The sequence below is a fragment of the Flavobacterium notoginsengisoli genome, from assembly GCF_014207905.1.
GTDB classification, from domain to species: domain Bacteria; phylum Bacteroidota; class Bacteroidia; order Flavobacteriales; family Flavobacteriaceae; genus Flavobacterium; species Flavobacterium notoginsengisoli_A.
This window is the reverse complement of sequence record NZ_JACHLB010000003.1, coordinates 57,672-115,342: the sequence shown is the minus strand read 5'-3', so window position 1 is coordinate 115,342 and position 57,671 is coordinate 57,672. Positions and strand designations below refer to the sequence as shown.

The window sequence follows — 57,671 nt, the reverse complement described above, 5'->3', positions numbered from 1 at the left end:
AAACGAACCTTGTGTTTTAGGTTTGGCGACAGGATCTTCTCCTATCAAAGTTTATGAAGAACTAGTTAGAATGCACAAAGAGGAAGGACTTAGTTTTGCTAATGTCGTTACCTTCAATTTGGATGAATATTATCCTATGGATAAAAATGATATTCAGAGTTATTATCATTTCATGCATGAGCATTTGTTTCATCATGTCAACATTCATCCCGAAAATATTAATATTCCTGATGGGCAGGTAAGCGCCGAGGAATTACAGCAGTACTGTATTGATTATGAAATGAAAATAATCTCTTACGGAGGATTGGATTTTCAACTTCTAGGAATTGGAAGAACGGGACATATCGGATTTAATGAACCTGGTTCGCACGTAAATTCAGGAACAAGAAGTATTACTTTAGATCATATCACTAGAGTTGATGCGGCTTCTTCTTTTCTAGGAATTGATAATGTTCCGAGAAAAGCCATTACGATGGGAATCGGCACTATTAGAAATGCAAAAAGAATCGTTTTACTAGGTTGGGGAATCAGTAAAGCAGGAATTATAAAAAAGACAATCGAGGGAAAAGTTTCTTCGCAAGCGCCAGCGACGTATTTACAAGAGCATCACAACACAACATTTGTTCTGGATACCGAAGCTTCGTCTGAATTAACAAGAGTAAAAACGCCTTGGCTGGTAAAGTCTTGCGTTTGGACAGACGAATTAAAACTAAAAGCGGTGGCTTGGTTAAGTGAGTTGACGAAGAAACCTTTCCTAAAACTGACGGATAAAGATTATAATGACCACGGAATGTCTAGTCTTTTGACGGAAGAAGGAACGGCATACGATTTGAACATTAAAATGTTTAATAAAATGCAACAAACCATCACAGGATGGCCGGGCGGAAAACCCAATGCAGATGATACTTACAGACCGGAACGTTCCACACCGGAAAAGAAGAGAATCATTATTTTCAGTCCGCATCCAGATGATGATGTGATTTCGATGGGAGGAACTTTTGATCGTTTGGTAGAGCAGGGGCATGAAGTTCATGTGGCATATCAGACTTCTGGAAATATTGCAGTTTCAAATGAAGAAGCTTTAAAGTTTGCAGAAATTTCAAAAGCATTAAATCCTGAGTCTAAAATGTCTGATAAAATAATAGAATTTCTTCAGAATAGAACAGGAAATGAAATTGATTCTTTAGAAGTTAGAAAATTAAAAGGATTAATTAGAAGAAGCGAATCTTTTGGAGCAACACGTTATTTAGGTTTGCCGGATTCAAACGTTCACTTTTTGGATCTTCCGTTTTACGAAACAGGGACAGTTAAAAAGAATAATCTTTCGGATGCAGATGTTGACATTATGTGTGACATTATTGAAAGAATAAAACCGCATCAAATTTATGCCGCTGGAGATTTAGCAGATCCACACGGAACTCATAAAGTGTGTTTGGACAGTTTGTTTGAAGCTTTAAAAAGATTAAAACAAAAAAGTTTTATGAATGATTGTTGGGTTTGGCTTTATAGAGGCGCATGGCATGAATGGGAATCGTACCAAATTGACATGGCAGTACCAATGAGTCCTGACCAGGTTTTAAAGAAACGACATGCAATTTTTTATCACCAGTCTCAAAAAGATGGAGTTATGTTTCAGGGTGATGACAGCAGAGAGTTTTGGGTTCGAGTTGAAGACAGAAATAGATTGACTGCAGAGAAATATCACAACTTAGGATTAGCAGATTATTCGGCTATCGAAGCGTTTAAACGTTATCATTTCTAAGTGCTTTTTGCAGCAATAAAGATAATAGACTATTTCATGGTTTATTTTGGTTAGTTACCTATAATTGAGAGAAAATGCGGTCGTGGTTGGCCGCATTTTCGTTTTTTATGTTTTTGGTGAAATGGTATTTGTGAAATGTGAAATGTGAGTTGAGAAAAGGGCATAAAAAAAGTTAGATATTTTACATCTAACTTCTCACAAATAACTTTTCACTAAATCGAAGAATTAAGGATTTTCTGTTTTACTTCGTCTATATATGATCTACCTATGACATATCGTAAGCCTTCGATTTCAATGCTGTTTCCTTCTACTGCATCAATTTTGTCTATTGCAATGGTATATGATCTATGAATTCTGATGAAATCTCTTTCTGGTAGTAAGCTTGTAAAATCAGATAAAGTACTGTGAATAATAAACTTTCCAGAAGTTGTGCTTATTTTTAAATAATCCTTTAAGCTTTCAATAACTAAAATTTCATTCAAGAAAATCTTTTTCATTTTTTTCTTGTCGATTTTTACGAAAATAAAAGGATTCTCTTTGCTGTTTTCCTGCGGAAGTTTACTGGTATTATTAAGGCGTTTGTTGATTTTATTTACCGCTTTCATTAATCTCGGAAACTCAATTGGTTTTACAAGATAATCTAAAACGTCAAGTTCGTACGTTTCAATTGCAAATTGATCGTAAGCACTTGTAATAATTAGTAACGGGGGATTTTCTAAACTTTTTATAAAATTAATACCGTCTAAAACAGGCATGTTGATGTCTAGAAAAATTACATCAATATCATTGTTTTTTAAGAAATTTAGACCTTCAATAGAATTACTAAAGGTATTTATCAATTCTAAATCCTCAATCTGTTCAATATAATTTTTAATAACGTTTATTGCCAATGGCTCATCATCGATAATTAAACACTTTATTTTCATTTGCAAAATATTATTTTAGGCCGATATGTGGTTTTTTGTAGGTATAGTTTTCTAAACTTCTAAAAGTGTGGGCTATGTGACTTTTATAACAAGTTTAACGACAAAAATATTCTTTTTATTTTTAAATGAAAGCTTATAGTCACTTTTATTATATCCTAATTCAAGTCTTTTTTTGACGTTTTCAATACCTATACCACTTGACTTGTTAAAATTATCTTTATGTACGGTTATTTCAGGCATTGGGTTTGAAATAATGAAATAAAGATAGTCGCCTTTCACTTTAAAATTAATGTCAATAACAACATTTCCTGTGTTTTTGTTTACTCCGTGTTTAAAGGCATTTTCGACGAAAGTCAGAAGTAGAACGGGAGAAATTTCTTTATCATGAATATCTCCAGAAATATACATGTTTACTTCTAAGCGTTCTCCATTTCTAATTCTTTCTAAATCCAGATAATTCTGAATGCAGAGAATTTCATTTTCTAAAGATTGTTTTTTTTCTTTTGTTTCATAAAGCATATAGCGCATTAATTCAGAAAGCTTCAAAACAATTTTTGGAGTTTTATTTGATTTTTCTACAGAAAGCGAATAAATATTATTTAAGGTATTAAAGAAAAAGTGCGGCGAAATCTGAGATTTTAAAAACAATAATTCGGTTTCTAATTGCGATTTTTCTAAATCGGTTACACGTTTTTGCTCTTGCAATAAATCTAGGGTAATTTTAATAGCTGTAACAAAAGTCATAACATATAATTCGCCCATCATCATATCAATTGTATAATTTAGCGTTAGATTGTTTATGGTCTGAGGTCCTTCAGGCCAAACATTATGCGTAATCAACAAATAAGTCAGATTGAATTTGACAACGACCATGATAAAAATAGCAGCAAGTACACTTATAATATATAGGAAGTATTTTTTGCGATAAACCAAATACGGCATCAATACCAAAATATTAAGGTAGCATAAAGCCATGTGAATTGGAAAACCGAGTAAAGTTGTTTTTAAGGAGTAAACATAATCGTTAAAATAGCTTCCCCAGCGAAATGTATTAAATACAAAATACGTCAGCCAAAAGTAAGCATGATAACGTATAGGAAGCCTGTAAGATTTGCTTGTGTTGAAAATCATAATGATATTATAAAATAATGGCGTTTATTACTTTTTTTTGATGTTTAGAGCCGTTTAAATGTCGTCCGTCTAAATTTATTTTGGTAAAAGTTGAATTTATCTAAATTTAAAGTTAAATTAATATTGTTTTGATATGAAGAAAATTACTCTGCTCTCTTTAACGGTAATTTTTATTGCAAGTTGCAAAATAAAAGTTGATAAAAACAAAGATCACAAAAGTTTTGCAACAAATTATGTAGATCCTTTTATAGGTACTGGAGGTCACGGACATACGTATCCGGGTGCAACAGTTCCGTTCGGGATGCTGCAGGTGAGTCCTGATAATGGTATTTCTAGCTGGGACTGGTGTTCGGGCTATCATTATTCTGACTCGATAGTTTCTGGATTTAGTCACTTACACTTAAGCGGGACAGGAATCGGTGATTTGGCAGATATTTTATTTATGCCGACAAACAAAAAATTAGACTTAACCGCCAAAGCCGCTTCACGCGATTTCCTTCCGTATAAATCAAAATACAATCATGTTAACGAAAAAGCAACACCGGGTTCTTACCAAGTTTTTCTTGAGGATCCTAAGATCAATGTAGAATTAACTTCTACGCAAAGAACCGCATACCATAAATATACTTATAATAATAACGACGTTCAGTCGGTTGTTGTAGATCTTGGTTTTGCGATTAACTGGGATAAGGCGTTAAAAACGTCAATCAAAATTGAAGATGCCAATACTATCAGCGGTTACCGTTACAGTACAGGCTGGGCAAAAAATCAAAAAGTATATTTTGTTGCCAAATTTTCTAAGCCAATTACAGAATCTATTATCACAGCTGATAAAAAAGTAGTTTCTGGTCAAAGTGCTGAAGGAGAAAATACAGCTTTACAATTATTTTTTGATTCTAAAAACTCTAAAGAATTAGGAGTAAAAGTAGCGCTTTCTTCTGTAAGTGTTGAAAATGCAAAAGATAATTTAGATGCTGAAAGTCAGAGTTTTGAAAAAGCAAAATCGGATGCGACTTTAGAATGGAACAAAGCTTTAAGTAAAATTAAAGTTGAAACTCCGATTGATTCTTTAAAAACAATTTTTTATACCGCTTTATATCATGCACAAGTCGCGCCTGTAACGTACAGCGATAAAAACGGTCAATTTAGAAGAGAAGACGATAAAATTATTACGGCTAAAGATTACACCGCTTATTCAACTTTATCACTTTGGGATACTTTTAGAGCAGAGAACCCATTGCTGACAATATTAGAACCAACAAAAGTTTCAGATTTAGTAAACTCGATGTTGGCGTATTATGAAACTAAAAAAATACTTCCGGTTTGGACATTATATGCTAATGAAACCAATACGATGACAGGATATCATTCGATTCCAGTTATTGTTGATGCTTATATGAAAGGCATTAAAGGTTTTGATGCCGAAAAAGCTTTTGAAGCCATGAAAGCAACGATGATGCAGGACGAACGCGGATTGAATTTCTACAAAAAATACGGTTATATTCCGTACAACTTATTAGATGAATCGGTTACGATTACTTTAGAATATGCTTACGACGATTGGTGTGTGGCGCAAATGGCAAAAGCATTAGGCAAAACTGCCGATTATGAGTTTTTCTCTAAACGTTCAAAAGCATACGAATATTTATTTGACGCCAAATCAGGTTTCATGAGAGGAAAATCAGAAGATGGAAAATCTTGGAATGAACCTTTCGATCCAAAACATTCGAATCACAGAGAACATACTGATTATACTGAAGGAAATGCGTGGCAGCACAGCTGGTTTGTGCCTCATAATGTGGATGATTTTATTAAACTTCACGGAGGAAATGACATTTTTACAAAACGTTTAGAACAATTATTTACAGAAAGTTCAGAGATTACAGGAAACAATGTTTCAGCAGATATTTCTGGTTTGATCGGGCAATATGCGCACGGAAACGAGCCAAGCCATCATATTGCTTATATGTTCAATCATGCAGGACAGCCTTGGAGAACACAATATTGGGTGCGTCATATTTTAGACACACAATATAATACAACAGCAAATGGTCTGAGCGGAAACGAAGACTGTGGACAAATGTCGGCTTGGTATGTATTCAGTTCAATGGGATTGTATCCGATGAATCCTGCTTCTGGAGAATACGAAATTGGAAGTCCGATTTTCGAGAAATCGACTTTAAATCTTCCAAACGGGAAAACTTTTGTAATTGAAGCAGAAAATGTTTCAGAGAAAAATTTCTATATCCAATCAGCTACTTTAAACGGAGAAGTATTTAATAAAACAGCGATCTCTCACCAAGATATGCTTAAAGGCGGTGTATTGCATTTTGTAATGGGAGCACAGCCAAACCAAAAATGGGGAATAAACTAACTAATTCAAAAATAAATATTTAATGAACATTATTGACGTATCAATCATTTTAATCTATATCGTAATGTCGGTCGGTATAGGAATCTGGATTTCAAGAAAAGCATCCAAAGGTTTAGATGACTATTTCTTGGGAGGAAAATCTATCAAATGGTATTTTCTAGGTTTAAGTAACGGCTCTGGAATGTTTGATGTTTCGGGAACTTCCTGGATGATTGGCGTTTTATTTCTTTATGGCGTAAAAAGTTTCATGTTTATGTGGCTTTGGCCGATTTGGAATCAGATTTTTGTCATGATGTTTCTTGCGGTCTGGATTAGAAGATCAAAAGTAATGACAGGTTCTGAGTGGATTTTAACTCGTTTTGGAAGCGATCAAGCAGGAAAAGCTTCTCATATTATTGTAGCGATTTTTGCTATTATTTCTACAATCGGTTTCATTGCTTATTTCTTTGTTGGAATCGGGAAATTCGTTACGATTATTCTTCCTTGGGATTTAGCGGTTCATATGAATGGTTCTGTTTTCTTAACTTCAGAACAAGCTTATGCATTGTTAATCATTTTCTTAACGACAATTTATACCGTAAAAGGCGGAATGTTTTCTGTTGTTGCGACAGAGGTTGTTCAATATATTATTATGATTGTTGCCGGAGTTTTAATCGCTGGTTATGCATTCATTAATTATACAGATGTTCAGATTAATTCGATTATTACGCCAGAATGGAAAAATGTTTTCTTCGGATGGGAATTTGAAACGCAATGGAGCGATAAATTCGAAACTTTCAATAGATTAATTGATACTGAAGGATACAAAATGTTTGGCGCTTTCATCGGAATGACTTTATTCAAAGGATTTTTTGCCAGCGTTGCAGGACCAACTCCAAGTTACGATTTACAGCGTGTTCTTTCTACAAAATCGGTAAAAGAAGCGGCTTATATGAGTGGTTTTACTAACTTGATTTTATTTATTCCTAGATATTTATTAATTACAGGAATTGTGGTTATCGCTCTAGTAAATTTAGCACCAGAATTAAACGCAAACGTAAATCTTACAGGAGCAGATTTAGAATTATTGATGCCAAAAGTGGTCAATCTTTATATTCCAGTTGGAATTAAAGGAATTCTTTTAGCGGGATTATTGGCAGCGTTCATGTCTGGATTCTCGGCTTTCGTAAATGCGGGTCCAGCGTATATTGTAAATGATATTTATAAAAAATATTTTAAACCAGTTGCTTCAAACAAACACTACATAAAAGTAAGTCAGATTTCTTCTTTCTTAGTTGTTGGACTTGGAGTTTTCATGGGATTCTTCGCAGATTCTATCAACTCTTTAACACTTTGGATTACAAGTGCTTTATATGGAGGATACGTTGCAGCCAACTTCTTAAAATGGATTTGGTGGCGTTTCAACGGATGGGGTTATTTCTGGGGAATGGTCGGAGGATTAATCGCTGCTTCTCTTCAATTTGTTTTAGATCAGAACAAAGGGAATTTAGAAGCTGGAACATTCTTGCATGATCTTTCACAAGTGCCTTCAATTTACTTGTTCCCACTAATTTTCGGAATGTCAATTTTAGGTTGTCTTTTAGGAACTTACTTAAGTAAACCAACTGATATGGAAGTCCTAAAATCTTTCTACAGCAATGTTAGACCTTGGGGATTCTGGACTCCAGTTTACAAACAATTGAAAGCGGAAGATCAGTCTTTCCAAAAAAATAATGATTTCTATTTAGATATGATGAATTGTGTGATCGGTATTATTTGGCAGTCAAGCATGATTCTGCTTCCGATTTATTTTATCATCAGAGATTATCCGAAAGCTGGTGTAGCTTTAGCGGTGTTCTTAGTGACGACTACGGTATTGAAGTTTACTTGGTTGGATAGAGTTCGTAAGATTGAAGAGTAGATTCTAGAGGAGAAAGATTTTGTAGAAGCAAGATTAAAGAAGCAAGATTAAAGAAGCAAGATTTTAAAAATTTAAACACATAGAAACATAGATTTTTCTTGAATTAGAAAAAGGAAAAAGAAAGAAACTAGTTTCTAACACATAGCTTTGAATATAGCCCGTAGTTTCAACTACGGGAACGCAAGATGGGCCGCAAAGCTATGTTTATTTAAACAAGTGAAACGCATTTTATAGACAAAGCAGAACTATGTCCCTATGTGTTTCAAAAAAAAAATAAAAAAAACTAATAAATAAAAAAACAAAAAATGAGTACTATTCCTTGGCAAGACAGACCCGAAAACAGTAAAGATGTAATGTGGAGATATTCGGAGAATCCTATTATCGACAGATATTCGATTCCTTCATCAAACAGTATATTCAATAGTGCAGTTGTACCTTTTGGAGACGGATATGCTGGGGTTTTCAGATGTGATAATAAAGCAGTTCAGATGAATATTTTTGCTGGTTTCAGTAAAGATGGTATCAATTGGGACATCAACCACGAACCAATTGTAATGCAGTCTGGAAATACAGAAATGATCGAATCTGCTTATAAATACGATCCACGTGTGGTTTGGATCGAAGATCGTTACTGGATTACTTGGTGTAATGGTTACAACGGACCAACAATTGGTATTGGTTATACTTTCGACTTTAAAGAATTTTTCCAGTGCGAAAATGCCTTTTTACCATTCAACAGAAACGGAGTTTTATTCCCACAGAAAATCAACGGTAAATATGCGATGTTAAGCCGTCCAAGTGATAACGGACACACACCTTTTGGAGATATCTGGATCAGCTACAGCCCTGATATGAAATATTGGGGAGAACACAGATTGGTGATGAAACCAAGTCCGTTTGAGCAAAGTGCGTGGCAGTGTACAAAAGTAGGAGCAGGACCAATTCCGATCTTAACAGACGAAGGGTGGTTAATGATTTACCATGGAGTTATCAATACCTGCAACGGTTTCCGTTATGCAATGGGTTCAGCACTTTTAGATGTTGATTCGCCAGATCAGGTAAAATACAGAACACAGCCTTATTTATTAGGCCCAGCTGAAACGTATGAAATGGTTGGAGATGTGCCAAACGTAGTTTTCCCATGTGCTGCTTTACACGATATTGAAGAAGATAAATTGGCAGTTTATTATGGTGCTGCAGATACTCACGTAGCTATCGCTTTCGGAAAACTGAGCGAAGTAATTGAGTTTACAAAAAATAATAGTTTATAATATAAAGATGCATAGTAGAAGTAATTTATTGTCCCTTGCCGTTTTTTTTGTTGGATTGATGAGTTATGCGCAATCTGAAAAACCGGTTACGCCGAAAAGTTATATTGCCTATAAAACGTCAAGCGAAATTGTTATTGACGGAGACGGAGCAGACAAAGCTTGGGAAAAAGCATCGTGGACAACACCTTTTGTCGACATAGAAGGCGTTGAAACTCCAAAATACAAAACTCAGGTTAAGATGCTTTGGGACGATAAATACTACTATATCCTGGCAAAAATGGAAGAGCCTCATGTTTGGGCAAATCTAAAACAGCGTGACACTATTATTTTCTACAATAATGATTTTGAGGTTTTTATTGATCCAGATAATGATACTCACAATTATTATGAATTAGAAATTAATGCGCTGAATACAGCTTGGGATTTATTCATCAATAAACCGTACCGAGAAAAAAACACCGTTTTAAACGACTGGAATATCGACGGATTAAAATCGGCTGTAAAAGTTGACGGAACATTAAATAATGCTTCAGATACAGATAAAGGCTGGACATTAGAAATTGCAATTCCGTGGTCGGTTTATAAAACATCGTATTTCGATAATATTGTTCCAAAAGACAAGTTTTGGAGAGTCAATTTCTCTCGCGTAAACTGGCAGCATTCTGTTGTGGATGGAAAATACGAACGTAAAAAAGATTCAGAAGGAAAGTTTCTCCCGGAATACAATTGGGTTTGGTCGCCTATGGGAGTCATCAATATGCATGAGCCCGAAAAATGGGCTTATGTATATTTTTCCTCAAAAGAAAGCGAGGATACATTCACAATTTCGCAGGACGAAAAAGTAAAATGGGAATTGTATACTTTATTTAGAGCTCAGAAAAGATATTTCGATAAGAATAAATCTTGGGCAAAATCAATGCAAAGTATCAGTTCAAAAAATATAGTTGTTGATGGAAAGACTTTAAAACCGATATTAGAGAATCATTTAACAGGATTTAATATTTCAGTAAAAAGTCCTTTTTCAAACAAAACCTTAATAATAAAAGAAGATGGTAAAATTATTACGAACGAGTAAATTACAAAAACTATCAAAAGTTTTAGTATTAGCGCTTTCGCTGAGTTTATTCTCTTGCGGACAAAAAGAAACTAAAGCAGAAGAAAACGGAAAATTCACTTTTGGAGTTTGGACGACTGCTGACGCGAAAAAATCGGATGCAGATTATTCGAAAGAATTCAAAAAATACAAAGATGGCGGAATTGATGAAGTTTTAATTAACACTCAAACCGACCCAAAACTATTAGCAAGATTAGTACCGCTTGCCACAAAAGAAGGTCTAAAAGTTCACGCTTGGATTATGGCAATGAATCGTCCAAATGATTCAATCGCTTTGCAGCATCCGGATTGGTATCAGGTGAGTAAAGAAGGAAAATCTTGTTTTGACAACCGTCCTTACGTAGATTATTACCAATGGCTTTGTCCAACTAAAGAAGAATCTAGAAACCACGTTTTAGGTTTAGTTGAAGGTTTAGCAAAAGTGGAAGGAATCGAAAGCGTACATTTAGATTACATTCGTTTCCCAGATATTTTCCTGCCAATCAGTTTATTGCCAAAATACAACTTGGTTCAGGATGTAGAATTGCCACAATTTGATTTCTGTTATTGTGATGCTTGTGTAAGCAAATTCGAAAAAGAGCATCATAAAAATCCAAAACAAAGCCACAATACTTCAATTGATATGGAGTGGAAAAACTTCAGATTAAATGCTGTAAAAGCAGTGGTGGACGATGCGTATAAAATTGCTCATAAACACAATAAAAAATTAACGGCAGCAGTATTTCCTTATCCAGAAATGGCAGACCATATGGTACGTCAGCGTTGGGATAAATGGAATATTGACGAAGTATATCCAATGATTTATCATAGTTTTTATGATGAAGAAATTGACTGGGTTGGTTACGCAACCAAACAAGGTGTGGCCGATTTGGAAGGAAAACCGACTAAAGTGAATACAGGAATTTATATTCCAGGATTGAAATCGGATGCAGAATTAAAAGAAGCGATTCTTCAGGCTAAGAAAAATGGTGCAACAGGAGTTTCATTTTTTGACGGAAACGCCTTATCAGATAGTAATTTAAAAACAATTAGAGAGGTAAAATCGGCTTTGTAGTAGATTTTACTGGGATTAAAAATTATTACTGATTAATTTAGCAACATTAAGAACATTTTGTTTCTGAAAGTTGAATTAAAACCAAAAGACATGTCAAATAGAAGAGATTTTATTAAGAAAACAACCTTAGGCACTTTAGCTATAAGTTCTGTTTTGGGCGTAAGTGGATTTGCGGCTACTTCTGAAAATGAAGAAAAAGCTGTCGAATCAAAAGAAAAAAAACAGACAAAACCAATTATTATTTCGACATGGAATCACGGTTTGCCTGCGAATAAAGAATCTTGGAAAAACTTAAAAGAAGGAAAATCGGCATTAGATGCTATCGAAGCCGGAATGAAAATACCTGAAGCAGATCCGACTGTTCGCAGTGTTGGTTATGGAGGATATCCGGATCGTGAAGGGAAGGTAACTCTTGATGCCTGTATTATGGATCACAACAGCAATTGCGGGTCAGTTTGTTTCTTGCAAGGAATCAAACACCCAATTTCTGTTGCAAAAAGAGTGTTACAAAATACGCCTCACGTTATGTTAGCAGGGCAAGGAGCATTGCAGTTTGCTTTGTCTGAAGGTTTTAAAGAAGAAAATTTATTGACTCCAGAATCTGAAAAAGATTGGAAAAAATGGCTGGAAGATTCTAAATACAAACCAGTTATTAATATAGAAAATCACGATACCATAAGCATGCTAATGTTAGACCAAGATGGCAACCTTTCTGGCGGATGTACCACGAGCGGTGCAGCTTGGAAAATGCACGGACGCGTCGGTGACTCCCCAATAATCGGCGCAGGTCTTTTCTTGGATAACGAAGTGGGCGCAGCAGCAGCAACAGGTTTGGGCGAAGCGGTTATTAGAACTGCCGGAAGTGCAATGGTTGTTGAATTAATGCGTCAGGGAAAATCTCCCTACGATGCTTGTAAAGAAATCACAGAACGTATTTACAACAAACACAAAAACCATAAAGACATGGAGTATCTGCAGGTTGGTTTTATTGCTTTAAATAAAAACGGCGAATATGCAGGTTACAGTCTAAGATCAGGATTTAATTACGCTGTTTCTGATTATACAAAAGGCCACAGAATGGAAGACGCGAAATTTAAAATGTCTTGGGATAAGTAATTATTACTTTTAGAACTTTGTCAAAGTTTCAAACTTTGACAAAGTTTTTTCGACACAGCTTTGTCATTTCGACGAAGGAGAAATCTTCGTGAGTAACTCCGTAACGAAAAGCCAATCTTTGTAGAGCTACTTGCAGAGATTTCTCCTTTCAGTCGAAATGACAAACTAAACCTAAAAAACTAAATCTTTAAAAGCTCTTAATAAATAGTTTTTAGAGAAACCAAAAAACAAAGAATGAAAAAATTATTATTCCTATTAACCCTAATCACTTTAGTTTTCTCAGCTAATGCTCAGAAAATTTACACGGAAAGTGATATTCGTATCATTCCGAAACCGACTCAAACTCTGATTAAAACAGGTGTTTTTGAATTTACAAAAGATACAAAGTTTGTCGTTAACGGTGATTTCCAAAAAGATGCTGCAAATGCTTTGGCTTCTAAATTTGGAACTGCTGCAGGATGGAAACCAGAAGTGACCACAAAAGCTCCTGCGAGCAATTATGTTTTATTAAAAACAGATCCGAATTTAAAGAATGAAGCTTACGTTTTAGATGTAAATCCAACCAATATTACTATCTCTGCGAAAGGAAATAATGGGTTTCTATACGCTTTAGAAAGCATCAGACAATTACTTCCAGAGGCAATTGAAAGCCAGTTTGCGATTACTTCTGCAAAATGGGAAATTCCAAGTCTGACTATTAATGATGAACCTCGTTTTAAATGGAGAGGTTTAATGTTGGACTTTTCTCGTCATTTCTTCGATAAAAATTATGTTTTAACTACGATTGATCGTTTGGCAGCGCATAAAATGAATGTTTTACACATGCATTTAGTTGATGATCAAGGATGGAGAATCGAAATCAAAAAATATCCAAAATTAACGGAAGTTGGTGCATGGAGAGTAGATCAGGAAAATAGAAGCTGGAATGCCAGACTAACTACAAATCCTGACGAAAAAGGAACTTACGGCGGATTTTTCACGCAAGAAGAATTAAAAGAAATTGTAAAATATGCTGCAACAAAAGGAATTGAAGTAATTCCTGAAATCGAAATGCCGGCTCACGTAAGCAGCGCCATTGCTTCTTATCCAGAATTGGCTTGTTTCAATCAGCGAATTGGAGTTCCTTCGGGAGGAGTTTGGCCTTTGACAGATATTTACTGTGCAGGAAAAGAAACTACGTTTGAGTTTTTACAAAATGTTTTAGACGAAGTAATGGCCATTTTCCCTTCTAAATATGTTCATATTGGAGGCGATGAAGCGACTAAAACCAATTGGGCAAAATGTCCTTATTGCCAAAAAAGAATCAAAGACGAGCACTTAAAAAGTGTAGAACAATTACAAAGTTATTTCGTAAAACGCATTGAAAAATACGTTAATTCTAAAGGTAAAAAACTAATCGGCTGGGATGAAGTACTGGAAGGCGGACTTAATCCAAGTGCTACAATTATGTGCTGGAGAGGAGAAAAAATCGGTGCAGAAGCGGCTAAACAAGGTCACGATGTAATTATGTCACCAGAATCTCCATGTTATTTCAATTTCTATCAAGGTCCTCAAAATGAAGAGCCTTTGGCTTTTGATGCTTATAATCCGTTGAATAAAGTATATCAGTTTGATCCTGTTGTGCAAGGAATGACACCTGAAGATGCTTCACATATATTAGGTGGTCAAGCCAATTTATGGGCAGAACATATCTCAGGGCCAAAAGACTCTGAATATATGATTTTCCCAAGATTAGCGGCTTTATCAGAAACATTATGGAGTCCGAAAGAAAAGCGTAACTGGAACGATTTTACATCGAGATTGTTTTCAATGTTTAAACGTTACGATTATCAGGGATTAAATTATGCGAAAAGCGCTTATTTGGTAACGGCTTCTTCAACAGCTGATTTAGGAAATAAACAAATCAAAGTAGAGTTGAAAAATGAGTTTCCAAATCCAGATATTAGATATGTTTTAGGAAATCAAAACATTGATCATCACGCAATAAAATATACTTCTCCAATTGAAATCAAAGAAACGACAGTTTTAAAAGCTTCTTTATTTCAGGATGAAAAACCAGTAGGAAAAACATTCACAGATACTATAGTTTTCCATAAAGCATTTGCTCAAAAAGTAAAATATTTAACTCCATTTAATGACAATTATAAAGGTGATGCCAATACAATGGTTAATTCAATCAGAGGAAGTAAAAATTTCCATGACGGTCAATGGCAGGCTTGGTTGGTTAATGATATGGAATTGGTAATTGATCTTGGAAAAGTAGAAAGTATCGAGCAAGTAATTGTTGGAACTTTAGAAAGTCAAGGCGCAGGAGTTAATTTCCCAATTCAGGTTAAAGTTTTAATTTCTAATGATGGAATTAAATACACGCAAGTTGGAAAAGTCATGCGTCCGTATGCAGCAAATCCAGTTCCGGAATTGAAAGATTTCAAAATTAATTTCCAAAAGCAAAATGCACGTTTTGTGAAAGTAATTGGAGGCAACTTAAAGAAAAGTCCGAAAGGAGAAAGTTCATGGTTGTTTGTGGATGAGATTTTGGTGAATTAATTTTTTTTAAACACATAGAAACATAGATTTTTTTCTTTTGAAACTTGGTAAAAGATTTTAGAAAGAAACTAGTTTCTAACACATAGCTTAAAGTGAAATGCTTGTGACAGCTTTGTCAAAGTTTCAAACTTTGACAAAGCTTTAAAGTCATAAATGAATAATCTGAAAAAAAATGAATAAGATATTATTTAAACTCGGAGTATTATTGATTTGTTTGATGCCGTTTTTTACAAACGCTCAAACAAAAGGATTTTCTATATCTAATGGAGAATTTCAAAAAGATGGGAAAATTATAAAAATACATTCGGGAGAAATGCACTATGAGCGTATTCCTAAAGAATACTGGAGACATAGACTGCAAATGCTTAAAGCTATGGGATTGAATACCGTAGCAACTTATGTGTTTTGGAATTATCATGAAGTTGAACCGGGCGTATGGGATTTTAAAACGGGAAATAAAGATTTAGCAGAATTTTTACGTATTGCTAAAAGTGAAGGATTATATGTAATTCTTAGACCAGGACCTTATGCATGTGGAGAATGGGAATTTGGAGGGTATCCTTGGTGGTTGCAAAATAATAAAGATTTGGTAATTCGTACCAATAACAAAGCATTTTTGGACGCTTGCAAAACGTATCTTCAACAATTGTATGCAGTGGTAAAAGGAAATTTTGCAAATCAGGGAGGGCCTATTATTATGGTTCAGGCTGAAAATGAATTTGGTTCTTATGTTTCTCAAAGAACCGATATAAGTGCTGAAGATCATAAAGCATATAAAACAGCCATTTATAATATGCTTAAAGAAACTGGGTTTCCAGAGCCATTTTTTACTTCTGATGGTACTTGGCTGTTTGAAGGAGGTGCTGTTGAAGGTGTTTTACCAACCGCAAATGGAGAATCAAATATAGAAAACTTAAAGAAGCAGGTTGATAAATTCCATAAAGGACAAGGACCTTACATGGTGGCAGAGTTTTATTCTGGTTGGTTGGATCATTGGGCAGAACCATTTATTAAAATTGGATCTGAGGAGATTGCAAGCCAGACTAAAAAGTATCTTGATGCAGGTGTTTCTTTTAATTATTATATGGTACACGGTGGTACTAATTTCGGATTTACTTCTGGAGCAAATTATAATGAAGAAAGTGATATTCAGCCGGATATTACAAGTTATGATTATGATGCGCCTATTAGCGAAGCAGGTTGGGCAACACCAAAATTTATGGCTATTCGTGAAGTAATGCAAAAATATTCTAAAACGAAATTAGCACCGATTCCAGAGAAAATTCCAGTTACAAAATATCCTAATCAGCCTATCAAATCGAGTATGGATGTTTTGAGTTGGATCAAAAGAGAAAAAGCAGTTATAAATGATCAGCCTTTAACATTTGAAAAGTTAGGTCAGGGGCATGGATATGTTTTATATCGTAAACGATTTACACAGCCAATTTCTTCTGGAAAATTGAAAATTGAAGGATTAAGAGACTTTGCTACCGTTTATGTAAATGGAGTAAAAGTTGGAGAATTGAATAGAGTTTTCAAAAATTACGAGTTGGAAGTTTCTATTCCTTTTAACGGTATTTTGGAAATTTTGGTTGAAAATATGGGACGTATTAATTACGGAGCCGAAATAGTACACAATACGAAAGGAATTATTTCTCCAGTAATCATTAATGAATATGAAATTAGCGGTGGATGGGAAATGTATAAAATGCCGATGAGTGAAATTCCAGTTCTTAAAACTGAAACAGTAAAATCTGGACGCCCTGTTTTACATGAAGCTACAGTAAACATTGATAAGCCAGCCGATACTTTTCTAGATATGACCAATTGGGGAAAAGGAATTGTATTTGTTAACGGACACAATCTTGGTCGCTACTGGAAAGTGGGACCACAACAAACGCTTTATGTACCAGGCTGTTGGTTGAACAAAGGTGAGAATAAGTTTGTTGTATTGGAACAACTTAACGAAAACACTCCAAAAGAATTAACTTTTACAGATCAGCCGATACTGGACAAACTAAACTAAAAACAAAGAATAATAAATTATAAATTAGAGTAAAGATGAAAAAAGGAATATTCATGATCGCCCTTTTATTTTCAGTACAAATGTTCTCTCAGGCCATTTACGAAGATGAAAGATACGTACCAGAAACAGATCCATTAGTTTTAAAGAACTTAGATGAATGGCAAGGCAAAAAATTTGGTCTGCTTATGCACTGGGGAACTTACAGCCAATGGGGAATTGTAGAGTCTTGGTCTATCTGCCCTGAAGATTACGGATGGTGTGAACGTAAAAAAGGAAGCAATCCATCTAATTATAATGATTATATTAAAGATTACGAAGGATTAAGAAAGACTTTTAATCCTGTGAAATTTGATCCTGCAAAATGGGCTAAAGCAGCTAAATATGCGGGAATGAAATACATGGTTTTCACTACAAAACACCATGACGGTTTCAATATGTATGACACTAAATATTCTGATTACAAGATTACAAGTAAAGATGTTCCTTTTCATACAAACCCTAAAGCAGACGTTTTAAAAGAAATCTTCAACTCTTTTAGAGGAGAAGGTATTTCAACTGGAGCTTATTTCTCTAAACCAGACTGGCATAACGAAAACTACTGGGATCCGTATTTTCCTCCATTCGACAGAAACGTAAACTACGATCCGTCTTTATACCCTGAAAAATGGCAGAAATATGTTGATTTCACTCACAATCAAATCTTAGAAATCTTAACGAACTACGGTAAAGTTGATATTTTATGGTTAGATGGTGGATGGGTTAGAAAAAGAGACCAGGTTAATATCAAAGAAAACTACGACGAAAAATTTACTGAAAACGAATCTAAAAACGGTTTTATTAAGCACAGAGTAGTAGATCAAGATCCGAAAATGGATGAATTAGTGATTAAAGCACGTCAAAAACAACCAGGTTTAATTGTAGTTGATAGAGCGGTTCACGGTAAAAACCAAAACTACTTAACTCCAGAAGGACGTGTTCCTGCTAAAACTTTACCTTATCCTTGGGAATCTTGTATTCCAGCTGGAGGTGGATGGTCTTATACTCCAGATGCAAAATACATGACTGGAAGAGAAGGTATTCACATGTTAATTGATATTGTAGCTAAAGGTGGAAACTTATTATTAAACGTTGCTCCAAGTCCAGAAGGAGAATGGGATAAAGGTGCTTACGATTTATTGCAAGCTTATGGAGATTGGATGAAAGTAAACAGCACAGCGATTTATAACACAAAACCGATTGAACCTTATAAAGAAGAAAACATTTGTTTTACACAAAATAAAGCAGGAAATGTATTTGCATTTTATTTAGCAAAAACAGGTGAAGATAAAATTCCTGCTGAAGTTACAGTAAAATCAATCAGCCCTAAAAAAGGAACAAAAATTACAATGTTAGGTTCTAAAACTTCTTTAAAATGGACCAAAGAAGGAAACGGATTTAAAGTAGTAATTCCGGAAAGCTTAAGAAACAATCTTCCTGCAAAAGAAGCTTGGACTTTAAAAATTGAAGCGATCAACAGATAAAAATGAAACCTATGGTTTTAAATACAAATAAATTTAAAACAGCATGTATTTTTTACATGCTGTTTTTTAGCATTACCATTTTTGCACAAGAGCCAGCAGATTTTGTAAATCCGTTTATTGGAACTTCTAATTATGGAGCAGCTTTTCCAGGACCAATTGCCCCACGCGGAATGGCGAGTATAAGTCCGTTTAATGTGGCGGGAGTAAAAAATACTCCAATGGAAAAAGACAGTCAGTGGCTTTCTAATCCGTATGTGAATGAGAATAATTTCTTGACAGGATTTAGTCAGGTGAATTTAAGCGGAGTAGGCTGTCCAGAATTGGGCGTTATTTTAGTGATGCCAACCACTGGAAATGTAGAAATCGATCATTTAAAATACGGTTCCACTTATTCTAATGAAGTTGCAAAAGCTGCGTATTATAGCGTAAACATCGATAAGTACAAAGTAAAAGGAGAATTCACCGCTTCAAAACGAGTTGGAATTAGCAGATTCACTTTCCCGAAAGGGCAGTCCAATGTTTTATTAAATCTTGGTTTAGGATTAACGAATGAAGAAGGTGCAATGATAAAAGTCGTTTCTTCTACAGAAATTGAAGGAATGCGTACAGTTGGTTCATTTTGTTACAACAGTCCTGAAGATGCTTACCCAGTTTATTTTGTGGCTCAATTTTCTAAACCTGCCAATAAATTCGGAGTTTGGAAAAAACCTGCGAAATACAACGGTGTCGAAGCACAATGGATGGGCTACAACGGAAAGACCAGAATGATGGATAATACAATCAAAACTGTTGTAGGGGATAGTATTGGAAGTTATTTTACCTATAAATTCGATAAACAAGAAACGGTTGAAGTGAAGATCGGAATTTCGTACGTAAGTATCGAAAATGCCCGTGAAAACTTAGCAAAAGAAGTAGGTAACAGAACTTTTGACGCAATTTACAAAGAAACCTATAACGAATGGAACGAAGAACTTTCTAAAATTTTGGTTGAAGGCGGTTCAAAAGAGGATAATACGATTTTCTACACGGCTTTATACCATACATTAATTCACCCAAATATTTTAAATGATATTAACGGAGAATATCCAGTAATCAAAAGAACTAAAATTGCTAAAACCAAAGATACTCGTTATACCGTATTTTCTTTGTGGGACACGTATAGAAATGTCCATCCGTTAATGTCTTTGGTTTATCCAAAACAGCAATCGGATATGGTAAAAAGTATGTTGGATATGTTCGATGAAAATGGCTGGTTACCAAAATGGGAGCTGAATTCGACTGAAACTTTTACCATGGTTGGAGATCCTGCAAGTATAGTAATTACAGATACTTATATGAGAGGAATTCGTGATTATGATGTTAATAAAGCCTATTATGCAATGTTGAAAGGCGCAGATAATGTTGAAAATAATCCGCTTCGTCCTGGATTGAAAGATTATATCAAAAAAGGATATTTGACAACCGATAACAAAGGCCCAGTTTCTACAACTCAGGAATATAATATTTCAGATTATTCTATTTCACTTATGGCCAATGAATTTGGGGATAAAGACAATGTAAAACGTTTTAAAGAACGTTCATTATCCTACAGAAAATTATTCGATAAAAATTTAAATCTGCTTCGTCCAAGAACGCCAGACGGAAAATGGTACGAGCCATTTGATCCTTCTTCTGGAGCTAATTTTGAAGAAAATGTTGGTTTTATCGAAGGAAATGCTTGGCAGTATGCTTTTATGGTTCCGCACGATATTATCGGATTGAAAAAATTAATGGGAGGTGATATACCATTTTCGGCACAATTGCAGAAAATCTTCGATAGCAAACAGTTTGATATGGCAAACGAGCCAGATATTGCCAATCCGTATTTATTCAATTATGTAAAAGGCGAAGAGTACAAAGCTCAGGAAATGGTAAAAAAATTGGTTCGCGAATATTTCAAAAATGAACCAAAAGGTTTGCCAGGAAATGACGATACAGGAACAATGTCGGCTTGGTTAGTGTATTCTATGATGGGAATTTATCCAATATCACCGGGAGATCCAATTTACACTATTACAGCGCCAATGTTTCATAGAGTGACGATAAAATTAGATCCAAGATATTATAAAAAAGAAAGCATTGTAATCGAAAGACAAATCAATAATGATGGAAAAATCAATTCGATTGAGCTAAACGGAAAATCACTTAATACTTTTTTTATTTCACATGATGATTTTGTGAATGGAACTAAACTTAAAGTGATTCAAAACTAAACACACACAACTATGTTACAATTAAGAATGAGAAAAACGGCCATTATTTTTGTAATGGCTGTTGGTTTTTTTAACCAAACCCATGCTCAGAAAAAGTATCCGTATCAGGATGCCAAATTACCTGTAGAAGAAAGGGTTCAAGATTTGCTAAGCCGTATGACGCTTGAAGAAAAAGTGCGTCAGATGGATATGTACAGAGGAGATTTTTTTAAAGATAAAGAAGATTTTGCGAAATCTAAATCGGCAGAAAAAATTGGAAAATTAGGAATTGGAGCAATTCATGATTTATATCCGCGTTCAGCGAAAATGATCAATGATTTGCAAACGAACGTAATCAAAGGAAACCGTTGGGGAATTCCAGCGTTAATTATGTGTGAAATGCTTCACGGATATTTAGACGAAGGAAGTACGGCTTTCCCAATGAATATTGGTCTTGGTGCAACTTGGGATATTGCGACTATGGACAAAGTGGGTAAAGTTATTGGTATGGAAGCCAGAGCACATGGTGTTCATTTTGGTTTTGGACCAAATTTAGATTTAGGACGCGAGCCAAGATGGGGACGTGTTGCCGAAACTTTTGGTGAAGACGCTTTTTTGAATAGCGAAATTGGTTTGGCTTTTATCAAAGGATTGCAGGGAGACGATTTAAAATCGGATCGTTCTATAATTGCAGAACCAAAACACTTCGCGGTTCACGGTATTCCACAAGCGGGAGGAAATTCTTCGCCAATTTTGGTTGGAGAACGTTCTGCAAGAGAAGATCATTTGCCATCTTTCGAAAAAGCATTCAGAAAAGGCGGAGCTTTAGGAACTATGTGCGCTTATTCTGAGTTGGACGGAATTCCTTGTGCAGCTAATCATTGGTTATTGACAGATGTTTTAAGAAAAGAATGGGGTTTTAAAGGACTTGTTGTTTCCGATTTAGGAGCGATTAAATATATTCAAACAACTCACAAGGTTGCTGATTCTCCAAAAGATGCTATTAGAGAAGCGGTTTCTGCTGGTGTTGATATGCAATTCTATGATTTTTCAAATGAATTCTGGCAAAGTACTGTTATTGAATTAGTAAATGAAAAGAAATTGACAACAGAAAATATCGACCGTGCAGCGGGAGCAGTTTTACGTTTGAAATTCTTATTGGGATTATTTGAAAATCCGTACACAGATAAAAATCTGATTAAAGAGCGTTTTCATACTCCAGAAAACCAGAAAGTTGCTTTAGAAGCGGCTCAGAAATCTATGGTTTTATTGAAAAATGACAACAATACTTTGCCTTTAAGTAAAAACTTGAAAAACATTGCGGTTATCGGACCAAATGCAAATGCTTCAAGATTGGGAGGTTATGCTCCTAAAAACAGTGTCGGAATGACGGTTTACGAAGGAGTTAAAGAATTGGTTGGAAAAACAGCTAATGTAGTTTATGAAGAAGGAGTTCCATTAATTGTAAAAGGACAAATTATTCCATCTAAATATTTATTTACTCCAGACGAATCTCAAAACGGATTAAAAGGAGAATATTTCAATAATAGAGAATTGGAAGGCACTCCAGCATTGACTCGTATCGACAGTCAGTTAGAATTTGACTGGCCTTGGGCTCCTGGTGATGGTGTGAATGTAGATGACTTTTCTATCAGATGGACAGGATATTTAAAATCTGATCAGGCTCTTGATGGTTGGTTAGGTTTAAGTTCTGATGACGGAATTAGAATGTATATCGACGATCAATTGGTTATTGACAACTGGACAAAAGGAGCGACAAGCATGGTGACGACTCCAAAAAACATCGAAAAAGGTAAAAAATACAAAGTCCGCATTGAAATGTGGGAAGGAGGCTGGGGAGCCAGAGCTCATTTCCGTTGGAATTTAGAAAAAGTAAACTTACAGCCAGCAATTGATGCTGCTAAAAAAGCGGATGTTGCGATTGTAGTTTTAGGAGAATCTAACGAATTGGTTGAAGAAAACAGAGATGTGGCTTCTTTAGATTTATTCGGAATTCAACAGCAATTAATTGAAGAGATTAAAAAAACAGGAACTCCAGTAGTTTGTGTGTTATTAAATGGTCGTCCGCTTTCTACAAACTGGATTGCTGAAAATATTCCTGCAGTTTTAGAAGGTTGGTTCCCAGGAGAATTAGGAGGAAGAGCAGTGGCTGATGTATTGTTTGGAGATTACAATCCAGGTGGAAGATTGCCAATTACAGTTCCGAAATCTGTTGGACAGTTACCTATATATTATAACCAAAAGCCATCTGCGATACATAAATACGTTGCAGAAAGCGAGCATCCTTTATATTCATTCGGTTTCGGATTAAGTTATACGAAGTTTGAATATTCTAATTTAAAACTGAATACTACTGAAATTAAGCCAAACGGCGAAGTAAAAGTTTCTGTTGATGTTAAAAACGTTGGAGACAGAGATGGAGATGAAGTAGTGCAATTGTATATTAATGATGTTTACAGCAGCACAACGACACCTGAAAAAACGTTAAAAGGATTCAAAAGATTAAATATCAAAAAAGGCGAAACAAAAAATGTTGAATTTACACTTACACCAGAGGACCTATCTCTCTGGAATAGAGAAATGAAGCGCGTTGTAGAGCCTGGAGATTTCGAAGTTATGGTTGGCGGAAATTCGACCGATTTATTGAAAACTAAATTCAAGGTTTTGAACTAAAAACCCAAAAACGCCGAAGATTTTTCGGCGTTTTTGCTTTAAAAAAATGAATACAATTATAAAAGGTCAAAATCTATTAGATTAATAGAGTTTTGGCCTTTAAAATAAGGCAGACTTAGATTACAAATGAAAACGTTTTCTTTCATTTTTTGGCCAAACTTTCACCAACACCTTTTCAAAATTGTCATTTGTCGAAATAATGTATTGTTAACAAAACGTATTCTTAAATTTAACATGTTATTAACTCTAAAAAAACAACTAATATGATTAAAAACGTACTAAAGTTACTGTTTGTCATTTGCCTTTTTGGGTTCCAAAGCCTAGAAGCGCAGACAACAGTAAAAGGAACGATAACAGATGCTCAAAGCGGAATTCCAATTCCTGGAGCAAATATTATTGTTAAAGGAACTAAAACAAGTGCTTCATCAGATTTTGATGGTAAATACAGCATCAGTGTTCCAAATCAATCTTCAGTTTTAGTATTTACTTATGTAGGTTCTGCTACAAAAGAAGTTGCTGTTGGATCGCAAACTACTATTAACGTATCTTTAGGTGCAGATACACAACAATTAGGAGAAGTAGTAGTTACTGCTCTTGGTATTAAAAGAGAGAAAAAAGCAATTACTTATTCTGCACAAAACGTTTCAGTAGACGAATTATCAGAAGCTAGATCATTAAACGTTGCCAACTCACTTTCTGGTAAAGTTGCAGGTCTTAACTTCTCTACAACTTCAAATGGTGTTGGATCTTCTTCTAGAATTACTTTAAGAGGTAATAGATCTCTTAACGGAAACAACCAGCCACTTTATGTAGTAGATGGTGTGCCAATTAGTAACGGTACAACAACATCAAATCCTGATATTGATACAGGAGGAACTACACAGCCAGATGGTATTTCTAACATTAACCCAGAAGATATTGCTTCGATGACAGTTCTTAAAGGACCATCTGCAGCAGCTCTTTACGGATCTAGAGCATCAAATGGTGTAATCGTAATTACAACTAAATCTGGTAAAGCTGGAAAAACTTCAGTTTCGTTATCATCTAACTTTATGGCTTCTTCAGCTTATAATTTGATGAATTTACAAAACGAGTACGGACAAGGAACAAACGGAGCTTATGTTGCTAACTCTTCTTCAAGCTGGGGAGGTAGATTAGACGGAAGCCAAGTTTCTAACTGGCAGTTGGTTCGTAACCCAAATTATGCTGGACCAGCTACACAAAGCTATTCTCCACAGCCAAACAACGTTATTGATTTCTACAAAACAGGTTTTAACTTAGCTAACACTTTGACAGTTACAGCAGGTAACGAAAAAGCGCAAGGTTATTTCTCTTACACTAACACACGTGCTGAAGGTATTGTTGGAGGAAACAAAATGGACAGACACAATCTTAACTTAAGATTGACAAGCAAAATTTCTGATAAATTATCTTTAGATGTAAAAACAAACTACATTGTTCAAGATATTGATAACTTATTAAGAACTGGTGAAGAGTCTATCGGTACATCTGCTTATTTATTGCCTCGTAGTATCGCTTATAACGATTACAAAAACTTCGAATATTTTGATGCTGCAGGACAAAGACAAGTAAACTATTTCCTTGACGAAACTGGAGCTCCAGGTGGAAACCCATTCTGGTCTGCTTTAAGAGATGATGCTCGTACAGACAAAAGAAACAGATTTATTGGTTTAGCGTCTCTTAAATATGAGATTACAAAAACTTTAAGCTTACAAGGTAGAGCTGGTTTAGACCAAATGACAAACAAAAACGTAAGAAACAGATATGCTACAAATGCATTTAACAGCAACATGGGTTCATACAGTGAGTCTTACGAAACTGTTAGCGAATTAAACGTTGACGCTTTACTTTCTTACAATGAGAAATTTGGAGATTTTTCTGTTGGACTTAACGCTGGTGCGAATGCATTGCAACAAAATAGTTCAGCTTTAGGTTCTGGTGGTGTGTTGAGTAAAAGAAACTTCTTCGCATTATCAAACGTTCAAACTATTACGGCTACTTCTACAGCTTCAAACAAAAGAATTAATTCTGTTTACGGATTTGGTCAGCTTGGTTTCAGAAACTATTTATTCTTAGACGTAACAGCTAGAAATGACTGGTCTTCAACTTTACCAACAGATTATTTCTACCCATCTTTCGGTCTTTCAGGAGTTATTTCTGATATGTTTACATTGCCAGAAGTAATCAGTTTTGCAAAAGTTAGAGCTTCTTACGCTGAAGTTGGTAACGATACAGATCCTTATCAAACACAACAAAGATACTCTTACATTGGAGGAAACGGTGGTATGTTATACGGACAAAGCACAAAAGCAAATCCAAACTTAAAACCAGAGATTTCTTCTTCTACAGAGTTTGGTGCTGATATTAGATTTTTCAACAACCGTTTAGGATTAGATTTCACTTATTTTAATTCATTAACTAAAAACCAAATTTTCTACATCAACACTCCTGAGTCTTCTGGATATTCAAGAGCAGTTGTAAATGGTGGTGATATTCAAAATAAAGGTATCGAGCTTACTTTAACAGCTACTCCAATTCAAACAGAAAACTTTACTTGGGATATTACAGCAAACTACGCTTCTTACAAATCTAAAGTAAAATCTATTTATGATGGAAGAGATGAGTTAGTTTTAGGTGAAGGACGTTTAGTTAGAAGTAAAGTTGTTCAAGGTGGTGAGTACGGTGACTTATACATTAAAGGTTTCCAAAGAGATCCAGAAGGAAATATTATCGTGAGCAGCGCTGGTATTCCATTAGCAACAAACGGATTTGATGTTCGTGCTGGTAACTTTAACCCAGACTGGACTGCAGGTTTCAAAAATAATTTCAAATACAAAGATTTCTCTTTAAGCTTCTTAGTTGATTTCAGAATTGGTGGTGAAGTTATTTCATACACGCAAGCTAGACAAGCAGGTTTAGGGGTAAGCGATATTACTTTAGCAGGAAGACAAGGCGGAATAATTGTTGATGGTGTTGTTTCTAACGGAAACGGTACTTACTCTCCAAACACAGTAAGTATTAATGCTGAACAATACTGGACAGCTATCGGACAAAGAACTCCTATTGCAGAGCCATTTATTTATGATGCTACAAACATCAGATTAAGAGAGCTTGTTTTTGGTTATTCACTACCAAAACGTTTGTTAAACAATTCAGGTTTTACAAGTATTGACTTCTCTTTAGTGGGTAGAAACTTATTCTTCTTCTTAAACAAAGCAGAACATTTTGATCCAGAAGCAGGAGCAGGTACAGGTAACTTACAAGGTATTGAATCTTTCAACATTCCTTCAACAAGAGATTACGGAGTTAATGTTAAATTTGGATTTTAATTAAAAAAGAGACATCATGAAATATAGTTTTAAAATAAAAACATTAGGAGTTGCATTAATGGCAGTTTCGATTTTATCAAGCTGTACTGGCGACTTTGATGAAATAAACAAAGATCCTAATTCATTGACTGAAGACCAGTTAGATGCTACATTGGCGGGTCCTTCATTCGCATCTGCTTTATACGCAGGTATTCACAATGGATCTTATTCTTCTCCAGGTGTAGATGATCAAGGTACTTGGGGTATTGCTACAGGTATTTTATCTTCAACTTTCATTCACTATTTAAACTGTGGATATGGAACAGAAAGAAATGCTTTCGTAAATGGTTACGAAGGTAGAGGTTGGTTGAGATTTTACACAGTTGCTGTACCTGCATTGAAAAATGCTTTAGTAGCATCTGAAGGTAATGCTGAAGCTACAGCTGTTCTTAAAATCTGGAAAGTTTTTATGTACAACCAAATGGTTGATGCATACGGACCAATTCCTTACACTGAAGCAGGAAACGGAAAAGAAAAAGTTCCTTATGATAGCGTAGAATTTATCTACGAAGATTTCTTCAAATTGTTAGACGAAGCAAATGCAACATTAGCATCTACCTCAACAACTACTGTAGCGTCTCTTTCTCCAAACGATAGAGTTTATGCAGGAAGTGTTGACAAATGGAGAGTTTTTGGAAACAGTTTAAGATTACGTTTAGCTTTAAGAATTTCTGATAAAGATCCAGCTAAAGCTAAAACTCAAGCAGAAGCTGCTGTTGCTGCAGGAGTTATGCAAACAAACGATCAAAGTGCATTCTTTAAAGCAAGTAACATTACACCAAACAACTTAAACATGATTGTTAACAGCTGGGGGTATGTAATGACTGCTTCTATGGAAAGTATCTTAGTAGGATACCAAGATCCACGCTTATCTAAATGGTTTGCGCCAATCGCTTCTGGAGTATACAGAGGTAACCCAGTTGGAGGTTTAGAAGATCAATTTGGTACTACAGAGTTCTCTAAATTTAATAATGATATCATGGGTAATGGTTCTGCTAATACGGTTAGTGAAACTAAAAACATCGAAATCTTTATGGCTTCTGAAAACTACTTGAGTAGAGCAGAAGGAGCTTTAAATGGATGGAACATGGGCGGAGATGCTAAAACTTTGTATGAAACAGGTATTAGATTATCTCTTGCACAATGGGGAATTACTGATAATACTGCAGTTAATGCTTACATCAACGGTTCAACATTGCCAACATTACCAAACATTTTAACAGTTTATCCAACATTAGATTTACAAGATATTCCAGTTAAATTACCAGTAGCTTGGTCTGCAACAGTTGCTAATCAGCGTACACAGATTGCGGTTCAAAAATACTTAGCAATTTTCCCAGAATCTTGGGAAGCTTGGGCAGATTTACGTAGAAGCGATGCTAAAGTAATTTACCCAGTTTTAAACACAGATAATAATGATGCTGGAGTTGGTAAATCTCTATTGAAGAGAATTATTTATACTACAAATGAGTACTCGTCAAACAAAGCTGCTGTTGAAGATGGAATCGTAAAATTAGGCGGTCCAGATACAGGTGGAACTAGACTTTGGTGGGACACAAAATAATTAATTTGGTAAAGTAAAAGATCAAAAGATTTGTTACTTGAGCAGAAGGAGAGGTAACTCTCCTTTTGTTTTATATAAAAGTCAGTGAATTTTTGCCCCAACTTTAATTCATAACAAAACAATATTAATTTTCAGTACAATACAATGATTTTAAAAACAAAATATACTAAAGCAGTATTACTAGTTGCTTTTCTTTTTTCGATTGCAACTAAGGCTCAAAAAGCAGTTAATATAGAAAGCAGTTATATTGCAGATCCGCCAGTAACTACCAATAGCCATGCTTCAACTTTAGTAGAATACAAACCAAACGAAATTTTAGCAGCTTGGTTTGGAGGAAAATATGAAGGTGCAAAAGATGTTGGAATTTATATTTCGGCTTATAAAGACAAAAAATGGTCAGCACCAAAAGAATTAATTCAGCCTTTAATAAAAAACGGAGATACTTTGCCTTGCTGGAATCCAGTGCTCTTTAAAAGTAAAAGCCAGAATTTGTATTTGTTTTATAAAATTGGAAAAAATCCGAGAGAATGGTTTGGCGCTATGATTGTTTCAAAAGATAATGGAACAACCTGGGGAGAACCAAAATATCTTCCGGACGGAATTTTAGGTCCAATTAGAAATAAACCAATCGAAACTACTCCTGGCGTAATTTTATGCGGAAGTAGCACAGAAAGTGTCAATACAGACGAATGGCGCGTACATGTTGAAGAATATACAGAAGCGACAGATTCTTGGAAAAAAATAAAAGTAGAAAACAATCAAAATTTTGATGTTATTCAGCCGACATTTTTAGTGCACGGTGGAAGTGATATTCAGATGTTATCTCGTAGTAAACACAATAGAGTGGTTTCGAGCTGGTCTGGCGATAATGGTAAAAGCTGGATAAGAACTAGCAAAATAAATGTTATCAACTCGAATTCAGGAATTGATGCTTTAACTATCAATAAAAACCTTTATTTATTGGTGAACAATCCGCTTCCAATTGGAAAAGACTGGTTTAATGGACGAAATATTTTAGACGTTGAATATTCTAAAGACGGATTAATATGGTCAAAATTATTTGATTTAGAAAAAGAAGAAAAAGGAGAATTTAGTTATCCAGCAATTATCCAAACAACCGACAAAAGAATACATGTTTTGTATACTTATGATAGAAAATATATAAAACATACTTCTTTTGAAATTAGCCTTTAATTATCATATGAAATTTCTAAAGTATCTTTTTTTAGGCGTATTTTTTTGTCCCACTTTCGTGAATGCACAAATGTCGAAAACCTTTTACAAACACGATAAATATTTGTCTTCCGATAAATTAGAAGGGCGTTTTCCAGGAACAAAAGGAAATAATGATGCGGCATCTTACATTAAGAAAAATTTTAAAAAATATGGTTTAAAAGAATTCAATGGTTCTTATTATCAGTCTTTTAAGCTTTTTGTAAAAGAAGGAATCAATAAAATGAAATCGGATAGTGTTTCGACGCAAAATGTTTTAGGTTTCATTGAAGGTTCAGATCCTAAATTGAAGAACGAATACATTGTTATCGGCGCACATTACGATCATTGGGGTTGGGGCGGACAAGGTTCAGGAAGTAAAAAGAAAGAAGCTTTTGCCATTCATAATGGTGCAGATGATAATGCTTCGGGAGTTTCGGCTTTGCTTTGCATTTTAGAAGAAATTTCAAAACAAAAAGTAAAACCTAAACGCAGTATTATTTTTATTTCGTTTAGCGGAGAAGAAGAAGGATTGTTGGGTTCAAAGTATTTCATCAATCATTTGCCAGTTCCAAAAGAAGCCGTAAAAGTCATGCTGAATATGGATATGGTTGGAAGACTAAATGATAAAAAAGAACTTTACATGGGCGGTGCAGGAACTTTCCCAAACGGAGTTGAACTAATGAAAAAACTACAAGAAAATAGTGGTTTAAATCCAGTAATTCATGCTGGCGATGTAGGCGGTTCAGATCATGTTTCTTTTTATAAAGAATCCATTTCTGCGGTTGGTTTTCACACAGGCGGACATCCGCAATATCACACTCCCGATGACGATATCCATCTGATTAATTCAGATGGAGGAGCATTAGTATCAAAATACATTTATAATGCACTCACACAAATTGCCAATTACGAAGAGGCTTTGGTTTTTATTAAACAAAATTAAAACCAAGTCATTTTCAGTCAAAAGTAAGTTAGTTAGTTAGTTAAGTTTTGTTGTTTGAAAAAAGGCGGTATCTATTAAATGTTGTGGATACCGTCTTTTACTTTAAAAGCCCATGAAGCCATTGCATCAATTACAGGTAAAAGTCCTGTTCCTGCATTGCTTAATCTATAAGTTACAAAAGGTGGCACAACAGGTTTCGCTTCACGAATAACCAAACCATCGGCTTCTAATTGTTTTAAATGCTGAATAAGCATTTTCTCTGTTACAGCCGGAATAGCTCTTTTTAATTCGCTATAGCGTTTATCTCCAGTCGATAAATGATAGAGAATAATAGGTTTCCAATATCCTCCAATTTTCTCCATAACAAAAGTTACAGGACATTTTTCTAAGGCATATTGCTTGTTTTCCTGAATTGTAGACGATTCTTTAATTGCTGTCATGATACATACTTTAGGGTAAGTACTTGTATAAAAGTAAGTACAAAGATACCTTTGTAATGTTAAATAAAAAAACATTTTAAGATGAAAATTATAATTACAGGTTCACTAGGAAATATCGGAAAGCCTTTAACGGCTCAATTAGTAAAATCGGGACACGATGTAACGGTTATTAGTAGCAATGCAGATCGTAAAGAGGCAATCGAAAATTTAGGCGCAAAAGCTGCAATAGGATCAGTTAGCGATGCTGATTTTCTTTCTAAAACTTTCACCAATGCAGATGCACTTTTTGCTATGACTCCTCCAAATATGGGTGGCGTAAATATTATTCAAAATACGACTGAAGCAGGTAACGCTTTCGTGAAAGCGATTCAGATTGCCAACATTAAAAGAGTTGTGATGTTAAGTAGTATTGGCGCAGATTTACCGACAGGAAATGGACCGATTGCGGGTTTGTATAACATTGAGAAGATTTACGAGAAATTAGACGCTTCTATTACGTTTTTAAGAGCGGGTTATTTCTACTTTAATTTCTTTAATGATATTCCGATGATAAAAGGAGCGGGAATTATGGGAGCTAATTTTCCAGCTTCAAACCGTATTCCATTGGTACATCCAGAAGATATTGCTTGGGCTGCTGCCGAAGAATTGCAAAAATCACAAGAAGGGCAAAAAATTCGCTACATAATTAGTGATGTTAAAACGCCTTCAGAAATTGTAAAAGCATTTGGAAACGCGATTTCTAAACCAGAACTTCCTTGGGTTGAATTTACAGATGAACAATATTTTGGCGGAATGACACAAGCTGGAGTTCCAGAAGAAATGGCCGGTCTGTATACCGAAATGGGAACGGGCTTAAGAAATGAAACTATTGCAGCAGATTTCTTGAAAAATGATGGAAAAGTTCAAGGTAAAATCAAATTAGGAGATTTTGCAAAAGAATTTGCTTCAAAATTCTAATTATAATTTTTGAGCGAAATTTAATTTAACACATAGAGACATAGTTCTACAGGCTTCTAAAAAGGCGTTTCACTCATTTAAATGCATCCCGAAGCTTCGGGACTATGTGTGAAAGCTAGCTTTTTTTGTAACCTAAACAAATAATAAACATCTATGTTTCTATGTGTTTAAATTTTGCCAACTGGAGTATAAAAAAACATTCCGCTTGCTATAAATAGAAGCGGAATGTTCAATTAAAAAAAAACTCAAGTGATGAATTACATACAGTTTGTAATCATACTGTATATTTTTTAGAATACCCCAATATAGTGGTTTCCTGGCTTGTTAACTAATTTAGCACCTTTAGTAACTTTTCCTGTTGGAATATCAATTACGTAGATGTTACCATCTTTTCCAACTGGAGTAACAGCGATGTAGAAGTTGTTTCCGTCAACAACAAAACCTTGATATTGACCGAAATCTAAGTCAGCATCGTAAGCGATATCTTCAACTTTTGTAGCAGTTTTTGCATTTAAGTCTAATCTCGCTAAGAAACCTTGGCTTGTTCCTTCGTAAGTGTAAACAGCATACGCAATTCCATTTCCAACATATCTCCAAGCATCGATGTAAGAACCTTTAATTCCTAAAGCTGTATCTAAACTAAATACATAAGAATTGTCATATTCGTTGCTTTGGTTGATTTTTAAGATATAAGAACCTTTTTGAGTATCTCTTTGCGTTGCTTGGTAAATGTTTCCATCTGTAGCTACGAAGCTATTGAAACTTCTGTATCCGCTTGTATCACCAAAACCTACAGTTGAAGTAATTACTTTTGGATTTTCTAATGAAGGGTAATCAACCACAACAGATTTAGATCCTAAACGAGTAAATGAACTTTCGTTTGTTGCAGGGTTTGCTGGATTTGATTTACGCATCCAAGTTCCGATAATTAATTTGTTTCCAGCTTTATTTAATGTTGGAGCATCTAAACGGAAAATGTGGTGACCAAGTGCCTCTTCTTCAGGAGTTAAAGGGATTTGATATTGTTTGTAAGCTGAGATTAAAGTTTGCTGCATATCTAAAGAAAGAACAGTAGCAATTCCTCTTGTGTTTTTGTATGTTTTATCTTCATTAGTGCTTACAACTGGAGTTGCAACGTTTACTGCTACACCTGTTTTATCTCCGTCAAAAAGTTTTACCCATCTTGGAGAAGTTCCAGCATATTGAGAAATGTTAACTTTTGCTGTAGATTCAGCAAAATTGCTTCCGCCATTTACTTTGTATGTCATGAATTCACCTCCATTAGCACCTGTATACGTGATATTGAAAAGTGTGCTTCCGTCTACAGAAGATTGCAAACGAGCTGTTCTACTAGATTGTACAGGAGAACCATTTGCATAAACATCTACAGAAAAGTTTGGGTCAATAGCATTTTCTTTACTAATAGCATAAACTCTTGTTCCTCCATTTCCATCACCTGGATCAGTCTGCATTAAAGCTCCAGCTACAGTAATCCAACGACCATCAGTTACTGGATTTACTGGATCTGCACTTTTATTATCGTCGCTGCTACAAGCTGTACTTAGCGCTAATGCACCAAATAATAAGCTTGAGGTAAATAATTTAAATGTGTTCTTTTTCATTTTTATTTCATTTAAAAATTAGTTATTTATTGATTTTAAAATTTATTAAGGTTGTAATTAACTTTCAGGTAAAAAGCTCTTCCCGGTTTTTGCGCGGCAAAGTTGTCGTAAACCTGCTCGTCTAGAATATTTCTGGCATCAAAACTTACCGTAAACTGCTTATTTGGAAAAACATAGCTTAATCCTAAATCTTGAGGAAATTGCGCTGTAGTTCTGTCTACTTCTAACCAAGAAGTATAAAATGGTGCGACATAACCGCAGTAGTAATAAAGATTAAGTTCTGATTTACTTTGAATTACATTTCTAAAGTTATATTGAAGATTTCCATTGATGGTGAAATATGGTTCGTTTGGCAATTGTTTGTTGTAGTGAACCAAAATGTTCCCATTAGCATCGTATTTGTCTTTGTATAATGAATTGAATTTAGAAAGATTCATACCAGCAAAAAAGCGATTGTTGTATGTGTATTGAATAGAAGTTTCAAAACCAACAGATTGCGCTTCACCTAAATTGACAAAAGGAGATGCCTGTATTGCTTCATTTAAACGATCACTAATCTGACGTACAATTTTACCTTTTGTATTTCTCCAAAATCCATTTCCTGAAACAGTGATTTTATGATTGTTAAGGTCGTAAGGTCCAAATCTGAAACCGGCATTGAAATTATTGCTTTGTTCAGGACCTAAATTAGGATTGCTTATAATGTTTTCACCTGGACTTCCGAAAATTTCATTTTCATTTGGTAATCTGATTGCTTTTTCAGCAGAAAACATGAACATTACGTCACGAAAAAGCGCATAAGAACCAGCGAAACCATAACCTGTGTAATTAATTCTTTTTGATAGAATATTTTCTTTAACAACACTTTGTCCATTCTCTGTTACAACAGTTGGAGTAGTTTGTTCGGTTTTCATACTATAATTTTTGACAAAAGGATTGGCTCTCAAGCGAGATTTAAAAGCAGATATTTCGTAAGAAAAAGAAGAAACTGTTTTGGCTAAATCTCTTGTAACAATGAAATTTCTAGTAATTTCTGGTAACATTTCATCCAGATCATTTCGATCTAAAATATACGTCATAACATTCACCATTACTCTTTGATTTTCTGTAATGTTGTACGTTAAACCTGCACGAGTATTGAAGATGTCCGATTTCATATGATTAATCGTCGGAGCTCCTTGTTGTGCGCCAGTATTGCTTAAAATTGGTGTTCCGTATAAACCAAGTGCTTTTTCGCCGTTCCAATTATAATTCCATTTAACCGTATCATTAATCACGTCATTTCTATGACTGTAAACCGCAACAGCAGAAAAGTCAAGATTTTTAATAATGAAATCTTTCTTATTATAATTTAATGAAATCACATTTGCCATAGCTTCACTAAAACGACCTTTATAAGGTTTCGTCATGTATTGCCCATGCTGAATCTGGTTGTAATCTTGAGAACCATTGTAACTAATAGAAAAGTTATCTGCCCAATCTACATTTGTAAATCCAGCCTCCAATCTTCCTCCGAAAGAACGATACATACTTTCAAATCTTTTGGCTCTGATGTATTCGTAACGTCCGTTTGGTGCGATATTGTAAACAAATCTTCCCCAAACTTCATAATCATTGTCGGAGTAATTTTGAAAAGCGTTGGCTTTAATGGTAAATCCGTTTTTGTCTCTGAAAGTTGCATTTACATTCGATTGTACAGTGTTGAATGAACCATAAGAAACCGAAGCATTTAAGCTGTTTTTTGCTCCTTTTTTCAATACAACATTGATAGCTCCACCGAGAGAATCATCTGCTAAATAAGCCGGAACCACTCCTTTAAAAACTTCAATTCTTTCAATTAAAGCAGGCGGAATACTATTTAAACTAAATGAAGCACCATAGGTTGAAATCGGAACTCCGTCAATAAAAATTCTAATCGCATTTCCAGACATTCCATTAATGTTGTAAGTTACCGCAGAACCTAAACCTCCATTTTGTCTGATTCTAACACCACCAGAACGATCTAATAAATCGTTGGTTTGAAGATTTCTTTTTGCCGCTTCTTGCGTTTCAATAACATTTACTGCAAAGCCTTTTTCGGTAATATCTTTTTTGAAACTTTTTCGCTCAATTTTGACTTCTTTAAGCGCCTTCGCATCTGTAATTTTTTCTAAATCGATATTAATCTGTTGTGTCGGTTTATTCACAACAACGTCAATCATTTTAGGTTTTGCCTCCATCGAGGAAGTTTCTAATTTGTAACTGCCATAAGCAAGTCCTTTTATTTCATATTGCCCGTCTGCATCAACGACAACATAAATTTTTGTTCCCTTAATTTGAACTGCTGCTCCAAAAGCATTTTCTGTATGTCCAAGGGTTACTTTTCCTGTAATTTTTCCGGTTTGAGACCAACCAGAAATGGTTATCATAAAAAGGAGAGAAAGAGAGTAAAAAATTCTCATATATTAGTTTACTGATTATTGGTCTGCAAACTTATATGATAATTTAAATTTAATCTAAATAAAGTAATTAGAAGATTATTAGAATTAAGTAGATGTATTTTAATGTTTTTTTAATGCTAATTCTAATAATTATTGATCAATTGTTAATGTTGAATTGTTAAGTTTTGATCTTTAAATTGGTCTTTCTGAGCGTCCCGAAGCTTGGGTAGAAGTAGCTGCGGAATGTGTTTTAAAATATATTTTTTTAATCTCGCAAAGACGCCAAGTCGCAAAGTTTTATTTGATAATTCGATTTGTTAAAATGAATTGCCTCCAGCTAAAGCTGGAGGCAATTCAAAATTTAAGGTTTGAGATTTGGCGTCTTTGTGAGATTAAAATCATTCTTAGCTTAAATATCTCTTTGCGAATATTTTTTGTTTCAAAAGAAAAAGATAAATAACAATTTACAATTTGTAAGAGAAGTTTTTTGATTTTATCACTTTCCCTTTATCCGTAATCATTAGACAGCTATATTCAGGAAATTTTTGCAATAAAAGCAAGCCTTCTTTCTGACCTAAAACCATCATAGAAGTGCTTAATCCGTTGGCGGTTTCGGCGTTCGGACCAAAAACGGTTACGCTGCATAAACCCGTTGCGGGATATCCAGTTGCAGGATTTATAATGTGTGAATAACGTTTTCCGTTAAAAACAACAAACTTTTCATAATTGCCTGAAGTAGTAACCGCACCTTCTTTTAGCGGAACAGTTCCAATCAATTTTTCAGGTTTAAACGGATTTGTAATTCCGATTTTCCAATCTTTCCCGTTCGGTTGCTTTCCCCAAGTGCTCATGTCGCCAGAACCGTTTATAATTCCCGCTTGAACGCCTTTTTCAAGCATCATTTTACGGCATTTATCGGTCGCGTATCCTTCGCCTAAAGCGCCAAAACCAATTTTCATTCCTTTTAGTTTTAGAAAAATGGTCGAATTGATACTGTCCAAAATAATATTTTTGTAACCTACTTTTTCAACAGATTTTTTTATGGCTTCCGCCGAAGGCATTTCGGTCATAGATCCGTCAAATTTCCAAACGCGGTCTAAGGCAGCGAAACTCACATCAAATGCACCATTGGTTATTTCAGAAAGTTTTATGGCTCTTTTTGCTAATTCAAAAACTTCACGATCTACTTGTATAGGTTTTATTCCCGCATTTTGATTTACTTCTGAAACTTGCGAATTGGGTTTCCAATCAGATATTAAACTTTCAATTCGGCTAATTTCTTCAATAACAACATTGATATTTTGTTCCGCAGAAAGAGAATCTTTATCTACAATGCTAATGTCAAATCTCCCGCCCATTAAAAGAGTGGTTCTTTTACGTAAAACTTGCGCATTACAACAGAAGCTTTGTAGTATTAAAAAAAGAAATAAGTATTTGTATGCAATTGATTTATACATAAAAATAATTTTTTAAAGTATTTTTGATATGCTCCAGCGGAGCAAAATATTTATAGTATCAATTCACAATTCACAATTCACAATTCACAATTCACAATTCACAATTATCCATTAATAACAGTCCGTTAAAAATTGCTTATTTGCTTTATAATCTTCAAGTGTTTTCAAGCCTTTTTCTAAAAGCAATTCACTCAAAATAGCTTCAACATCTTTTTGCATAGCAAGAGAACCGCAAATCATAATAACACCATCTCTTTTCAATAAATTAGCAAAAAATAAAACATCTCTTTTAATCAAATCCATTACATAAATATGTTCGGCTTCACGAGATAACGCCACATGAAAATTATCCAAATGTTCTTTTTGAATCATAATAGACGCAAACTTTTTATACGCCATTAAAGTTGGAGTTTCCATTCTGAATCCGCTATACAAATGCAGTTCCTGTTTAATTTTATTCTGTTCAATCATTCCGAGGAAAGGCGCAATTCCTGTTCCGTTAGAAATAAAAGCCACTTTTGAAGCCTTCTTAGGAAGATGAAAACTTGGATTTTTAATAATTCTTGCTTTAATCGTATTTCCTGGTTCTAGATTATTTAGATATCCAGAACCTAATCCGTTAGGATGAAGTTTAACAACCAATTGAATATTTCCAGAATGATTTCCGATAGAGTAAAGACGTTCTCTAGAATCGTTTGCTGGATAAATCGCTAACAAATCACCAGAACTAAATTTAGCTCTCGAGTTAGCTCTAAGCGTTAGAATAAAAGTATGTTCTGTTTCAGAAATTGGCGTTTTGTCTAAAACCATTAACTTTTGAAGCCCTTTCGGAACATGATTGTACAACGATGGAGTAGTAGCTAACGAAATATCTGTTTTAGCACTCCATAATTTAACCCATTCTACAAACTCAACAGCCGATTTGTCATTTACAGTTTGTAAATCTAAGTAACGTTCTGCCCAAGTTTGATTTTGTAAAAGCTGATCGATTTCAATAGCAAATCCACAAAAATCTGGATAAGCTTTCGAACCAAAACCAACTACAGAAAAGTTGATTTTCTGTTTCTGATCTTGTCTTTCTAATAATGTTTTAAACTGCGTTCCGTTCGAAGGTGCATCTCCCAAACCGTGCGTTGAAGTAAAAACAACAATATGTTCTGCTTTTGGATAAGCTGTAAACTTATTTAATTCGCTAATAAAAACTTTATGTCCGTGGCTAATTAGTTGTTTCTGAATGGCATTGGCAAATCTAAAAGAACTCCCGTTTTCTGAACCAACCAAAAGAATAAAAGTACTTTCGCTAGCTTTGAATTTATTTTTAATTCGGCTCGCTCTTCTTTTCAATGTAATGGCAAAACCAGAATAAATAAAGAACAAAATATTAAGACAAGCAATTGCTAAAATGATTGCCCAAATTCCATTAATTCTTCCCGTATGAAGATCAAGACTTAAAGCACCAAATTGAGCCGTCATCGGAGAAAGCTTTTCAGAAATAACAGTTCCAGTTACCTGATTTACTTCAACTTCACGGTCTTTCAATTCGATGATATAATATTCTTCAGGATCATCTGTAAATGGAAATTCGATTTTCTTTACATCAGACAATAAAGTTGTTTTAAAAATAGAAGTGGTTTTGGCTTTCGCCGAAAGTTCTGTTTTTACAGGTTTTGCTTTTTCTTCACCCATAAAAAAGTTAAATCTCTCTAACGATAAATATGTTCCTGTAAACGAAATAATTAAAATTGGAATTAAAGCCAATCTTCCTAAAAGCACATGATAATATTGTGCAAAATATTCTTTGATTATTTTAGAAAAGAAATTTCTAATGCCACGCTGTCTTTTTAAAACAAGCACAAATCCAGAAATGGATATTAGTAATAAAAAAAATGAAATTACACCCACAAAAAAACGTCCTGTTTCATGAAGAAATAACGAACGGTGAAAACTCGTAATCCATTTAATGAATTCGGTTTTTTTAATTGGAGTTCCTAGTGTCTTTCCAGTTTTTGGGTCAATGTATGCATTTACATCATTTCCGTCTGCATCGATTGCTTGTAACGTAACAAATTGGTTGTAATCTACACTCAATTCGGTAATTTCAGGATAGGCTTTCTTTAAAATAGGAAGTGTTTCACCTAAAGTTATTTTATTGAAATTTTCTGCTTTGTAAGGAAGTGTTTTTTCCTGAACCGCATCGACTGCCAGAATAATTCCGGTTACCGAAGCCAAAAGCAAAAAAACAGAAGAAAATAAGGCCAAAGCCAAGTGTGCATAACGCCAAAAAGAAAGAGTCATTGAATTTATTCTAGTAATGTATTAAAATATTTAAAGCTTTGTCAAAGCTACAACTTTGACAAAGCTCAGTTTTCAATTTTAAGCATAAAAAAATAGAATTTATACTTATGAAAGTTAATAAATAATATATTTAAGATTATATTTTGTTTAGTCTTACATATTTGATATAACCTTTACCATCTGTTTTTTCTGCAAGACCTTCAGTTGTTAACGGAATTTCAAGATCGCTCACATAATACTTCTGATCTTCAACTGCAGATTCAAAACGTAATTTATATCCTTTATTAATTTTAGAATTTTCAATTTCGATAGTCGTTACACTACGATCTCCACCAGTCACAGAAGCACCCGTTTTTGCACTAATATCATCTGATTTTGCAGTGTGAAATTTATTCCATTCTTTTAAAGATTTGTACCATTTTTTATCATCACCCATTACATAAAGTGTTTTTTCGTATTCACCATTTGCATTAATTAAAGAAACTACGATATAAGCACCTTCGCCCATGTAGTTGTTCATTTGAAGCATACATTTGTATTTGCTTGCTTGTGCTTGAGTTTGAAAAGAAAGTAAAAAGATAAAAGCGCTTGTAAGAGCAATTTTTAATATTGATTTCATAAAAATTTATTTGTATTGATTGGTAATTTAAATTCCAAAATTCAAATTCCAAATACCAAAAATAGCGTTTGGAATTTGGAATTTCAAGTATTGATTTATTAATTGTTTTTATTTTAAAAATTCAACAGAAACGTTGTTTTTGCTAAGCAATTCGTTTTCTTTTGCTAAAGCATAAGCCGTTTCGTCAAACTCAGTGCTGATTTCTTTTTTTGCTCCAGCAGAAACAAGATATTTTAAAATTGCATCATCTTTAGAAGTCATGGCAGCTCTATGCAAAGCCGTTAAACCATCTTTGTTTTTAGCATTGATGTCAACTTTTAAATCTGTGATTTTTTTAAGAAGTGAAACATCATTTTTTGTAATTGCTAAATGGTACAAAGTATTTCCGTCTTTTTGTGCTGTTGCTAAGTTCAATCCTTTGTCTTGAAGTAATTTTGCTTTCGCATCAAAAGGGTCGGTAGTTACTTTTTCTCTTCCAGCTGGACGATAAGATTGCACAAGATAAACGCCTAAATTATTTCCATCTTTATCTTTTACATTTACATCAGCGCCTTTTGCTAAAAGTAAACTTACAGCTTCTGGAGTTCCGTATCTAACAGCACTTGTCAAAGCAGATTCTCCTTTTAGGTTTTGCGCATTAATGTTTTTTGCAACAGGAAGAAACAATTCTAAAACAGCCGTTTCTCTAGCAGAAGCAGCAGCCATTACTGGTGTATTTCCTTCTTTATCAGCTTTATTTACATCTACTCCTTTAGCTAAGAAATATTTAATAATTTCTGTCTGATTTGGTTTTCCAGCCAAAATATGTAATACATTTTGCCCCGCTTTGTTTTGAACTGTAGCTTTAATTTTTACTTCTTCGACTAAATATTTGTAAGTTTCAATTGTATTAGTTTCTCTACGGCTTCCTTGCGCAGCAATCAAAAGCGCATTATCCGTTGGTTTGATTCCTTTTTCAAGAAGTTTTTTCAAAAGAGCGATATTTCCAGATCTTGCTGCGTAAGAAAAAGCAGTATTTCCATCATTATCAACATCTTTTAAGGACATTCCTTTTGTTGAGAAATATTCAGCAGCTTTTAAATCTTTATCTGAAGCAATTGCCAAAAGTAAAAGATTAGCGCCGTTTGCATATTTCTTTGTTGGATTTACACCAGCTTTAAAAAACGCATCATACATGGCAGGATTTGCTTGTCCGTTTGAAGCAGCAAAATCAGCTGGAGCTGTTCCGTGGCTGTCTTCAAAGTTTACATCAGAACCTTTGCCAATTAAATATTGTACCAATTCTGTATTGCCTCTGTAAGCCGCCCAGTGTAAATAAATACGATTATCGTGAGTCAATTTTGTAATTGAATTTCCTGGCTGATCTATTAAAAATTTGATTGTTTCAAAAGGAGCGTCATTATTAATCGCTAAAGTGGTAACATCAAATGCATTTATGTTTGCTTCCGAAGGGTTATTTCCTTTTGCTATTTCTGCTTTAACAGTTTCAACATTTGGAGTGTTTTTCCAGAATGTAGCATCTAGCAATGAGTTTTTTTGCTGTGCACTTACAAATAAGCTAGCAGCAAATGCAAAAGAAACGAAAAGATTCTTTTTCATATTTCGATAATTTATGGTTATTGAATTGTACAAGATTAATTTATTTTTGAGGAATTATTTTTATCTATTTAGAATAAATAAAAATAAAGCAAATGTAAAAATTAATCTTTTTAAATCAAGAATAAATTGTCGTAAAAAGAGAATTTTAGTGCAGATTTTCTAAAAATTAAGAATGCCTTAAGCTGATTTTAATTTTTATTTAATTTAATGCCGTTCAAGCAACCAATTTATCTGAGATTCATTTTAAGAAAAGCGACCAAAAAGAACTTTGAATTTGTCTCCAAGTATTTCTCTCAATTTTTGTTTTGATTCTTTTATGTCTTCATTTGTCATTTGTAAAAGTTCTGTAATTTCATTATTACTGAAATCAAGTTTTTGAAGCAATAGTAGTCTTTTGTCTTGTCCAATTATCGTTGGAAAATCATCTTGTAATAAGGCATAAAATCTTGGTAATTCTTTTTGGAATTCTTTTTTAAAAGCTGCCCATTCTTCATTTGTCATAGCATGCGATTGAAGTAAGGCATTAAGTTTTCCTTTTCTTCTTTCTAAATAATGTAAAGAAGAGTCATGAATGTTTTCAATCTCTTTTTTTAGATTTTTTATTTGAACGTTTTTCTCTTTTAGATATTCAATTTGAGATTTTAAGGTTTCCTGAACATTTTGTTCCATTTTTGCTTTTTCGGATGCTAAAGCTTTTACTTTCTCATCATATTGCAATTGTCTGTCATTGTTCTTTTTTATAAAATACACGAAAATCAAAAGAACCATACTAGCCACCATTGTTACTATAATGATATAGAATTTTTTTAGCGTTGCTTCATATTTGTATTTTTCTTTATCGATGCGTTGTTGATAGTTGTTTTTTTCAATAATCCAATTGGCTTGATTAATAGCCACGTCACCGTCTTCTTTTTGAAGCGAATCTTCAATGGCGACCATTCGTCTTCTTAAGTTTAGTTCATTTTCTACAGAATTCTTTTGTTGCAATATTTTTAGTTTCAGCTTAATAATCTGTAATTCCGATTTTTTGAAATAGGATTTTTTTACGGCAATATTTTCAGCTTTTTTTAGAAATTCTAAAGATTCTTCTAGACGATTCTTTTTCAAAAATAATTCAGCCAATAGAATAGAAGCATACATTGTATTCTGATCACTTTTATATTCCTCAGAAATTTGAATATCTTTTTTTAAGAAAGCAATTGCCGTTTCAAAATCGCCATTTTGCTGACTAACAGTTGCTAAGTCTCCTAAAGCTTTAGCGTATCTTACATCATCATGAATTAGCTTAGCCATTTTAGCCGTTTCATTCAAATAATGGGAAGCCATTTTATAATCTTTAATGTATAAATAATTTAATCCAATAGAATTAAGTATAGAAGCATATTCAGAAGTATTTTTTACGGCTTGTTTTTCGGCAAGTTTTAAATAATGCAGTGATTTATCGTAATCTCCAAATGTTTGTAGAATCCAGCCAATTCTTTTGTAAGTTTCATCGGCATTTACGATCTCTTTCGCAGGAAGTGGTTCAATGTTTTCCATTATTTCCAACAGAAAAGGAGTAAGAGTGATATAATCTCTATAAAAATATAAATAGTTAATGTAGTTGAGTTTTGTCCAAATTTCTAAAGATATAGAATGTGAATCTTTTGCTTTTTGAATAGAATTTAAATAATAGTTTTCAGAGGTTTTGTTGCGTCTATTGTAATAGTTGCTATATCCGTTTGCTAATAAGCCTTTGTAAATACTCTGATATTTGGTTATTTTATTTAAAGGAGCAAGATATTTACTTAAAGCTATTGTATCTGTTCCAAAATTTTTCTCTTGAAGCAGAATCGATTCAATATTCTTGAGCTCGTTTTTTGAAGTCTCAATTTGCAGTTTTTGCGCATTGGTAACAAATGCATAACAGAATAAAATAAAAAAAAATACTTTTTTGGCAGACATTAAATTCGTTTTGGCAGGGTGAGGTTCTATAGTAAAGTTAATAAAAAATAATATTTATGAGTTAGTAATGATTTTAAAGTGTTGATTTTTAATTACATTACCTGAAATAGTATTTTTTAATTTTCCTGCCATCTTTTTGAGGGGTTTTAGATGTTAAAATTTAATTATGTTTTCTGAGTTTTAAACGCAAGTTAAATTATTCCTAAAATAATTTTTCAGGTATTTATACGCTATTTTTAAACATTTTTATTTGATAGAAAAGTAAAAAGAACAAGTTTGTTTTTTCTGCTATTTCATTCTTAAAAATGAACAACTTTAGAACTCAGTTTTACTTTTTCGAACGTTTTTTGATATTAAAATTATTTTGAAAAAAAATGGCGTTAAACAAAATGTTTTTTAAGCTCTTTTAATGAAATTTAGAAAGATAACCAGAATGATCTTTTTCGTAATGTTTTGTTTTTAAAAAAGTTAAACTTCTAATCCTGCAAAAAACGAGAAAACACTATTTAGAATAATTATTAATAGATGACGTTTTTTTTAGCCGAAATCGAATCTAAAATTTCAATTTTCTAAAACCGACTGTTGATAACTGTTTTTAATTCTCCTCCAAAAATGGACTTCTTTTTTTGTTGATAACTTCATTTTAATTTTAGGGAAAATGCTAGTTCATTGCGAATTAGAAGACATTGTTTTCCTGTTGATAAAATTTCCAAAATCACTCGTTTTTGAAGTTTTCAAACTGTTGATAATTGATAGGATTTTTAACATCTAAAACTGGACAAAAGAATAACTGTAGGTTAAATTTGTATTAATTGAAAAACACGCTAATACCTCCTTCAATTGAGCGCTCGATTTTCAGTTCAAAACATGTCACTTAAAATTCTATATATATGTCAATTTTCGATAAAAGAATCAATTATAAACCTTTTGAATATCCAGAGGTTCTCCAGTTTACAGAAGCGATTAATAAAGCTTATTGGGTACATACAGAAGTAGATTTTACTGCCGATACGCAAGATTTTCATGCTCATTTAGATTTAGCAGAAAAAACTGCCATTAAGAATAGTTTATTGGCAATTGCACAGATTGAGGTAGCTGTAAAAAGTTTTTGGGGTAATATATATGAACATTTCCCAAAACCAGAATTTAATGGATTAGGGACAACTTTTGCAGAATGTGAGTTCAGACATTCTGAAGCTTATTCTCGTTTATTGGAAGTTTTAGGATATAATGACGAATTTGAGAGATTGTTAGACGTTCCTGTGGTTCGCAGACGTGTAGATTATCTTTCGAATGTATTGAAAGACACTAAATCTCAGGATAACAGAAAATATATGGTCTCGCTGATTTTATTCAGTATTTTAATTGAAAACGTTTCATTGTTTAGCCAGTTTGCTATTTTATTGTCATTCACAAGATTCAAAGGATATATGAAAAATGTGAGCAATATTATCGCTTGGACTTCAATCGACGAACAGATTCATGCCAATGGCGGAATTTATATCATCAATAAAATCCGTGAAGAATTTCCAGAATATTTTGATGCCGATACTTTAGAATTAATTAGAGAAACAGTAAAAGAATCAATTACTGTTGAAGCAGATATTTTAGATTGGATTTTCGAAAATGGTCCAGTAGAAACTATCAATAAAGAAGATTTGGTAAACTTCATGAAATTTAGAATTGACGAAAGCTTGAAACAAATCAACATTGAAACTATTTTTAATGTTTCTCCAGACGAATATTCAAAAATGACTTGGTTCGAAGAAGAAGTTTTTGCTAACAGTTTAGACGATTTCTTTGCTAAACGTCCAGTAGAATACACAAAACACGATAAAAGTATCACAGCAAACGATCTTTTTTAATACAAGCCCAGCATACATATGAATACGATAGACACAAACCCAGTAAATAATTTTGAACAACCAATCGATACCAAAATGTGGTGGAAAAACTCTGAAAGTGAGCAGATTTTAAACCGCGGTTATCTTTTGAAAGGTGAAACAGTAGAAGGTGCAATTGATAGAATTTGTACGGCTGCTTCTAAAAGACTTTACAAACCAGAATTGAAAGAGTCTTTTATGGAAATGATAGAAAGAGGCTGGATGAGTATCAGTTCGCCAGTTTGGGCCAATATGGGAACAGAAAGAGGTCTTCCGATTTCATGTTTTAATGTTCACGTTCCAGATAAGATTGAAGGAATTACACATAAATTAGGAGAAGTTATCATGCAGACCAAAATTGGAGGTGGAACTTCTGGTTATTTTGGTGAACTGCGCGAACGTGGAAGTGCTGTAACAGACAACGGAAAGAGTAGTGGTGCGGTAAGTTTTATGAAGCTTTTTGACACAGCTATGGATACGATTTCACAAGGTGGAGTTCGTCGTGGTGCATTTGCCGCTTATTTAGATATTGATCATCCAGATATCGAAGAGTTTTTGAAAATAAAAAGTATCGGAAACCCGATTCAAAACTTGTTTACAGGAATCTGTGTTCCAGATTATTGGATGCAGGAAATGATTGATGGCGATGCAGAAAAAAGACAAGTTTGGGCTAAAGTTTTAGAAAGCCGTCAGCAAAAAGGTTTGCCTTATATTTTCTTTAGTGATAACGTAAATAAAAACAAACCGCAAGTTTATAAAGATCAGAATCTTAGAATCAATGCAAGTAATTTATGCAGTGAGATTATGCTTCCATCTACTCAAGATGAATCATTTATTTGCTGCCTTTCTTCTATGAATTTAGAATTATATGACGAATGGAAAGATACTGAAGCAGTAAAACTAGCAATCTTTTTCTTGGATGCCGTTTTACAGGAATTTATAGAAAAAACAGAAGGCAATTATTATCTTTCTGCTGCTAATAAATTTGCAAAAAGACACCGTGCACTTGGTTTAGGAGTTTTAGGATGGCATTCTTATCTTCAAAAAAATATGATTCCGTTTGAAGGAATGGAAGCAAAATTGAAAACAACAGAAATTTTCAAACATATTAGCGATAAAGCTGATAAAGCAAGTCAGGATTTGGCTAGAATTTATGGAGAACCAGAATTGCTAAAAGGTTACGGAAGAAGAAATACAACCACAATGGCAATTGCGCCAACAACTTCATCTTCTGCTATTTTAGGACAAACTTCTCCAGGAATCGAACCTTTCAGCAGTAATTATTACAAAGCTGGATTGAGTAAAGGTAATTTTATGCGTAAAAATAAATACCTTAAAAAATTACTAGAAGAAAAAGGTTTAGATAATGAAGAAGTTTGGAGAGGAATTATGCTGAACGGAGGAAGTGTTCAGCATATGGAACAATTAAGTCAAACTGAAAAAGATGTTTTTAAAACATTTAAAGAAATCAGCCAGTTAGAAATTGTACAGCAAGCCGGAATTCGTCAGAAATTTGTAGATCAAGGGCAAAGTTTAAATCTTAATATTCCAGCAGAATTAGCGATTAAAGATGTAAACAGGCTAATGATCGAAGCTTGGCAATTGGGAGTTAAGAGTTTGTACTACCAAAGAAGCCAGAGTGTTTCTAAAGAATTGGTTACGAGTCTTGTTTCTTGCAGCAGTTGTGAATCATAAAAAATACGAAAAGCCGAATCTAAAATTGAGATTCGGCTTTTTTATTGTTGCTCAAATCGTTTTCATACAGGTTTTACTTTTTATACTATTTCTTCACATGGACAAAGGCACATCTTGTCATTTTTTTTTTGTAGCCGATGAAAATTAAGTTGTCATAAAATAGTAATTTAGTGCCGACAATTTATAATCCAAAACCAATAATTACCACCAAATAAATGGAGAATATTACCGTAATCATTATGCTGCTTTTCGGCGTAGCTTTTCTGAGCCTTGTTAGTAAAAGATATAATTTTCCAATTCCGATTGTTTTGGTTTTATGTGGGGTTGTTATTAGTGTTTTTCAAGGACTTCCCGTTATTGCTTTAAGTCCAGAAGTAGTATTTGTAATATTTCTGCCGCCGTTGTTATACCATGCGGCGTGGCATACAAGCTGGTCCGACTTTAAACAATCTGTTCGACCAATAACTTTAGCAGCCGTTGGTTTGGTTTTTTTTACAACAGGATTAGTTGCTGTTGTAGCACATTGGCTTATAGATGATATTTCTTGGCCGTTAGCCTTTTTATTGGGTGCAATTGTTTCGCCACCCGACGCAGTTTCAGCAACGGCTATTACAAAAGGTTTAGGACTTAACCCGAGATTAATTGCTATTCTTGAAGGAGAAAGTTTAGTAAACGATGCAAGTGGTCTTGTGGCATATAAATATGCTCTTATGGCCATTACGGCTGGAAATTTTGTTTTATGGCAAGCAGGCCTAAACTTTGTTTTAATGTCAGTGTTGGGTATCGCAATAGGTTTGGCAGTTGGTTACATTATGTATTATATCCATAAAAGATTTGTCTGCGATGATATTATTGAAGTAACACTAACGTTATTAACGCCATTTGCTTCTTATCTAATTGCAGAACATTTTGAAGGCTCAGGAGTTTTGGCAGTTGTAGCAACGGGTCTTTTTCTAGCGGCGAGATCTGGAACTATTTTTTCTCATGAGAGTAGAATTATGACGAATACCATTTGGGATGTTTTAAATAATATTCTGAACGGTTTAATTTTCATTTTGATCGGACTTCAATTAAGACAAATTATTGATGGAATCAGCAATTACTCTGGAAATTCGTTACTTATTTGGGGAGCTGTGATTAGTTTTGTAGTTATTTTGGTGCGTTTCCTTTGGGTTATTCCGGCAACGATTATTCCAAGAATGTTGAGTAAAAAGATTCGTGAAAAGGAAGAATTCGATTATCGAAATATGATCATTTTTGGATGGTCTGGAATGCGTGGTGTGGTTTCTATGGCAGCGGCTTTAGCGCTTCCGCTAATGTTGAACAAAACAGAAGAATTCCCGCTTCGAAATTTAATTATATACTTAGTTTTCTGTGTAATACTTTCAACTTTAGTAATTCAAGGTCTTACACTTCCTTGGCTTATCAAGAAATTAAAAATTGAGCGTTATTCGATACTTGCTGAAGAATATAATATTAGAAATGTCATTGTTTCTGAAACAATTGCCCATATTGAAGATAACTTTTCATTATTAGATGATGAATTACTGCATAATATTAAAAGCAAATACGAAGTAAAATTTAACCGACTACAAAAAACGGAGCTTCCTTCTAACTTTTTTGGAAATGGAAAAGTGCTAGGCGGACAAATTTTTAATGAGTTCACCAAGATTCAAATTGACCTTTTAAATGTAGAAAGAGCAAAACTTGAATCCATGCATAAGTTTGGTTCTGTAAACGAAGAAATATTCCGTAAAATCGAAAAAGAATTGGATTTGGAAGAAACTCGTTTGTGGATGGAAATGTATGAAGAGTAAATTGTTCAATTTTTTAAATTCCAAATTCCAAATTCCAATTGTAGTTTATTATTTCTCCTTCGTCGAAATGACAAGATTATGGGTTTCAGCTTTGTCAAAGTTTAGAACTTTGACAAAGCTTTTTTCTTTCAAAGGCATTTTAACTTGGAATTTTAAAATCGCTCAAAGCTAAATTAGCACTTGCTTGCGCCACAATTTTCGAAGTGTTTTTATTGGTAACTTCTGCTTTAATATTAATGATTGTTTTGCCAAGTTTCTCCAATTTCGTAGTAACAATAACGGTTTGATTTTCGAAAACAGGATTAAAATAATCTATATATAAATTGATTGTCGGATAGAATTTTTCTAATCCTAAAACCATAAAATTTACTCCGATACAATCGTCAATCATTCCTGCGGTAACGCCTCCGTGAAGCATTCCAACTGGATTGGTCATCTCTTTTCTGATTTCAAACTCAAACTGAACTGCTTTTTCTTCTACAGAAATCACTTTTCCGTTTAACCAATGTGCAAAAGGCGAGGGGCTGCCAGTAAAATGTTTTCCAATAAAACTTTGAAGAAACAGTAATCTTTTATTTTCCATATTGATGTTATTTATGCTGATAATTTGATGCTATTTTTCAAAGGATTAATTAGTTTATAAGCAGTTTTTGGAAAAAATCGGCTTAAAAAATAAATCACTTTTGTATCGCCTACGCGAATGGTGTAATTGTTTTTATGAATTCCGTCCACTAATCCTTTTACAAGCGTTTCTGGCGTTATGGTTTTAGCATCGATGCCTTTTGCCATTTCTGTAGCAACTAACGGAGGTAATAATTCGAAGACCTTTACATTGGTTTTAGCTACTTCTAAATGACTTCTTAGAGAAGCAGTATAGAAACGAAGTGCCGCTTTGGTAGCAGAATATGTCGGAGCTAAATTTGATGGGACATAACTCAATACAGAAGTGGTATTGATAATCGCGCTCTCTGGTCGGCTTTGAAGCATTTTAAGAAATAAATTGTTCAATCTGACAATTGCCAGATAATTAATATTCATTTCGTAAGTTGCCATTTCAGTAATTTTATCGTTTGTTTTGGCCAAGTTATTTGTCGGATTTGCAACTCCTGCATTGTTATAAAGAATATCAATTCCGCCCAAAGATTCTATTTGCGTGTAGAGTTGTTGCGCTTGTTCAGCATCGGCAACATCATTTTGAATGGCAGTTATTTGCGGATAAAGCCTTTTGGCAATATCCAACTTTTCATTGTTTCTTCCCGTGATAATTACTTTGGCACCTTCTGCTAAAAACTGTTTTGCAGATTCTAAACCTATTCCTGAAGCACCTCCAGTAATCAATATTGTTTTACCTTTTAAGTCCATTTTTGTTGATTTTAAAGTGTATAATTTGCTTTGTTTAAGAATATTAAATAAATTTGCTTGCATTTTGCAAGTACAAAGATATTAATTACTTGCAAAATGCAAGTAAATTTTTAAAATATTTTATGAAAACTTCTAAAAAAAGATCGGATTGCCCTATAAATAGGTCATTAGAGATATGGGGAGATAAATGGTCACTGTTGATTATTAGAGATTTGATGTTTAAAAAACAATGCACTTATGGTGACTTTTTAAAATCGGAAGAAAAAATTGCGACCAATATTTTGGCAAGCAGACTTTTGGTTTTAGAAGAGAATGATCTAATTACGAAGCTAGATCATCCAGATAGCAAAGCAAAAGTGCTGTATCAATTGACAGAAAAGGGAATTGAACTATTTCCTGTTATAGTAGAAATCAGTTTATGGGCTGAGAAATACTACGAAGTCCCAGAAGAAAGAAAACTTGTGCTAGAAAAAGCAAAACAAAATAAAGCTGCTTTTATAGAAAAAGGAATTAGAAAAATGAAAGAAGGGTTATAATTGACAATTAACAATTAACAATTAACAATTATCAATTATCAATTATCAATTGATCATTAAATCACGTTCATTTTCTGCATTAAAAACGTTGCGCTTTTGTTTTTACAAATTCCGTTTCGGAGTTTGTAATCGAAATGTAAATCGTCATTTTTAATTTCTACTTCAAAACATTGATTGGTTAGAATTTCTGGAAATTCGTTTGTTGTTAAGCAAACTTCAATGTCATGTGTAGCTATGGCGCCGATTGCTTTTTTAGAAATTATTTTCTTTACCACCTCAATTGTTCCGTTTCTTTTGTCATCAGAATTTGTACCTCTTAAAATCTCATCTAATAAAACAAAAGCAGGCTGATTTTCAAGGGCATCCATGATCTGTTTTAAACGTTTAATTTCAGCAAAAAAGTACGATTCAGAATCAGACAACGAATCTGATAAACGCATTGAAACCAAAACTGGAAGTGGATGGACTTTAGCTTCTGAGGAACAAACTACTGAGCCAATTCCGCTTAATACCATATTGATGCCTAAACTTCTCAAAAAGGTACTTTTTCCAGACATATTCGAACCTGTTAAAATTACGAATGATTGCGGATGAAATTGAGTGTCATTTCCAATTCTTGTTGCTGGATTTAATAGCGGATGGCTTAAATTTTTAAACTCTATAATATATTCCGAATTAATTTCTGGAAACACAAAATCCTCGTTATTGTAGGCTAAATTAGCAAGACTGTTTAAGGCTTCAATTTCTCCAATGATAGAAATCCAGTTATTAATTTCAGAAGCATAATTTTCTTTCCATTTTAAAAGTGCTCTTAAAACATGAAGGTTAAATAAGAATGTTCCGTTAAATAAAGTAGTTGTAAATAAATTATTTATGGTATCCATTCTTGAGAACAATTCCGAAAGCTGTTTCAAATGCTCACTTGCTTTTGCGTTCTTGAAATTTAATTGCTCTTGTAAACGAATTAATTTTTTTGATTGAAAAGATTCATTCTCGATTTTTTCAATTAATAAGCCGTATTGTTTGATGATTGTATCGATGTTATCTGCCTTTGCTATTTCAGATCGAATTCTTTTTGAAGCAAATCCTAAAACGATCATATTGGCAATAAAAATATAAGTCAGATAAGAAAGTAAAATGACTTTTGAAGTGATGAAATAAGCCGTTAAAAACCCAAAAAATGTTACTGGAAAAATAATGGATAATGCAACTAAAACTTTAGGTAAATTGTTGTTTTTAAAAGAAGACCAATATTTTATAGCTTCATAAGATTGTTTGGAATCCTCACCAATAATTGCTAGAGCTTGAAATTCTTGTCTCCAATCGATTTTGTTTTTTAATTCGTTTATTGCTTCTTGATTTTCTAAGATAGAAGATTCAGGAAGTGTATGCAATAATAAATTGGCAAGTGTTTTTTTTCCAATAAATGAAGCGGTTCTATTTAAATTTTGAAATAAAGAATGTTCTCCAAAAATATCCAAATCGTAAGCATACGGATGATGAAAATCGATAAATTCAATTCCGTTTTCAAAAGGTGTTTTTTCTCTTTTTAAGAAGAGGATTTCGTTTTTATTAATTTTTAAAAGCGTATCTGCCAGTAGTTTTTGAAAAGATAATTTAGAATGAATTCTCATTAAAACAATAAAACCAGCAAAAGATAGAACAGCTAATAGTACATAAAGTATTTCGTTTGTTTTAATGTAGTTAAACAGGAAAAACAATAAAAGAAAAATACTTAATAACCTCAAAAGGCTTATGCTGTTGTATTTTTTGTTGGTTTTATGATATATTTCTGAATAAGTATTGACTTTGACTTGATATGCTTTCATTCTAAAATTGGCTTGAAATACAAATATAGCTTTTAAGCCATTAAGTCAGTAGATATTCTCATTAATCTTCGTGCATTACCAAGATTGGAATTGGAACTTCTTTAGATATTTTTTTAGTAAAACTAGAATCAAACAAACTTTCAAAGAAAGAACGTTTGTGTGTAATAGTGGTCAAAATATCAATGTTTTTAAATAGTACAAAATCTAAAATCGTTTCTTTTACATCGTCACTTGGCAAAACTAAAAACTCAACATTTTCTCCAGCAAATTCTCTTTCCCATTCTTTTCTTGTCTCATCTGTAACATCAGAATTAGAAGTTTTGACATATAAACTTTTAACCTTAGCATCGGTTTTCTTTGCAATTTTCAAGATTTTTTTGAGTTCTTTTTTGTCTTTTTCTCTGTAGCGTGTCGTAAAACCAATTGTTTTTACCTTCTTGTATTTAGCTTCAATTGGAACGCATAATACAGGAACTTCAACGCCAGAGATTACAGATTCTGTATTCGAGCCAGTAAAGAATTTTGTCCAGTCAGAAACGCTATTCGTTCCCATAATTACAAAATCTGCCTTGTCTTCTTCGACCGCATTTTTAAGGTTGTAAATTAAGTCACCATCCATTAAACGGTGTTTGATTACAATATCGTCTAATTTGCGTTCAGCAGCAATTGTTCGAAGTTTCGGAATTTCATCTTTAAACATTTCAAATTTTGCCAATTCAATAGAACTGTATATTGAAGCATAATTCTCTGGAAAGAATTGGCTGTCATAAACCGGGATTTCAAATGTATGAAGCAAGATCAATTCGGCTTTTACAACTTTAGCAAATTCTAAAGCATGGACAAATGCATTTGTAGCTGCATCAGAGAAATCGGTAGGGAATAATATCTTTTTCATCGTATTTAGAATTAAGGTTTGTCTCTCAAATTTACTCATTCTAGAAGTAAAACAACCTGATAATTATCAGTATTTTAACACTTAATAATTTGTTAATATGTCTGTTTTGGAAGAAATTTTGCTCTGTGATTGTTTAAATGATTTTAGCCTTTTTTTGTACCTTTGCGGCATGATAAATCAAGATTCTATAGTTGCTTTGGCTACACCTTCGGGAGCTGGAGCTATCGCCATAATTCGAATTTCTGGAGCTGAAGCCATTACAATTGGAAATTCGGTTTTTAAATCTATTAAAAATAAAGATTTAACTAAACAGAAAACCCACACATTGCATTTAGGACATATTATTGATGAAAGTAAAATGCTTGATGAAGTTTTAGTTTCGGTTTTTAAAGGTCCAAATTCATACACAGGAGAAGATACGATTGAAATTTCCTGCCACGGATCTACTTATATTCAGCAGCAAATTATTCAATTATTGCTTCGAAAAGGCTGTAGAATGGCCGATGCGGGTGAGTTTACACTTCGTGCTTTCTTAAACGGAAAATTAGATTTATCGCAGGCAGAAGCCGTTGCCGATTTAATTTCGTCTGATAATGAAGCTTCACATCAAATTGCAATGCAGCAAATGCGAGGAGGATTTAGTAATGAAATTGCAAAACTTCGCGAAGAGCTTTTAAACTTTGCTTCTTTAATCGAGTTGGAATTAGATTTTGCTGAAGAAGATGTTGAATTTGCAGATCGAACTCAATTTCATGAATTACTAAACAGAATCGAATTTGTTTTAAAACGTTTAATCGATTCATTTGCTGTTGGAAATGTAATCAAAAACGGAATTCCGGTTGCAATTGTCGGCGAGCCAAATGTGGGTAAATCAACTTTATTGAATGCTTTATTGAATGAAGAAAGAGCGATTGTTTCTGATATTGCTGGAACAACTCGTGATACAATTGAAGACGAATTGGTTATCGGAGGAATCGGATTCAGATTTATTGATACTGCCGGAATTCGTGACACAAAAGATGTTGTAGAAAGTATCGGAATTAAGAAAACCTTCGAAAAAATTGACCAAGCGCAAGTTGTAATTTATTTATTTGATGGATTGAAATTCCAAGCTTCAAGTTCAGAATTTGTAAATGAAATTGAACAAATCAAGAATAAATATCCGCTTAAACCTTTACTAATTGTTGTCAATAAAAAAGATATTTTATCGGCAGATGAAGTACAAAATATTACCAATCAATTAGAAAATTTAAATGCAAAACTGCTATTAATTTCTGCTAAAGAAAAAATAGGAGTAGAGGATTTAAAAAATGAATTGCTATCTTTTGTAAATACTGGTGCACTTCGTAATAATGAAACAATTGTAACCAATACAAGACATTATGATTCGTTATTAAAAGCTTTAGATGAAATTCAGAAAGTAAAATTTGGTTTAGAATCAGGACTTTCAAGTGATCTTATGGCGCTTGATATTCGTGAAGCTTTGTATCAATTCGGGCTTATCACAGGTCAGGTTTCAAATGATGAATTGTTGGGGAATATTTTTGCTAATTTCTGCATCGGCAAATAGAAGGCGCAAAATAAAACAAAACAAAAATAACGAAAAGAGTTATAGTGTTGATAATTAACACTGTAGCTCTTTTTTTATTGAATTGTTTTTCTGAATATTATGTGTTTTTTTGCTCAAATCTGCCTCTTATTTGTACCTCGAAATTTGAGGTACAAAATTTTGTGACAGAATTGGACAAATTTTGGCACACGGATATAGTTATGCAATGATTCTAATGTGCTAATTTCTGGTACAGAAATTAGCGAAGATTATTTCTGGCACTCAGAAATCTTTCATCGTTAGTAATGTGGCCGGTATTTGTTTTTAAGGTACAAGAATCGCTGCATATATTGAAATCACTGGGGACGGACAACAGAACATTTAAGTACGGTGGGACACTTAAATTTAAAAATTATGAGTTCAAACATTAGGATTATCAGGATCTGTCAATTCTGTTACAAGGAATTTACAGCAAAGACGACAAAAACAAAATTTTGTTCTTTGTCATGCGCAAGCAAAAGCTATAAAAGAGACAAAAAAGAAAAACTAAAAGAAGTGGCCAGAGAGGAGCGGGAAGCTCTGAAAAGTTCTCGCAAGGGATTTTTGGAAAAGCTTGATTTTTTCACTATTGATCAGGCTGTTGAATATACAGGTTTTAGCAGAAGAACACTTTATAGGTTAAATGCAAAAAGTGAATTGGAAATTGTCAAAAATGGATACCGTTCCATTATATATCGAAGTGCCATTGAGCAGTTTTTGGAAAGTCTTAATACAGCTGGTCAAAACAAACAGGATCCCAATAGCTTTCCGGGTATTGAAAACTGCTATACGATTGGCGAGGCTCAGAAGAGATTTAATGTTTCGCCTGCCGCACTATACAATATGATTCAGAGCCAGGGAATTAAAAAATACTGTATAGGTAAGTTCGTACATGTCGCACAGAGTGATTTGGATTTGTTATTTAATGTTGAGAGCCATGGGTAAAAGTATCGTAACACTTAGAAAAAAAGCTATTTCCAAAGGAAGAATGTCTTTGTATCTGGATTTCTATCCGCCGGTTTGGGACGAAAGTTTAAACGATTTCAGCAGACGCGAGTTTTTGAAACTTTACATTTACCTGAAACCTGCCGACCAATATCAGAAACTGGCAAATGCAGAAAACCTGCATGCCGCAGAGATGATTCGCGCGAGAAGACAGAATGAAATCAATAAAGCAGAGATATATTCTCCATTTGAAAAAGAGCAGCTGCAGCTGCAGGCAAGAGGCAATGAATCATTTCTTAAATACTATAAAAAGCTAGGACAGAAAAAGGAAGGGAATAATTTATCGATCTGGAATTGTGCGATCAGGCATTTCGAAATATTTCTCGGAGGAAAGGACCTGCTCTTTAAAGATGTTACGGTTACTTTAATTGAGGATTTCAGGGACTATCTTGTAAAAGCGAAAAGCATGAGAAAGAATAAAAAACAGCTTTCGCGCAATACGGCGCTTTCCTATTACAACAAGATAAAAACGACTCTAAAGGGAGCATACAGGGAAGATAAATTAAAAACAGATATTAATGCAAAGATAGGTTCGATAAAAGAATTGGAATCGCAGCGAAGCTTTATGACCATTGAGGAAACCCGGAGACTTTTTGCAACGCCTTGTCCCAACGATTTAGTGCGAAAGATTTCTATGTTTTCGGTGCTCACAGGAATACGTTACGTTGATATTGCAAAACTGGTGTGGTCTGAAATCCAGTATATTGAAAATGATGGCTATTATGTGATCTTCCGGCAGAAGAAAACAGAAGGCGCAGAGTCGATGCCAATTTCAGAAGAAGCTTTTAGTCTGCTTGGAAAAAGAAGGGGAGAAAAAGAATTGGTTTTTAAAGGATTGAATAAATGGGATGTTGACAGGGTGCTTCCAGTATGGGTAGCATTATCAGGAATCAGAAAACACATTACTTTTCACTGCTTCAGGCATACTTAT

Annotated in this window: 38 protein-coding genes (2 of these 38 cut by a window edge); 24 read left to right on the top strand and 14 right to left on the bottom strand. The window is 33.9% G+C overall.

The window, feature by feature from the left end:
* Positions 1-1,762, top strand: the 3' portion of a protein-coding gene (gene nagB / locus HNP35_RS11110; protein ID WP_184161555.1) for a glucosamine-6-phosphate deaminase. The gene continues 152 nt to the left of window position 1, outside the view; 1,762 of the gene's 1,914 nt are visible here — the last part of the coding sequence; the start codon falls outside the window, past its left edge; its stop codon occupies positions 1,760-1,762.
* A 212-nt stretch (positions 1,763-1,974) separates the two neighbouring features.
* On the opposite strand, the gene HNP35_RS11105 is transcribed toward nagB, so the two are convergent.
* Together HNP35_RS11105 and HNP35_RS11100 are read right to left on the bottom strand one after the other, a co-directional pair.
* A complete protein-coding gene (locus HNP35_RS11105) occupies positions 1,975-2,688 on the bottom strand; it encodes a LytR/AlgR family response regulator transcription factor (RefSeq protein WP_184161552.1) in 714 nt (237 codons plus the stop codon).
* A 72-nt stretch (positions 2,689-2,760) separates the two neighbouring features.
* Positions 2,761-3,819, bottom strand: coding sequence for a sensor histidine kinase (locus HNP35_RS11100; RefSeq protein ID WP_184161549.1), 1,059 nt, complete (start codon positions 3,817-3,819; stop codon positions 2,761-2,763).
* Positions 3,820-3,952: 133 nt separating this feature from the next.
* Between HNP35_RS11100 and HNP35_RS11095 the strand changes: the two genes are divergently transcribed.
* From HNP35_RS11095 to HNP35_RS11025, 15 genes are all read left to right on the top strand, one after another.
* Positions 3,953-6,193: a GH92 family glycosyl hydrolase gene (locus HNP35_RS11095; RefSeq protein ID WP_184161546.1), complete on the top strand. Its 2,241-nt coding sequence runs from the start codon at positions 3,953-3,955 to the stop codon at positions 6,191-6,193.
* Between the two features lie 22 nt (positions 6,194-6,215).
* The gene (locus tag HNP35_RS11090; protein WP_184161543.1) at positions 6,216-8,093 is read left to right on the top strand and encodes a sodium:solute symporter family protein; all 1,878 of its coding nucleotides are present in this window, start codon (positions 6,216-6,218) and stop codon (positions 8,091-8,093) included.
* A gap of 305 nt (positions 8,094-8,398) precedes the next feature.
* Positions 8,399-9,364 (top strand): glycoside hydrolase family 130 protein, encoded by a 966-nt coding sequence (locus HNP35_RS11085; RefSeq protein WP_160781730.1) that lies wholly within the window; start codon positions 8,399-8,401, stop codon positions 9,362-9,364.
* Between the two features lie 7 nt (positions 9,365-9,371).
* Entirely contained in the window at positions 9,372-10,439 is a 1,068-nt protein-coding gene (locus HNP35_RS11080) for a carbohydrate-binding family 9-like protein (RefSeq protein ID WP_184161540.1), read from the top strand.
* Complete coding sequence (locus tag HNP35_RS11075) at positions 10,414-11,532, top strand: putative glycoside hydrolase (protein WP_184161537.1); 1,119 nt, start codon at positions 10,414-10,416, stop codon at positions 11,530-11,532. Before HNP35_RS11080 ends, HNP35_RS11075 begins: the two co-directional genes overlap by 26 nt.
* Before the next feature lie 90 nt (positions 11,533-11,622).
* Positions 11,623-12,648: an isoaspartyl peptidase/L-asparaginase family protein gene (locus HNP35_RS11070; protein WP_184161534.1), complete on the top strand. Its 1,026-nt coding sequence runs from the start codon at positions 11,623-11,625 to the stop codon at positions 12,646-12,648.
* Positions 12,649-12,882: 234 nt separating this feature from the next.
* The gene (locus tag HNP35_RS11065) at positions 12,883-15,195 is read left to right on the top strand and encodes a glycoside hydrolase family 20 protein (RefSeq protein ID WP_184161531.1); all 2,313 of its coding nucleotides are present in this window, start codon (positions 12,883-12,885) and stop codon (positions 15,193-15,195) included.
* A 172-nt stretch (positions 15,196-15,367) separates the two neighbouring features.
* A complete protein-coding gene (locus tag HNP35_RS11060) occupies positions 15,368-17,221 on the top strand; it encodes a glycoside hydrolase family 35 protein (RefSeq protein ID WP_184161528.1) in 1,854 nt (617 codons plus the stop codon).
* A 35-nt stretch (positions 17,222-17,256) separates the two neighbouring features.
* Positions 17,257-18,741 (top strand): alpha-L-fucosidase, encoded by a 1,485-nt coding sequence (locus tag HNP35_RS11055; protein WP_184161525.1) that lies wholly within the window; start codon positions 17,257-17,259, stop codon positions 18,739-18,741.
* Between the two features lie 11 nt (positions 18,742-18,752).
* Positions 18,753-20,993 carry a GH92 family glycosyl hydrolase gene (locus HNP35_RS11050; RefSeq protein WP_184161522.1) on the top strand — a complete coding sequence of 747 codons (2,241 nt, stop codon included), beginning with the start codon at positions 18,753-18,755 and terminating at the stop codon, positions 20,991-20,993.
* 12 nt (positions 20,994-21,005) lie between these two features.
* Positions 21,006-23,666: a glycoside hydrolase family 3 protein gene (locus HNP35_RS11045; RefSeq protein ID WP_184161520.1), complete on the top strand. Its 2,661-nt coding sequence runs from the start codon at positions 21,006-21,008 to the stop codon at positions 23,664-23,666.
* Positions 23,667-23,929: 263 nt separating this feature from the next.
* Positions 23,930-27,016, top strand: coding sequence for a SusC/RagA family TonB-linked outer membrane protein (locus HNP35_RS11040; protein ID WP_184161507.1), 3,087 nt, complete (start codon positions 23,930-23,932; stop codon positions 27,014-27,016).
* Between the two features lie 16 nt (positions 27,017-27,032).
* A complete protein-coding gene (locus HNP35_RS11035) occupies positions 27,033-28,619 on the top strand; it encodes a SusD/RagB family nutrient-binding outer membrane lipoprotein (RefSeq protein ID WP_184161504.1) in 1,587 nt (528 codons plus the stop codon).
* Between the two features lie 144 nt (positions 28,620-28,763).
* Entirely contained in the window at positions 28,764-29,813 is a 1,050-nt protein-coding gene (locus tag HNP35_RS11030) for a sialidase family protein (RefSeq protein ID WP_184161501.1), read from the top strand.
* A 70-nt stretch (positions 29,814-29,883) separates the two neighbouring features.
* The gene (locus HNP35_RS11025; protein ID WP_184161498.1) at positions 29,884-30,777 is read left to right on the top strand and encodes a M20/M25/M40 family metallo-hydrolase; all 894 of its coding nucleotides are present in this window, start codon (positions 29,884-29,886) and stop codon (positions 30,775-30,777) included.
* A gap of 74 nt (positions 30,778-30,851) precedes the next feature.
* On the opposite strand, the gene HNP35_RS11020 is transcribed toward HNP35_RS11025, so the two are convergent.
* Positions 30,852-31,217, bottom strand: coding sequence for a winged helix-turn-helix transcriptional regulator (locus HNP35_RS11020; protein ID WP_184161495.1), 366 nt, complete (start codon positions 31,215-31,217; stop codon positions 30,852-30,854).
* 81 nt (positions 31,218-31,298) lie between these two features.
* Between HNP35_RS11020 and HNP35_RS11015 the strand changes: the two genes are divergently transcribed.
* A complete protein-coding gene (locus HNP35_RS11015) occupies positions 31,299-32,174 on the top strand; it encodes an NAD(P)H-binding protein (protein WP_184161492.1) in 876 nt (291 codons plus the stop codon).
* Between the two features lie 290 nt (positions 32,175-32,464).
* Here the strand turns inward: HNP35_RS11015 and HNP35_RS11010 are convergent, their stop codons facing one another.
* The 7 genes from HNP35_RS11010 to HNP35_RS10980 form a co-directional block, all read right to left on the bottom strand.
* On the bottom strand, positions 32,465-33,796 hold the full coding sequence (locus tag HNP35_RS11010; RefSeq protein WP_184161489.1) for a hypothetical protein: 1,332 nt from the start codon (positions 33,794-33,796) through the stop codon (positions 32,465-32,467).
* 35 nt (positions 33,797-33,831) lie between these two features.
* Positions 33,832-36,237, bottom strand: coding sequence for a TonB-dependent receptor (locus HNP35_RS11005; protein WP_246453471.1), 2,406 nt, complete (start codon positions 36,235-36,237; stop codon positions 33,832-33,834).
* 443 nt (positions 36,238-36,680) lie between these two features.
* The gene (locus HNP35_RS11000; protein WP_184161486.1) at positions 36,681-37,673 is read right to left on the bottom strand and encodes an FAD:protein FMN transferase; all 993 of its coding nucleotides are present in this window, start codon (positions 37,671-37,673) and stop codon (positions 36,681-36,683) included.
* A 111-nt stretch (positions 37,674-37,784) separates the two neighbouring features.
* A complete protein-coding gene (locus tag HNP35_RS10995; RefSeq protein WP_184161483.1) occupies positions 37,785-39,968 on the bottom strand; it encodes a PepSY domain-containing protein in 2,184 nt (727 codons plus the stop codon).
* 136 nt (positions 39,969-40,104) lie between these two features.
* Complete coding sequence (locus HNP35_RS10990; RefSeq protein WP_184161480.1) at positions 40,105-40,587, bottom strand: DUF2271 domain-containing protein; 483 nt, start codon at positions 40,585-40,587, stop codon at positions 40,105-40,107.
* Positions 40,588-40,695: 108 nt separating this feature from the next.
* Positions 40,696-42,186: an ankyrin repeat domain-containing protein gene (locus tag HNP35_RS10985; RefSeq protein WP_184161477.1), complete on the bottom strand. Its 1,491-nt coding sequence runs from the start codon at positions 42,184-42,186 to the stop codon at positions 40,696-40,698.
* A gap of 243 nt (positions 42,187-42,429) precedes the next feature.
* Positions 42,430-44,130 carry a tetratricopeptide repeat protein gene (locus HNP35_RS10980; protein WP_184161474.1) on the bottom strand — a complete coding sequence of 567 codons (1,701 nt, stop codon included), beginning with the start codon at positions 44,128-44,130 and terminating at the stop codon, positions 42,430-42,432.
* 890 nt (positions 44,131-45,020) lie between these two features.
* On the opposite strand from HNP35_RS10980, the gene HNP35_RS10975 reads away from it, so the two are divergent.
* From HNP35_RS10975 to HNP35_RS10965, 3 genes are all read left to right on the top strand, one after another.
* The gene (locus HNP35_RS10975) at positions 45,021-45,995 is read left to right on the top strand and encodes a ribonucleotide-diphosphate reductase subunit beta (protein ID WP_184161471.1); all 975 of its coding nucleotides are present in this window, start codon (positions 45,021-45,023) and stop codon (positions 45,993-45,995) included.
* Positions 45,996-46,013: 18 nt separating this feature from the next.
* Positions 46,014-47,708 (top strand): ribonucleoside-diphosphate reductase subunit alpha, encoded by a 1,695-nt coding sequence (locus HNP35_RS10970; protein WP_184161468.1) that lies wholly within the window; start codon positions 46,014-46,016, stop codon positions 47,706-47,708.
* A gap of 215 nt (positions 47,709-47,923) precedes the next feature.
* Positions 47,924-49,525: a Na+/H+ antiporter gene (locus tag HNP35_RS10965; RefSeq protein ID WP_184161464.1), complete on the top strand. Its 1,602-nt coding sequence runs from the start codon at positions 47,924-47,926 to the stop codon at positions 49,523-49,525.
* Positions 49,526-49,664: 139 nt separating this feature from the next.
* On the opposite strand, the gene HNP35_RS10960 is transcribed toward HNP35_RS10965, so the two are convergent.
* Positions 49,665-50,108, bottom strand: coding sequence for a PaaI family thioesterase (locus HNP35_RS10960; protein ID WP_184161461.1), 444 nt, complete (start codon positions 50,106-50,108; stop codon positions 49,665-49,667).
* 11 nt (positions 50,109-50,119) lie between these two features.
* On the bottom strand, positions 50,120-50,887 hold the full coding sequence (locus tag HNP35_RS10955) for an SDR family oxidoreductase (protein WP_184161458.1): 768 nt from the start codon (positions 50,885-50,887) through the stop codon (positions 50,120-50,122).
* Positions 50,888-51,009: 122 nt separating this feature from the next.
* Between HNP35_RS10955 and HNP35_RS10950 the strand changes: the two genes are divergently transcribed.
* Entirely contained in the window at positions 51,010-51,423 is a 414-nt protein-coding gene (locus HNP35_RS10950; protein ID WP_184161455.1) for a winged helix-turn-helix transcriptional regulator, read from the top strand.
* A 56-nt stretch (positions 51,424-51,479) separates the two neighbouring features.
* Here HNP35_RS10950 and HNP35_RS10945 read toward each other — a convergent pair whose 3' ends face one another.
* Together HNP35_RS10945 and HNP35_RS10940 are read right to left on the bottom strand one after the other, a co-directional pair.
* Complete coding sequence (locus HNP35_RS10945; RefSeq protein WP_184161452.1) at positions 51,480-53,252, bottom strand: MutS-related protein; 1,773 nt, start codon at positions 53,250-53,252, stop codon at positions 51,480-51,482.
* 61 nt (positions 53,253-53,313) lie between these two features.
* Complete coding sequence (locus tag HNP35_RS10940) at positions 53,314-54,147, bottom strand: universal stress protein (RefSeq protein WP_184161449.1); 834 nt, start codon at positions 54,145-54,147, stop codon at positions 53,314-53,316.
* A gap of 169 nt (positions 54,148-54,316) precedes the next feature.
* Here HNP35_RS10940 and mnmE point away from each other — a divergent pair, with 169 nt between their 5' ends.
* The 3 genes from mnmE to HNP35_RS10925 form a co-directional block, all read left to right on the top strand.
* Positions 54,317-55,717: a tRNA uridine-5-carboxymethylaminomethyl(34) synthesis GTPase MnmE gene (mnmE, locus tag HNP35_RS10935; RefSeq protein ID WP_184161446.1), complete on the top strand. Its 1,401-nt coding sequence runs from the start codon at positions 54,317-54,319 to the stop codon at positions 55,715-55,717.
* Positions 55,718-56,110: 393 nt separating this feature from the next.
* Complete coding sequence (locus HNP35_RS10930) at positions 56,111-56,680, top strand: helix-turn-helix domain-containing protein (protein ID WP_184161443.1); 570 nt, start codon at positions 56,111-56,113, stop codon at positions 56,678-56,680.
* A protein-coding gene (locus HNP35_RS10925) for a site-specific integrase (protein ID WP_184161440.1) crosses the window boundary here: on the top strand, positions 56,673-57,671 show its 5' portion. The gene runs 144 nt beyond the window's last position; only the first 999 of its 1,143 coding nucleotides appear in the window; it begins with the start codon at positions 56,673-56,675; the stop codon falls past the right edge of the window. Before HNP35_RS10930 ends, HNP35_RS10925 begins: the two co-directional genes overlap by 8 nt.

Coding starts and splice junctions, on each gene's coding strand:
- HNP35_RS11105 (WP_184161552.1), bottom strand. CDS start 2,688: ATGAAAATAAAGTGTTTAATTATCGATGATGAGCCATTGGCAATAAAC.
- HNP35_RS11100 (WP_184161549.1), bottom strand. CDS start 3,819: ATGATTTTCAACACAAGCAAATCTTACAGGCTTCCTATACGTTATCAT.
- HNP35_RS11095 (WP_184161546.1), top strand. CDS start 3,953: ATGAAGAAAATTACTCTGCTCTCTTTAACGGTAATTTTTATTGCAAGT.
- HNP35_RS11090 (WP_184161543.1), top strand. CDS start 6,216: ATGAACATTATTGACGTATCAATCATTTTAATCTATATCGTAATGTCG.
- HNP35_RS11085 (WP_160781730.1), top strand. CDS start 8,399: ATGAGTACTATTCCTTGGCAAGACAGACCCGAAAACAGTAAAGATGTA.
- HNP35_RS11080 (WP_184161540.1), top strand. CDS start 9,372: ATGCATAGTAGAAGTAATTTATTGTCCCTTGCCGTTTTTTTTGTTGGA.
- HNP35_RS11075 (WP_184161537.1), top strand. CDS start 10,414: ATGGTAAAATTATTACGAACGAGTAAATTACAAAAACTATCAAAAGTT.
- HNP35_RS11070 (WP_184161534.1), top strand. CDS start 11,623: ATGTCAAATAGAAGAGATTTTATTAAGAAAACAACCTTAGGCACTTTA.
- HNP35_RS11065 (WP_184161531.1), top strand. CDS start 12,883: ATGAAAAAATTATTATTCCTATTAACCCTAATCACTTTAGTTTTCTCA.
- HNP35_RS11060 (WP_184161528.1), top strand. CDS start 15,368: ATGAATAAGATATTATTTAAACTCGGAGTATTATTGATTTGTTTGATG.
- HNP35_RS11055 (WP_184161525.1), top strand. CDS start 17,257: ATGAAAAAAGGAATATTCATGATCGCCCTTTTATTTTCAGTACAAATG.
- HNP35_RS11050 (WP_184161522.1), top strand. CDS start 18,753: ATGGTTTTAAATACAAATAAATTTAAAACAGCATGTATTTTTTACATG.
- HNP35_RS11045 (WP_184161520.1), top strand. CDS start 21,006: ATGTTACAATTAAGAATGAGAAAAACGGCCATTATTTTTGTAATGGCT.
- HNP35_RS11040 (WP_184161507.1), top strand. CDS start 23,930: ATGATTAAAAACGTACTAAAGTTACTGTTTGTCATTTGCCTTTTTGGG.
- HNP35_RS11035 (WP_184161504.1), top strand. CDS start 27,033: ATGAAATATAGTTTTAAAATAAAAACATTAGGAGTTGCATTAATGGCA.
- HNP35_RS11030 (WP_184161501.1), top strand. CDS start 28,764: ATGATTTTAAAAACAAAATATACTAAAGCAGTATTACTAGTTGCTTTT.
- HNP35_RS11025 (WP_184161498.1), top strand. CDS start 29,884: ATGTCGAAAACCTTTTACAAACACGATAAATATTTGTCTTCCGATAAA.
- HNP35_RS11020 (WP_184161495.1), bottom strand. CDS start 31,217: ATGACAGCAATTAAAGAATCGTCTACAATTCAGGAAAACAAGCAATAT.
- HNP35_RS11015 (WP_184161492.1), top strand. CDS start 31,299: ATGAAAATTATAATTACAGGTTCACTAGGAAATATCGGAAAGCCTTTA.
- HNP35_RS11010 (WP_184161489.1), bottom strand. CDS start 33,796: ATGAAAAAGAACACATTTAAATTATTTACCTCAAGCTTATTATTTGGT.
- HNP35_RS11005 (WP_246453471.1), bottom strand. CDS start 36,237: ATGAGAATTTTTTACTCTCTTTCTCTCCTTTTTATGATAACCATTTCT.
- HNP35_RS11000 (WP_184161486.1), bottom strand. CDS start 37,673: ATGTATAAATCAATTGCATACAAATACTTATTTCTTTTTTTAATACTA.
- HNP35_RS10995 (WP_184161483.1), bottom strand. CDS start 39,968: ATGACTCTTTCTTTTTGGCGTTATGCACACTTGGCTTTGGCCTTATTT.
- HNP35_RS10990 (WP_184161480.1), bottom strand. CDS start 40,587: ATGAAATCAATATTAAAAATTGCTCTTACAAGCGCTTTTATCTTTTTA.
- HNP35_RS10985 (WP_184161477.1), bottom strand. CDS start 42,186: ATGAAAAAGAATCTTTTCGTTTCTTTTGCATTTGCTGCTAGCTTATTT.
- HNP35_RS10980 (WP_184161474.1), bottom strand. CDS start 44,130: ATGTCTGCCAAAAAAGTATTTTTTTTTATTTTATTCTGTTATGCATTT.
- HNP35_RS10975 (WP_184161471.1), top strand. CDS start 45,021: ATGTCAATTTTCGATAAAAGAATCAATTATAAACCTTTTGAATATCCA.
- HNP35_RS10970 (WP_184161468.1), top strand. CDS start 46,014: ATGAATACGATAGACACAAACCCAGTAAATAATTTTGAACAACCAATC.
- HNP35_RS10965 (WP_184161464.1), top strand. CDS start 47,924: ATGGAGAATATTACCGTAATCATTATGCTGCTTTTCGGCGTAGCTTTT.
- HNP35_RS10960 (WP_184161461.1), bottom strand. CDS start 50,108: ATGGAAAATAAAAGATTACTGTTTCTTCAAAGTTTTATTGGAAAACAT.
- HNP35_RS10955 (WP_184161458.1), bottom strand. CDS start 50,887: ATGGACTTAAAAGGTAAAACAATATTGATTACTGGAGGTGCTTCAGGA.
- HNP35_RS10950 (WP_184161455.1), top strand. CDS start 51,010: ATGAAAACTTCTAAAAAAAGATCGGATTGCCCTATAAATAGGTCATTA.
- HNP35_RS10945 (WP_184161452.1), bottom strand. CDS start 53,252: ATGAAAGCATATCAAGTCAAAGTCAATACTTATTCAGAAATATATCAT.
- HNP35_RS10940 (WP_184161449.1), bottom strand. CDS start 54,147: ATGAAAAAGATATTATTCCCTACCGATTTCTCTGATGCAGCTACAAAT.
- mnmE (WP_184161446.1), top strand. CDS start 54,317: ATGATAAATCAAGATTCTATAGTTGCTTTGGCTACACCTTCGGGAGCT.
- HNP35_RS10930 (WP_184161443.1), top strand. CDS start 56,111: ATGAGTTCAAACATTAGGATTATCAGGATCTGTCAATTCTGTTACAAG.